Source organism: Streptomyces sp. NPDC059851 (genome assembly GCF_042732005.1).
Classification (GTDB): domain Bacteria; phylum Actinomycetota; class Actinomycetes; order Streptomycetales; family Streptomycetaceae; genus Streptomyces.
In genome coordinates this window covers 1-43,760 of sequence record NZ_JBHWJJ010000057.1, presented here as the reverse complement: position 1 = coordinate 43,760, position 43,760 = coordinate 1, and the positions used below count along the sequence as shown (strand labels likewise).

At 73.0% G+C, this 43,760-nt stretch carries 33 protein-coding genes and 2 pseudogenes; 19 read left to right on the top strand and 16 right to left on the bottom strand.

The window, feature by feature from the left end:
* The 8 genes from ACFV7Q_RS20615 to ACFV7Q_RS20580 form a co-directional block, all read left to right on the top strand.
* Positions 1-1,794 (top strand): thioesterase domain-containing protein (locus ACFV7Q_RS20615; protein ID WP_385430304.1); only part of this gene is annotated, 1,794 nt, incomplete at its 5' end.
* Between the two features lie 189 nt (positions 1,795-1,983).
* On the top strand, positions 1,984-2,901 hold the full coding sequence (locus ACFV7Q_RS20610; RefSeq protein ID WP_385430302.1) for a kinase: 918 nt from the start codon (positions 1,984-1,986) through the stop codon (positions 2,899-2,901).
* 5 nt (positions 2,902-2,906) lie between these two features.
* Positions 2,907-3,965, top strand: a complete 1,059-nt coding sequence (locus tag ACFV7Q_RS20605; protein ID WP_385430300.1) for a PLP-dependent cysteine synthase family protein — start codon at positions 2,907-2,909, stop codon at positions 3,963-3,965.
* On the top strand, positions 3,962-5,242 hold the full coding sequence (locus ACFV7Q_RS20600; RefSeq protein ID WP_385430298.1) for an ATP-grasp domain-containing protein: 1,281 nt from the start codon (positions 3,962-3,964) through the stop codon (positions 5,240-5,242). The genes ACFV7Q_RS20605 and ACFV7Q_RS20600 overlap by 4 nt, the downstream gene beginning before the upstream one ends.
* Positions 5,239-6,840: an argininosuccinate lyase gene (locus tag ACFV7Q_RS20595; protein WP_385430296.1), complete on the top strand. Its 1,602-nt coding sequence runs from the start codon at positions 5,239-5,241 to the stop codon at positions 6,838-6,840. Before ACFV7Q_RS20600 ends, ACFV7Q_RS20595 begins: the two co-directional genes overlap by 4 nt.
* Positions 6,837-8,240, top strand: coding sequence for an MFS transporter (locus ACFV7Q_RS20590; protein ID WP_385430295.1), 1,404 nt, complete (start codon positions 6,837-6,839; stop codon positions 8,238-8,240). Before ACFV7Q_RS20595 ends, ACFV7Q_RS20590 begins: the two co-directional genes overlap by 4 nt.
* 54 nt (positions 8,241-8,294) lie before the next feature.
* Positions 8,295-9,038: a 4'-phosphopantetheinyl transferase family protein gene (locus ACFV7Q_RS20585; protein WP_385430294.1), complete on the top strand. Its 744-nt coding sequence runs from the start codon at positions 8,295-8,297 to the stop codon at positions 9,036-9,038.
* Between the two features lie 74 nt (positions 9,039-9,112).
* Positions 9,113-9,640 (top strand): hypothetical protein, encoded by a 528-nt coding sequence (locus tag ACFV7Q_RS20580; RefSeq protein ID WP_385430292.1) that lies wholly within the window; start codon positions 9,113-9,115, stop codon positions 9,638-9,640.
* Positions 9,641-9,877: 237 nt separating this feature from the next.
* On the opposite strand, the gene ACFV7Q_RS20575 is transcribed toward ACFV7Q_RS20580, so the two are convergent.
* Positions 9,878-11,365: a hypothetical protein gene (locus ACFV7Q_RS20575; RefSeq protein ID WP_385430291.1), complete on the bottom strand. Its 1,488-nt coding sequence runs from the start codon at positions 11,363-11,365 to the stop codon at positions 9,878-9,880.
* Between the two features lie 494 nt (positions 11,366-11,859).
* Entirely contained in the window at positions 11,860-12,015 is a 156-nt protein-coding gene (locus tag ACFV7Q_RS20570) for a hypothetical protein (protein WP_385430289.1), read from the bottom strand.
* Between the two features lie 149 nt (positions 12,016-12,164).
* Between ACFV7Q_RS20570 and ACFV7Q_RS20565 the strand changes: the two genes are divergently transcribed.
* From ACFV7Q_RS20565 to ACFV7Q_RS20545, 5 genes are all read left to right on the top strand, one after another.
* Positions 12,165-13,616, top strand: a complete 1,452-nt coding sequence (locus tag ACFV7Q_RS20565; protein ID WP_385430288.1) for an amino acid permease — start codon at positions 12,165-12,167, stop codon at positions 13,614-13,616.
* Between the two features lie 209 nt (positions 13,617-13,825).
* The gene (locus ACFV7Q_RS20560; RefSeq protein ID WP_385430286.1) at positions 13,826-14,545 is read left to right on the top strand and encodes a TetR/AcrR family transcriptional regulator; all 720 of its coding nucleotides are present in this window, start codon (positions 13,826-13,828) and stop codon (positions 14,543-14,545) included.
* A gap of 181 nt (positions 14,546-14,726) precedes the next feature.
* The gene (locus ACFV7Q_RS20555; RefSeq protein ID WP_385430284.1) at positions 14,727-16,283 is read left to right on the top strand and encodes an MFS transporter; all 1,557 of its coding nucleotides are present in this window, start codon (positions 14,727-14,729) and stop codon (positions 16,281-16,283) included.
* Positions 16,280-16,741 carry an SRPBCC family protein gene (locus ACFV7Q_RS20550; protein ID WP_385430282.1) on the top strand — a complete coding sequence of 154 codons (462 nt, stop codon included), beginning with the start codon at positions 16,280-16,282 and terminating at the stop codon, positions 16,739-16,741. Before ACFV7Q_RS20555 ends, ACFV7Q_RS20550 begins: the two co-directional genes overlap by 4 nt.
* A 98-nt stretch (positions 16,742-16,839) precedes the next feature.
* Positions 16,840-18,195, top strand: a complete 1,356-nt coding sequence (locus ACFV7Q_RS20545) for a carotenoid oxygenase family protein (protein ID WP_385430280.1) — start codon at positions 16,840-16,842, stop codon at positions 18,193-18,195.
* 425 nt (positions 18,196-18,620) lie between these two features.
* On the opposite strand, the gene ACFV7Q_RS20540 is transcribed toward ACFV7Q_RS20545, so the two are convergent.
* Positions 18,621-19,151 (bottom strand): NUDIX hydrolase, encoded by a 531-nt coding sequence (locus tag ACFV7Q_RS20540; RefSeq protein ID WP_385430278.1) that lies wholly within the window; start codon positions 19,149-19,151, stop codon positions 18,621-18,623.
* Positions 19,152-19,816: 665 nt separating this feature from the next.
* Positions 19,817-20,347 carry a hypothetical protein gene (locus tag ACFV7Q_RS20535; protein ID WP_385430277.1) on the bottom strand — a complete coding sequence of 177 codons (531 nt, stop codon included), beginning with the start codon at positions 20,345-20,347 and terminating at the stop codon, positions 19,817-19,819.
* 219 nt (positions 20,348-20,566) lie between these two features.
* Here ACFV7Q_RS20535 and ACFV7Q_RS20530 point away from each other — a divergent pair, with 219 nt between their 5' ends.
* Positions 20,567-23,446 carry a hypothetical protein gene (locus ACFV7Q_RS20530; RefSeq protein WP_385430275.1) on the top strand — a complete coding sequence of 960 codons (2,880 nt, stop codon included), beginning with the start codon at positions 20,567-20,569 and terminating at the stop codon, positions 23,444-23,446.
* Positions 23,447-23,606: 160 nt separating this feature from the next.
* Complete coding sequence (locus ACFV7Q_RS20525) at positions 23,607-24,470, top strand: hypothetical protein (protein ID WP_385430274.1); 864 nt, start codon at positions 23,607-23,609, stop codon at positions 24,468-24,470.
* Between the two features lie 4 nt (positions 24,471-24,474).
* On the opposite strand, the gene ACFV7Q_RS20520 is transcribed toward ACFV7Q_RS20525, so the two are convergent.
* Both ACFV7Q_RS20520 and sigJ read right to left on the bottom strand, forming a co-directional pair.
* On the bottom strand, positions 24,475-25,761 hold the full coding sequence (locus tag ACFV7Q_RS20520) for an NAD(P)/FAD-dependent oxidoreductase (protein WP_385430272.1): 1,287 nt from the start codon (positions 25,759-25,761) through the stop codon (positions 24,475-24,477).
* A gap of 132 nt (positions 25,762-25,893) precedes the next feature.
* Positions 25,894-26,838, bottom strand: a complete 945-nt coding sequence (gene sigJ, locus ACFV7Q_RS20515; RefSeq protein WP_385430270.1) for an RNA polymerase sigma factor SigJ — start codon at positions 26,836-26,838, stop codon at positions 25,894-25,896.
* 161 nt (positions 26,839-26,999) lie between these two features.
* Here sigJ and ACFV7Q_RS20510 point away from each other — a divergent pair.
* Positions 27,000-28,215, top strand: a pseudogene (locus tag ACFV7Q_RS20510) (IS110 family transposase).
* A gap of 5 nt (positions 28,216-28,220) precedes the next feature.
* Here the strand turns inward: ACFV7Q_RS20510 and ACFV7Q_RS20505 are convergent.
* The 4 genes from ACFV7Q_RS20505 to ACFV7Q_RS20490 form a co-directional block, all read right to left on the bottom strand.
* Positions 28,221-29,624 (bottom strand): GH1 family beta-glucosidase, encoded by a 1,404-nt coding sequence (locus ACFV7Q_RS20505; protein WP_385430268.1) that lies wholly within the window; start codon positions 29,622-29,624, stop codon positions 28,221-28,223.
* A gap of 63 nt (positions 29,625-29,687) precedes the next feature.
* Positions 29,688-30,590 (bottom strand): carbohydrate ABC transporter permease, encoded by a 903-nt coding sequence (locus tag ACFV7Q_RS20500; protein ID WP_385430267.1) that lies wholly within the window; start codon positions 30,588-30,590, stop codon positions 29,688-29,690.
* Positions 30,587-31,552: a carbohydrate ABC transporter permease gene (locus tag ACFV7Q_RS20495; protein ID WP_385430266.1), complete on the bottom strand. Its 966-nt coding sequence runs from the start codon at positions 31,550-31,552 to the stop codon at positions 30,587-30,589. Before ACFV7Q_RS20495 ends, ACFV7Q_RS20500 begins: the two co-directional genes overlap by 4 nt.
* Before the next feature lie 168 nt (positions 31,553-31,720).
* Positions 31,721-33,022, bottom strand: coding sequence for an extracellular solute-binding protein (locus ACFV7Q_RS20490; RefSeq protein ID WP_385430265.1), 1,302 nt, complete (start codon positions 33,020-33,022; stop codon positions 31,721-31,723).
* 256 nt (positions 33,023-33,278) lie between these two features.
* Between ACFV7Q_RS20490 and ACFV7Q_RS20485 the strand changes: the two are divergent.
* A pseudogene (locus tag ACFV7Q_RS20485) lies at positions 33,279-36,052 on the top strand (glycosyl hydrolase).
* 68 nt (positions 36,053-36,120) lie between these two features.
* On the opposite strand, the gene ACFV7Q_RS20480 reads toward ACFV7Q_RS20485, so the two are convergent.
* From ACFV7Q_RS20480 to ACFV7Q_RS20470, 3 genes are all read right to left on the bottom strand, one after another.
* Entirely contained in the window at positions 36,121-37,206 is a 1,086-nt protein-coding gene (locus tag ACFV7Q_RS20480) for a LacI family DNA-binding transcriptional regulator (RefSeq protein WP_385430305.1), read from the bottom strand.
* A 173-nt stretch (positions 37,207-37,379) separates the two neighbouring features.
* The gene (locus tag ACFV7Q_RS20475; RefSeq protein WP_385430263.1) at positions 37,380-38,405 is read right to left on the bottom strand and encodes a DMT family transporter; all 1,026 of its coding nucleotides are present in this window, start codon (positions 38,403-38,405) and stop codon (positions 37,380-37,382) included.
* A 135-nt stretch (positions 38,406-38,540) separates the two neighbouring features.
* Positions 38,541-39,371, bottom strand: a complete 831-nt coding sequence (locus tag ACFV7Q_RS20470) for an aminoglycoside adenylyltransferase domain-containing protein (RefSeq protein WP_385430261.1) — start codon at positions 39,369-39,371, stop codon at positions 38,541-38,543.
* Between the two features lie 386 nt (positions 39,372-39,757).
* Between ACFV7Q_RS20470 and ACFV7Q_RS20465 the strand changes: the two genes are divergently transcribed.
* Positions 39,758-39,928 carry a hypothetical protein gene (locus ACFV7Q_RS20465; protein ID WP_385430259.1) on the top strand — a complete coding sequence of 57 codons (171 nt, stop codon included), beginning with the start codon at positions 39,758-39,760 and terminating at the stop codon, positions 39,926-39,928.
* 93 nt (positions 39,929-40,021) lie between these two features.
* Here ACFV7Q_RS20465 and ACFV7Q_RS20460 read toward each other — a convergent pair whose 3' ends face one another.
* The 3 genes from ACFV7Q_RS20460 to ACFV7Q_RS20450 all read right to left on the bottom strand — a co-directional run bounded on the left by ACFV7Q_RS20460 (position 40,022) and on the right by ACFV7Q_RS20450 (position 42,333).
* Positions 40,022-41,044: a DUF4259 domain-containing protein gene (locus tag ACFV7Q_RS20460; protein ID WP_385430257.1), complete on the bottom strand. Its 1,023-nt coding sequence runs from the start codon at positions 41,042-41,044 to the stop codon at positions 40,022-40,024.
* Positions 41,045-41,135: 91 nt separating this feature from the next.
* Complete coding sequence (locus tag ACFV7Q_RS20455; protein WP_385430255.1) at positions 41,136-41,600, bottom strand: hypothetical protein; 465 nt, start codon at positions 41,598-41,600, stop codon at positions 41,136-41,138.
* A gap of 208 nt (positions 41,601-41,808) precedes the next feature.
* The gene (locus ACFV7Q_RS20450) at positions 41,809-42,333 is read right to left on the bottom strand and encodes a hypothetical protein (protein ID WP_385430253.1); all 525 of its coding nucleotides are present in this window, start codon (positions 42,331-42,333) and stop codon (positions 41,809-41,811) included.
* Between the two features lie 227 nt (positions 42,334-42,560).
* Between ACFV7Q_RS20450 and ACFV7Q_RS20445 the strand changes: the two genes are divergently transcribed.
* Positions 42,561-43,235: a hypothetical protein gene (locus ACFV7Q_RS20445; RefSeq protein WP_385430252.1), complete on the top strand. Its 675-nt coding sequence runs from the start codon at positions 42,561-42,563 to the stop codon at positions 43,233-43,235.
* Positions 43,236-43,760: the final 525 nt, after the last annotated feature.

Below are 43,760 nucleotides of genomic sequence, written 5' to 3'. Positions count from 1 at the left end.
CGCGAAGCCATGACCGCGGGCGAGGCAGCCTCCCCGACCCACACGAGCCGTGTTCGGGAGGAGCACCCGGACCTGCACCTGGTCAACGGCTACGGTCCGGCCGAGAGCATGGGGTTCACCACCACGTACGCGCTGACCGCGGCCGCTCCGGGGGCGAGTGTTCCCGTGGGGCGGCCGGTGGCGGGCAAGCACGCGTACGTGCTCGGCCCGAACCTCGAACTGCTGCCCCCCAACACCCCCGGCGAGCTGTACTTGGGCGGGCACGGCCTCGCGCACGGCTACATCGGCCGCCCCGCCCTGACGGCCGAGCGTTTCACGGCGAACCCGTACGGTCCGGCGGGCAGCCGCATGTACCGCACGGGCGACCTCGCCCGCTGGAACCGCGACGGCCACCTCGAATACCTCGGCCGCGCCGACCAGCAGCTCAAACTCCGCGGCTTCCGCATCGAACCCGGCGAGATCGAGACGGTACTCCTGGCCGACCCGTCCGTCGCCCAGGCCGCGGTGGCCGTCCGCGAGGACCGGCCCGGCGACAAGCGGCTCGTCGCCTACCTCGTTGCCGCCGCCGGCGGGTGCATCGACACCGACCACATGCGCCGCCACGCCGCGGCATCCCTGCCCGAGTACATGCTGCCGTCCGCCTACGTCGCGCTGGAGGCGCTGCCCCTCACCACCAACGGCAAGCTCGACCGCCGGGCGCTGCCCGCCCCCGACCCCCACCACCACCCCACGGCCGGCCGCGCGCCCCGCAACCCGGCCGAGGAAATCCTCTGCAGCCTCTACGCCGACACCCTCCGCCTGCCCGGCACGACCACCGACGACAACTTCTTCCACCGCGGCGGCCACTCCCTCCTCGCCACCCGGCTGATCGGCCGGATCCGCAGCATCTGGGACACGAAGCTGACCATCCGCGACCTCTTCCAGCACCCCACGCCCGCACTGCTCGCCGAGCACATCGCCCTCGGCTCGGGCGGCGGCACCAACCCGCTCGACGCCGTCCTGCCCATCAGGGCGGCAGCAGCGGGCGCGGCAGCAGGAGCCGCACCGCTGTTCTGCATCCACCCCGTCTCCGGCATCAGCTGGGGCTACGCCGGCCTGCTCCGCCACATCGGCGAGGACAGGCCGATCATCGGACTGCAGGCGCGGCTCCTGACCGAGCCGCACCGCCGGCCCGCCTCCGTGCCGGAGATGGCGGACGACTACCTCGCCTCCATCCGCACCGTCCAGCCGCACGGCCCGTACCACCTCCTGGGCTGGTCCTTCGGCGGCATCGTCGCCCACGCGGTCGCCGCGCGGTTGGAGCAGCTCGGCGAGGAGGTGGCCCTGCTCGCCCTACTCGACGCCTACCCGCTGCCCGACGGTTTCGAGCCGCGGCCCACCACCGGAGCCGACGTCCTCCACGGTCTGCTGGGCGAAGCGGCGGCCGACACGGCCCTGCGGTGCGCCGACGGCCCGCCGGACGTCCGGGAGATCGCCCGGCTCGTGCACGGCCGGGCGCCGGGGCTGGGCGAGCTCGACGGACCCCAGGTCGCCACGGTCGTCGAAGCGACGGCCGCCAACCTGGACATCCGCCTGCGCCACGTGCCGGAACGGCCGTTCGGAGGGGACGTGGTCTTCTTCAACGCCACCGGCACACCCGCCCCGCTCGGCGCGGCGGCGGCCTGGGCCCCGTACGTCCGCGGCCGGATCGAAGAGGTCGACATCGACTGCAAGCACGCCGAGATGACCGACCCCGGCCCGCTACGCGCCATCGGCGCCGTACTGGACCGGCGGCTGCGGCCCGCCCGGCGCTAGGACGCCGACCCGGCGGCGCCACCCGGCGCCGCCGGGCCCGTCCCCGCGCGGCCCGGACCCGCGCGGGGACTGCCCGCAAACTGCCGCCCGGGCCACCGGGCGGCGCCGGATGCCTCTCCTAACGTGAACGTGTCCGAACGGCCGGCCGGCACCCAAGCAGCGGTCCGGCCCCCAGAGGAAGCAAGGGACATGGTGGATCATTCCGGCTGGCGCCTCGGTATCGCGTCGTCTCCCATACACCACGGCGAGATCCTGCAGGGCGTCTTCCCGCACGAGGGCGGCCTCATCAGGGGGCTGGTGACACTCCCCTGCACCCTCTACAAGGCGCACGCGACCTTCATGCCCGCCCCCGGCGCCGAACTGACGGTCTCCCCGGCCTGGAAGACCAAGGCCCTGCGCGCGGCCGAACTCACCATCGCCGCCCTGGCCCCGGCCGGCGGTCGTCCCGTGGGCGGGCACCTCGAACTCTCCAGTGACGTACCGCTGTGCCGCGGGTTCGGCTCCTCGACCAGCGACGTCCTGGCAGCCATCTGGGCGGTCAAGGACGCCTTCGCCGGCTCGCTCCCGCCCGAGGAGGTGGCCCGGCTCGCCGTACAGGCCGAACTGGCCTCCGACTCGCTGATGTTCGAGGAGAGCTCGGTGCTCTTCGCGCAGCGCGAGGGCCAGGTCATCGAGGACTTCGGCTACCGCATGCCGCCGCTGCGGGTCCTCGGCTTCGGCTCCCGGCCGCAGGCCGACGGGCAGGGCGTCGACACCCTCGCCTTCCCGCCGGCCCGCTACGACCACGCCGAGACCAGGAGCTTCGCCGAACTCCGGGCCCAGCTCCGGGAAGCCATCCAGACCAAGGACGTGGCCCTCGTCGGCGCCGTGGCCACGGCCAGCACCGAGATCAACCAGCGGCACCTGCCGATACCCGGACTCGACCGGATCCGGTGGATCGTCCGCGAGACCGGCGCCGTGGGCGTACAGGCGGCCCACAGCGGAGACATCGCCGGAATCCTCTTCGACCGCGACGACCCCGACGTCGGGGCGCGCACGGAACACGCACGAGACCTCCTGCACAGCACGGGCATCCACGAGCAGTGGATCTTCACGACGGGTGACTGACCAACATGACGACGACCATGGTCGCGGGTGCCTCGAAGGTGCACTCGTCTGTAGTGGAAGCCACCGAGCTCCCTCGCATCATCAAACTGACCGACAACCTGTACGGGGCCGCCTTCAGCCTGATGAAGCTGCTGCCCGCCCGCTTCATCCTCGACCGGGCCGAGGCCGCCGGAACCCTCACGCCCGGCACCCCGATCATCGAGACCTCGTCCGGCACCTTCGCCCTCGGCCTCGCCATGGTGTGCCGGTTGCGCGGCTACCCGCTCACCATCGTCGGCGACTCGGCGATAGACCGGGAGCTGCACACCCGGCTGACGATGCTCGGCGCGACCGTCGAGATCGTCGAGGACACCAGCCGGCCCGGCGGCATCCAGGGCGCCAGGCTCGCCCGCGTGGAGGAACTGCGCAGGCTCCGACCGGACAGCTTCGTACCGGGCCAGTACGACAACCCTGACAACCCGGCCGCGTACGGCACCGTCGCCGACCTGATCAGCAACACCGTCGGCACCGTCGACTGCCTCGTCGGACCCGTCGGCTCAGGCGGCTCCACCGGGGGCCTGGCGGCGGCCCTGCGGATGTCCGACCCCGCCCTCCACCTGGTCGGAGTCGACACCCACGGCTCGATCATCTTCGGCACCCCGGACCGCTCGCGCATGCTGCGCGGCCTCGGCAGCAGCATCCATCCGGGCAACGTGCGCCACACCGCCTATGACGAGGTGCACTGGGTCACCGCACCCGAGGCGTTCCACGCGACGCACGACCTGTTCCGCACGCACGGCCTGTTCATGGGCCCCACGAGCGGCGCCTCCTTCCAGGTCGCCGCCTGGTGGGCGCAGCGCAACCCGAACAGCAAGGTCGTGATGGTGCTCCCCGACGAGGGCTACCGCTACCAGTCCACCGTCTACAGCGAGACCTGGCTGCGCGAGCAGGGCATCGTACCGGCCGCCAACCCCGCCGGCCCGGTCCTCGTCGACCACCCCCTGGACGCGGCGCCGGCCTGGTCCCGGCTGCTGTGGGCCAGGCGCCGGTTCGACGACGTGATGGTCCCCGGAGCCGGCGCATGACCGGCCGGCTGCTGCTCCTGGTCGAATCCAACACCACCGGTACGGGGCGCCAGTTCGCGCAGCGCGCCGTCGAGGCCGGCTTCGAGCCGGTCCTGCTCGCCGCGGACCCCGGGCGCTACCCGTACGCCGCCGAGGACGGGCTGAGCACCGTCACCGTGGACACCGCCGACCCCGCGGCCCTGTGGCGGGCGGTCCGTGAACTGGCGCGGACCGCCCCCGTCGCCGGGGTGCTGTCCAGCTCCGAGTACTTCGTCGCCACCGCCGCCGAGGTCGCGGCCCGGCTCGGCCTGCCGGGACCGTCCGCCGAATCGGTGCGCACCTGCCGCGACAAGGCGCGCCAGCGCCGGCTCCTCGACGACGCCGGGGTGCCGGTGCCCGGCTACAAGGACGTCGGCGGGGTGCGGCAGGCGGTGGCCGTCGCCTCCGTCCTCGGACTGCCCGTGGTCGTCAAGCCGGTCCAGGGATCCGGCAGCCTGGGCGTACGGCTGTGCACGACCCTCCGGCAGGTCGCCGCCCACGCGGGCGAGCTGCTCGCCGCCGGCGTGAACGAGCGCGGGCTCGCCGCCCCCTCCCGGATCCTCGTCGAGTCCTACCTGTCGGGCCGGGAGTTCTCGGTCGAGGTGGTCGGGCGCCGGGCCGTTGCCGTGGTGGCCAAGCACGTCGGCCCGCCGCCGGTGTTCGTCGAGACCGGCCACGACCTGCCCGCCGCCCTGCCGGCCGCACAGCGGGCAGCCCTGACCGCGTGCGCGGAGCACGCCGTACGGGCGCTCGGCCTCGGCTGGGGAGCGGCCCACGTCGAGCTGCGGATGGACCGCGGCACACCCCGGGTGATCGAGGTCAACCCGCGGCTGGCCGGCGGCATGATCCCCGAGCTGGTGCGCCACGCCTACGGCATCGACCTGGTCGCCGCCCAGATCCGGGCGGCCGTCGGCGAGCCGGTCGAGCCGGTCCCCTCCCGGGAGGCCGGCGCGTCCATCCGCTTCCTCACCGCCGACGCCGACGGGTTCCTCGGCACCGCGGAGGCCGTCGGCACCGCCGTGTCCCGGGCGCGAGCGATACCGGGGGTCACGGACGCCGCCCTGTACCGCGCTCCGGGCAGCGCCGTCGCCCCGGCCGAGGACTTCCGCGGACGCCTGGGCCACGTCATCGCCACCGCACCCGACGCCGACCGCTCGGCGGCGCTCGCCGACGAGGCGCTGGCCCGGCTGGCCACGGCACTGCTGCCCGCCCGACCCGGAGCCCCCGGCGACCCGTCGACCCTCAAGGAGGCCGCATGAGCACCACGGCTCCCGCCCCGCCCGCTGCGGCCGCCCCGCCGGCCCCGGCTCCCGCCCAGCCCGCCCCGACCGCGGCCCCCGCCGCCACCGCTGCGGGCGGCCCCGCCGGAGCGGACACGGGCCGCCTGCGCACCACCCTCCACGACGAGGCACACCGCATCGTCTACGACCAGTACCTCCCGGACACCGGCCCGGACGGCCTCGGCCAGGAGCTGTACCTGATCAGCGAAGTGGACCGGGCCCACCTCGTCATGCTCGCCGAACGGGGCGTCGTCGACACCGGCCGCACCGCAGCCCTGCTGCGCACCATCACCGCCCTGCGCGCCGACGGCTTCGCGGACCTGCACGGCATGCCCATGCCGCGCGGCGTGTACCTGGCCTACGAGGGCCGCCTCGTGGAACTGCTCGGCGAGCGCGTCGGCGGCGTCCTGCACACCGGACGGTCCCGCAACGACCTCAACGCGACGACCGTACGGCTCAAGGCGCGCGGTCCCTACGGCGAACTCCTCGACGGGACCGCCGCCCTGGCCCGCAGCCTCCTCGCCCGGGCCTCCGCGTACCGCGGGGTCACCATGCCCGCGTACACCCACGGACAGCCCGCCGTGCCCATCACCTACGGGCACTACCTCGCCGGAGTGGCCGCCGCCGTGCTGCGCGCCCTCGACGGGCTGCTCGACGCGGGCCGGGAGCTCGACGTCAACCCCCTCGGGGCCGGAGCCGTCGGCGGGACCTCGGTCGCGATCGCGCCCGAGCGCACCGCCGAGCTGCTCGGCTTCACCACCACGGCCCCGAACTCCGTCGACGCGGTGGCCTCCCGCGACTTCGTGCTGCGCCTGCTCGCCGCCTGCTCCGTCCTCGGCGTGACGACGGCCCGGGTCGCCCGCGACCTCGGCTGGTGGACCTCGGAGGAGTTCGGCCTGCTGCGGATGGCCGACGACCTGGTCGGCTCCAGCTCGATGATGCCCCAGAAACGCAATCCCTTCCTGCTGGAGCACATCCAGGGCCGGTCGACCGCCGCCGCCGGCGGCTTCACCGCGGCTGCGGCGGCGATGGGCACCGCCGGATTCACCAATGCCATCGCCGTCGGCGGCGAGGCCGTACGCCACCTCTGGCCCGGCCTGCGCAGCACGGCGGACGCGGTCACCCTGCTGCGGCTGGTGGTGGGCGGCGCGGAGCCGGTGTCCGAGCGCATGGCGCAGCGGGCCGTGGACGGCTTCACTACGGCGACGTACCTCGCGGAGCGCCTCGTCATGGACGGCATGCCGTTCCGCGAGGCCCACCACCTGGTGGGCGAGACCGTACTCGGCGCCCTGGAGCAGGGCGTCTCCCTGACCGAGGCCGGCCGCGCCCGCCCCGAGGTCGCAGCCCTCGCGCCGTCCGAGCCGGAATCCGCCGCCTCCTGGCTGGACCCGGCGGACGTCGCCGCCGCCTGCGTCCACGGCGCTGGCCCCGGTGCGGCCTCGGCCGAGGCCGCCCTCGGCCGGCTCGGCGCCGAACTGGACCGGCTGCAAGCCGAGGTGACCGCACGGCGGGAACGCTGGAGGGGCGCGGCCGAGCAGCTCGCCGCGACGGTGCAGGGGATCGTGGAGTCCGCATGACCGCCGCCCGGCGCGCGCTGATGCGCCAACACGACTTCGGGATGCTGTGGTTCGGGGAGACCGTCAGCAGGTTCGGCAGCAGCATCTCCGCCGTCGCCATGCCGCTGGTCGCCGTGGTGACCCTGCAGGCCGGCACGATGTGGGTGAGCGTGCTGGCTGCTGCGGCCTGGGTGCCCTGGCTGCTGTTCGGGCTGTCGGCCGGAGCCTGGGTGGACCGGGTACGCCGCCGCCCGCTGATGATCGCCTGCAACCTGGGGTCGCTCGTCCTGCTCGCCTCCGTCCCCGTCGCGGCCCGGCTCGGCGCCCTCACCCTCGCACACCTGCTCGCCGTGGCCCTGCTGACCGGCTGCGCGAGCGTCCTGTTCTCCATCGCCTACCGGGTCTACCTGCCCTCGGTGGTGGCCAAGGAGGACCTGCCCGAAGCGAACGCGAAACTGCAGGGCAGCGAGTCCGTGGCACAGCTCGGCGGCCAGGGCGTCGGCGGCCTGCTGGCGCAGGCCTTCGGCGCCGTGACCGGGCTGCTGGCCAACGCCGCCACCTTCCTCGTGTCCACGCTCTGCCTGCTCGCGATCCGGGACCGCGAACCCCACCCCGGGAAACCGGCTGCGCCCACTCGGCTGCGCCAGGAGATCCGGGAAGGACTGCACCACACCCTGCGCGACCCCTACCTGCGCCTGCTCACCGCGTACGGGGCGGTCACCAACCTGCTGCTGACCGGCTGCCACGCCATCCTCACCGTCTTCCTCGTCCGTGAACTGGGCGTCAGTGAAGGTGCGGTGGGCTGGCTGCTCGCCGCGGGCGGCGTCGGCGGGCTCCTCGGAGCCCTCGTCGCCACCCCGACCGCCCGTCGCTTCGGCAGCGCACGCGGCATGCTGCTGTGCAAACTCGTCACCGCCCCCCTGGGGCTGCTGATCCCGCTGGCCGGCGAGGGATGGCGGGTGACGCTCCTCGCCCTGGGCCTGGCCGGGCTGTCGGTGGGCGTGGTCTGCGGCAGCGTCATCCAAGGCGCGTTCCGCCAGGCGTACTGCCCGCCCGAGCTGCTCGGCCGCATCACGGCGAGCCACTCCGTCGCCAACTACGGCTCGGTACCGGTCGGCGCACTCCTCGGCGGCGTCCTCGGAACCGCCATCGGGCTCCGCCCGACCCTGTGGCTGCTCACGGCGGGCCTCGCCGTCAGCAGCCTCCTGCTGGCCGTACGCCCGCTGGGCGGGCGCCGCGACCTGCCGACGGCGCCGCCCGCGGGGACCGGGGGCGGAACGGACCGACCGGCGGACGAACCGGACACGGCGAGTACGCCGGACACGGCGGCGGGAACGGCAGCCACCACGGCGGCACGGACCGCGTGCGCCGCGGGAAGGGCGGCGCGGACCGCGGACGCAGCGGAGGACCGCGACACGTGACGGGCCTCCCGCAAGGGAGCCGAGCACCACCGAGACGAGGGTCGGAAGCACCCAGTGGACATCAAGGCGCAGGCTGAACGGCGTGACCGCCCCACACCCGGGTCCCCCGACCTGTGGCTGCTGCGGCTGTCCGACACCCCGGACTCCTTCGCGGACCCGGCCAGCCTGGACCCGGCCGAACGCGAGCGGGCCGCGGCCCTCGCCCGGCCCGCGGACCGCATCCGCTTCACCGCGGCCCACGTCGCGCTGCGCGCCGTCCTGGCCTCCTACCTGGCGGTCCCGCCGGCGGACATCCGCTACGTGCGGGAGGAATGCCCCTGCTGCGGCGGCCCGCACGGGCGTCCGGCCCTCCGGGGCTTCCCCGACGACCTGCACTTCTCGCTCTCCCACCGGAGCGACCTGGTGCTGATCGGCGTGGCCCGCGCCCCGATCGGAGTGGACGTGGACATGGTGTCCGACGCCGTGGAGAGCGACGAACTCGCCCTGATGCTCCACCCCGAAGAGCAGCGCGAGGCCCGGCGGCTGGACCCGGTCCGGCGCCCGCGCGCCATCGCCCGCCTGTGGACCCGCAAGGAGGCCTACCTCAAGGGCCTCGGCACCGGCCTCGGCCGCGACCCGGCCACGGACTACATCGGCCTGGACCCCGAGGGCACCCGCCGGACCCGCGGCGACTGGCACTTCCTGGACGTCCCGGTGGACCGCGGCTACGTGGCTTCGGCGGCCGTCCGTGAACCCCTGACCGCCGGCCCCCTACCCCTGCACCGCTTGACCCGAGTTCAGGATTGCTCTTGCACTTAGTTCAACTGTGGGCCTATGGTTCTTCTCGTGCCGGACTTGAACTAAGTTAAAGTCCCTTGAACCGGAGGTCCCCCATGAACGCGCTCGCCCTCGCCGCCGCTGTCGCCCAGCTCCTCGTCGCCGCCGCCTTCCTGAGCATCCCGCTCCTGCGCAACCGCTTCGGCGCCGTCGCCAAGGCCGCGGCCGTCACCGAACTGCAGCGCCAGGGCATCCGCCCCGAGGTGCTGGAGGAGAACAAGCTCCGCTTCGACGCCAGTGGTCACGAGTGGTGGGCGCCCGGCTCCTTCGCCGCCGTCAACATCGCGGCCGCCGCGCTCAACCTGGCCGGCAGCCCCTGGGGCACCACCCTCACGTGGATCTTCTCCTCGATCGCGTTCCTCGCCAACATCGCGATCCTGCAGAGCCAGCTCGGCGCCGTGAAGTCCGTCCGGGCCGCCTTCCGCCGCAAGGGCGACGCCGAGCTGCTGCGGGTCGACGTCCCCGCCTTCCTCAAGGCCGCCGAGGGCGCCTTCCCGGCCTGGACCCGCGTCCTGCAGAACGTCCGCCACACCGTCGTCTTCGCCGGCTCGGCGCTCGCCCTGACCGCCGCCGCCCTGATCTGACCCACCGCCAGGACCTCCCTCCACGTTCGCCGCACGAGGGCCGCGACCCCGCTGAGGGGCCGCGGCCCTCTCCGTGCGCGCGCAGCCGGGGGCGATGACCGCGCCGGGGTCGTTCCGGCCGGCGCAGTACCCGTGGGTACGCAGCACGTACGGGCCGACCGGCCGGCCGACGCGCCGGCCCCACGGCAGCCCGCTGCGGACCGCCGCGAGCCGGCTCCGCGCACCCGCCCGGCACGCTCAGCGCTCGACCCCCGCGACGTCGAGCAGGTGGTGCATGAGCTCGACGGGCAGGGCCGGGTTGCGGGCCGCCGCTCGCGCCACGCCCTCCGCCTGCGCGCCGAGCAGTTCGACGAGCCTCGGACGGGGCAGGCGGGGGTCGGCCGCCGCATGGCGCCCGACCATGTCCGAGGTGTCGTGGGACAGCCGCTCCACGAGTTCGGGCGCGGCCCGCGGGTCGAACAGGGCCGCGTACCGCAGCCGGTGGTTCGGATCGTCCGCGAAGCGGGCCAGGCCGGGGCGCGCGAAGCCGCGGCGGTACGCCAGCGTCCCCCAGCTCAGCCCGTCCCAGTCGGCGAACATCTCCAGGAGCAGCGCGTGCGGGGCGTGGTCGTTCTCGCACAGCATGAGCCTGACGAAGTAGTCGTCGTCGACCGCCAACCGTGCGGTCACGTCCGCCGGCAGCTGCGGCGCGCACGTGACGCCGCGGCGCAGCAGGACGTGGCAGGAGGCCGCGATCTCCCGCAACGCGTCCGGGTCGCCGAAGCGTTCCGCCACCCAGTCCGGCACGGGGTGGCGGCCCGCGGGCACGGTGTAGTCGATGGCCGCCCGCTGCTCCTCGGTCACGTCCGCGCGGAGGGAGACGGCGAGTCGGACCGAGGGATCGGGATCGCAGGCGAGTGCGAGGGCGAGGGTCGCGGGGACGTGGGGGTTGCGTGCGGCCCCGTGGCGCAGGGCATCGTCCTCGTGGGTCACCAGGAACGCGGCCAGGGCCGCATCGACGGGTGCGCCGGACGCGGCGTCGCGGCGCCGGCGTTCGTCAGTCTCGGCGCGGAAGTCCTCCACCGTCGTCGGCAGCGGTGCGTCGACGTGGGTGGCACGTACGACCGCCTTGCGGACCCGGGCGTCAGGGTCGGCCAGGGCAGCGGCCCGTACCTCCGGGCGCAGCCGGGGCCAGCTCCAGGAGTCGATGGCGGCTGCCCGGACGCGGGGATCGGGGTCCTCGGCCAGCGGGAGCAGCACCTCTTCCGGCAGGCTGCGCAGCCCGGTGGCCAGGAACCTCAGCCGGGCGTCCGGGCTGGTGGCGAGCCGCACGGTGGCCTCCGGCGGCAGTTCGAGGTCGTGCTCCCACGCCGTGATCACCGCGGTGCGCTGCACCTTCGGGTCGGGATCCTCGGCGAGTGCGGCCAGCACGTCGGGCGGCAGGCGCGGGTTCTCGGCGAGCAGTTTGCGGACCCCGGGGTCGGGGTGCCCGACGGCGGCCCTCGCCGCGGCAGGGGACAGCCGGTGGTGCGGGAGCCAGTACCGGGCGTCGGGCAGCGGGTCGACCGTGAACACGCGGCGCAGCACCGCGTCCGGCGCGGCGCCGTTCGCGGCGAGCCCCAGGAGCCACTCCGCGTGCAGAGCGGTGTCGGCTCCGAGTCGCCGCACGGCATCGGCACGAGCCGCGTCCGACGCCACCGCCACGCCGAACGCGACCCGTGTCAACTGATCGTCTTCGCGCCCCATGGAGCAATGCTCGCAAGGCCCGCCCGGACCGGCCCGCCCGGCCCGTCCGCCCGGTGCGGCACGGCCGCGTCGATCACTGGCCGGCGCCCCCACCGCCACCCCGCCGAGGCCGGGTCGGTGCCAGCCGCGCGTCGGCGACATCCGGGCGCGACGGTGCGCGCCCCCCGGACGTTCGCCCCGATCACCCGGCGGTAGCGCCCGGTGCGGGGCCGGTCCAGCAAGCATCGGCGGCCGGGTCACCGCCCGGTCGACGCCGCTCCTCGCCCACTCCGCTTCCCCACCGCCGGGTCGGCGTCACGGGTCGCGCAGGAAGTGCCGGAGCATCGGCCCGGTGACCGGAGGCGGCCTTCGCCTGCTTGTCGCCGTTCGCGCCCAGGGCGGAGGTCACTGCGTCCCGACGGAGCGCACCCGAACGAGGGCCTCCTGATCGCCGCCCTCCACGACGAGCCCGCCACGCCGCGCGGTGCTACGCCGACGCCGTGCCGCTGGCCGCCTCACTGTTCGCCGAGCCGGCCCTGCTCGACGAGCACCGCGAAGGGGGCCAGCGGATCGGCGCGCCCGCACCGCGTGCTCGACGCCCCGGTGGGGCACCCGGGCGCGGATCGCGGAGCGGCCGGCTCCGCGCGGACGCCGATCCGTACGCCGCTCATGCGTCGCGCTCGGCCGCGTACCGCGGTTCCGGTTTCGGCCTACCGCACTGTGCCGTGCACAGGACCGCGGACTACCGGAGCGCCTAATTCCGCTCCTGCGGTCCGTTCGGGATGATGAGCGCCCGTCAGCCCGGCGAAGGGAACGGAACATGACCACGGTGTGGTCGAAGCAGGGCGTACTCCGTCGCAAACCGATCGAGCACATCGAAGAGCCCGAAGGCCCGCCCAGTGAGCAGCTCACACGCACCCTCGGTCTGTGGCAGCTCACCGCCATCGGCGTCGGCGGCATCATCGGCGCCGGCATCTTCACGCTCGCCGGAACGGTCGCCAACGGCGTCGCCGGCCCGGCCGTCCTCGTCTCCTTCCTCATCGCCGGTATTGCCAGCGCCGCCGCGGCCTTCTCCTACGCGGAGTTCGCCGGTCTGATCCCGAAGGCCGGTTCCGCGTACACCTACGGCTACGCCGTCCTCGGCGAGCTGGCGGGCTGGTTCATCGGGTGGGACCTGCTGCTGGAGTACACGGCCATCGTGGCGGTGGTCGCCATCGGCATCTCCGGGTACTTCAACTTCCTCCTGGAGGAAACGGGCGCAGCCCTGCCCACCTGGATGCTCGGAGCCCCGGGCACCGGCGAGGGGCACCGCTTCGACCTCATCGCGGTCGTGCTGTGCCTGTTCACGGCCTACCTCCTCAACCTGGGCATCAAGAGCGCGGCACGCTTCGAGACGGTCGTCGTCATCCTGAAGGTGCTGGTCGTGCTCCTGGTCATCGTCGTCGGCTTCTTCCACATCAACGCCGACAACTACACGCCCTTCTTCCCGTTCGGGGTGGGCGGCGCCATCACCGGCGCGGCCACCGTCTTCTTCGCGGTCTTCGGCTACGACGCGATGAGCACGGCGGCGGAGGAGTCCAAGGACGCGCAGCGGCACATGCCCCGGGCGATCATCTACTCCCTCGCCATCGCCATGGTGCTGTACGTGCTCGCCTGCCTGGTCCTGACGGGCATGCAGAACTACACGGAGATCGACCCCGAGAGCGGCTTCTCCTCCGCCTTCAAGGCCGTCGGGCTGCCCCTGGTCGCCGACGTCATCGCGGTCGGGGCGATCATCGGCATCCTCACCGTGATGTTCACGTTCATGCTCGGCGTGACCCGCGTGTGGTTCTCCATGAGCCGTGACGGACTGCTGCCCCACTGGTTCGCCAAGACGCACCCGACCCGGCACGTCCCGACCCGCGTCACCTGGATCGTCGGTGTGGCATCGGCGGCCATCGCGGGCTTCGTACCCATCGGTGAGGCGGCGGAGCTCACCAACATCGGGATCCTGCTCGCCTTCGCCGTCGTCTGCACCTCGGTCATCGTGCTGCGCTACCGGCGTCCCGACCTGCCCCGCACCTTCCGCACACCCCTCATGCCGTTCACCCCCGCGGTCGGCGTCATCGCCTCGATCTGGCTCATCACCTACCTGCGCGTGGAGACGTGGATCCGCTTCGCCATCTGGTTCCTCATCGGCCTGGTCCTCTACTTCGGCTACTCCTACCGGCACTCCAAGCTGGCCGGGCGGGGCCCGGCCACGACCACGGGCGGAGGGAGCCCCCCTGCCTGACCCCGGCATGACCCCTGCATGACCTGCCGTGGCACGGTTCGGGACGGGACGGGACTTCGCCCGCGTGCAGCCCAGAGGACCCGGTCGGCCGACCCGCTCGACCTCGACACGGGCGGATCACGAACCAGGGGAGTGCGCGGGGCGGCGGGCCGGACCGCCGGCCCCGTCAGGGGTTGACGCCCGCAGAGTGTGAGTGGTTTATTACTCACATGCAGACGGAACGGCAACGCAAACTCTCCACAGCGGAGGAGCGCCGCGAGACGGTGCTCCGTACCGCGATCGGCGCCTTCGCGGCGCGGGGGTACTTCGGGACCACCACCACGGAGGTGGCCAAAGCGGCCGGCATCTCCCAGGCGTACGTCTACCGGCTGTTCCCGAACAAGGAAGCCCTGTTCGCCGCGGTGGTCGAGCACTGCTTCACCCAGGTCCGCGCCCCGCGGGGGCGCGGCGCGGCCCCGGCCGCGGGTGGCTCGCCCCCGCAAGAAAAGTCCACCACATTGGGCGGGGGGGGGGTCCGCCTCTGCTTCCCCCGGTCCCGCGCGGGGGTGGCGGGGGCCGCGGCCGAGGCGGAGGGTGCCTCGCCGGAGCTCGTACTGGCCTCCATGGGGGACGCGTACGCCCGGCTGATCAGCGACAACGACCTGTTGCTGGTCCAGCTGCACGCGCAGGCGGCCGCCGTCTCCGAGCCGGTGATCCGGGACGCGGTTCGTGCGGGGTACGCCCGTGTCGTGGAGTACGTACGCGGCGCCTCGGGCGGGGACGAGCGGCAGGTCCAGGAGTTCTTCGCGATCGGCATGCTCTGCCACCTCGTCGTCTCGCTCGGTGTGGGCGCCGGGGGCGGGGTGGAAGGGGCCGGCGGGGCGGTCGGAGCGGACGGGGTCGAAGAGCCCTGGATGCGGACGCTCGCCGCGGGCATCACGCACTACTGAGTTTCCTTTCCGCCCCGGTGCGGTGGTGCGCGGGGTGTGGGTCGTGGGTCGTGGGGACGCGGGGTGCGTGCCGGGCCCGTGGCGTGGGGCGGTCCGTGTCGGTCATCCGGCTGGGCCGTCCTCTTTCAGGGCCAAAGAGTGAGTGGTTAACCGCACATAGAAGGGAAGGGGGTCCGACGTCATGCCGCACCACGCGGAAGGGCCGGGCACGCAAGGCAGTGCCGGCACCCGGGCCGGCGGGCGGGGCGTGCTGGCCGCGCTCGCCGCAGCACAGTTCGTCGTCGTCCTGAGCACGTCCGTGGTCAACGTCGCGCTGCCGCGCATCCGGGACGCCGTGGCCCTCTCCGACACCGGCATGTCCTGGGTGGTCAACGCCTACGGCCTCGCCTTCGGGGCCCTGCTGCTCCTCGGCGGCCGCGCCGCCGATCTGACCGGCGCCCGCCGGGCACTCACCGTCGGACTGGGCCTGTTCGCCGCCGCCTCGGTGACGGCAGGACTGGCCGGCACGCCGTGGCTGCTCATCGGTGCCCGCGTCGCCCAGGGCGTCGCCGCCGCCGTCGCCGCCCCCGCCGCGCTCGCCCTCGTCGTCCGGCTCTTTCCCCCCGGCGGGGCCCGCGCCCGTGCCCTGGGCGTCTGGGGCGCCGTCTCCGGAGCGGGCGGCGCGGCCGGGGTGCTGCTCGGCGGGGTACTGACCGAGGCTTTCGGCTGGCCCTGGATCTTCCACGCTTGCGGGCTCGGTGCGGCCCTCGCCCTCGCCGCGGCATTCCGCCTGGTCCCCGCCGACCCCGGCCGCCCGCGGGCAGCCGCGGGCCGGGCACGTGTCGACCTCCCCGGCGTGCTGTCCGTCACCGCCGCGGTCGCCGCCCTCGTCTACGGGCTCACGGCCGTCCGCAACAGCTCCGGGCCGACCGCCGACCCGTACGTCCTCGGCCCGCTCGCCGCCGCCGGACTCCTGTTGCTCCTCTTCCTGCGGGCCGAGCGCCGCCATCCGGCGCCGCTCCTGCCGCCCGGACTGCTCCGCCAGGGGCTGGTCGCCCCGGCCAACCTCCTCATGGCCCTGCTCGGCGCCGTCTGGGTCGGCCTGTTCTTCTACCTCCCGCTGCTCCAGCAACAGGTCCTCGGCGCCGGCCCCATGGCCGCTGGCCTGGCCCAAGTCCCGCTCGCCGCCGCGAACATGCTCGGCTCCTCCCTGGCCCCGCGCCTGACCCGCCCGCTCGGCCCGCACCGCACCCTGGCCCTGGGGCTCCTCGCCCAGGCCGTCGGCCTCCTCTGGCTGGCCCACCTCAGCGCGCCGGGCAGCACCACCCTGGCCGGGCTGACCGGCCCCACCGTGCTCATCGGCCTCGGCCTCGGCATCGCCTTCGTCCAGCTCACCGGTGCCGCGGTGAGCGGCGTCCGCCCGGCGGACGCCGGCGTGGCCGGCGGGCTGGTCAACACCACCCGCCAGCTCGGCGGCGCCGTGGGCCTCGCCCTGCTCGGAACCCTCGCCACCTCCGTCAGCGCCGGCGCCCCCGCCGAAGACCCCGCTGCTCTCGCCGACGGCTACCGGGCGGCCTTCCTCCTGGCCGCCGCCACCGCCGCCGCAGCCGCAGCCCTCACCCCGCTGCTGCCCCGCCGCGCCACTGCGGGTCCCACCCCGGGGCCCACCGCCGGGCCCGTACCCGGTTCCCCGCCCGGCCCCACCGACGACAACGACGACACCACCGAAGACCACACCACCGAAGGAGCCCAACGATGAACCCCGAGACCCCCGCCCGCCACACCATCGACGAGTCCGCGCCCGCCGTCGTACGCCTCACCGCCACCGTCCGTGCCCCGCTCGCCCGCCTCTGGGCCCTGCACACCGACATCGCGGCCTGGCCCCACTGGAACCCGGACGTCACCCGGGCCGAGCCCACCGGCCCGCTCACGGTCGGAGCCGTCTTCCACTGGCACACCCACGGGCTCGACATCACCTCCACCGTCCTGGAGCTCGTCCCCGGGCAGCGGATCGTCTGGGGCGGCCCCGCGCACGGCATCGACGGCATCCACGTATGGACCTTCGAGGAGACGGCCGACGGCGCAGTGACCGTCCGCACCGAGGAGTCCTGGAGCGGAGCCCCCGTCGACGCCGCGCCCGAGGAACTCGGGCAGGCCCTCCGGCAGTCCCTGGAGAGCTGGCTGGCCGCACTGAAGACCACCGCGGAACACCGCTGACCATCCCTGCCCCCGGGCCCGCCCCTGGGACCGCCCCTGGACCCGCACCCGCCACGCACGCGACCCGCACCCACCTCACTCCGAAGGGACCACCCGCCATGACCGCCAAGCCGCCCTACCTCACCGGCCACTACACCCCCGTCGCCGAAGAGATCACCGCCACCGGCCTCACCGTCGAGGGCACCCTGCCGCCCGAGCTGACGGGCCGCCTGATCCGCAACAGCCACAACCCCAAGCCCGGGGTCACGCCCACCCACTGGTTCAAGGGCAGCGGCATGGTCCACGGCATCCGCCTCCGCGACGGCCGCGCCGAGTGGTACCGCAACCGCTGGGTCCACACCCCCGCCCTGGACGGCGCCCCGTACATGACCGAGCACGGCCCCGACCTGACCGCCAGCACGGCCGGAACCCACGTCATCGAACACGGCGGCCGTCTCCTGGCCCTCTGCGAGTCCGCCCTGCCCTTCGAGCTGACCCCGGACCTGGAGACCGTCGGCGCCTTCGACTGGAACGGCAAGCTCACCTCCGCGATGACCGCGCACCCCAAGGAGGACCCGGTCACCGGCGAACTCCACTTCTTCGCCTCCTCCCCGCTCCCGCCGTTCCTCATCCACCACGTCTCATCACCCGACGGCACGGTGCTGCACAGCCAGGAGGTCCCGGGCGCGACCGCCGCCCTCAAGCACGACTTCGCCCTCACCGAACACCACGTCGTCTTCCTGGAGGGATCGGTCACCTTCGACCCGTCCGACCACTCCGGGATCCCGTACGCCTGGAGCGACGCCCAGCCCACCCGGATCGGCGTGATGCCCCGCGCCGAGGGCGGGGCCCGGCAGGTCCGCTGGTTCGACATGGCCCCCGGCTACGCCATGCACCTCGCCAACGCCTACGAGGACGCCCTCGGCCGCATCGTCATCGAGGGCCCGGCCGTCGGACGCGAGGGCTGGCAGCGCTCCTGGAACTGGTGGGTCGGCGCCCCCGACCGCGGTGCCGAACCCAACTCCGGCTCCCGCGCCACCCGCTGGACGGTCGACCTGACCACCGGCCGGGTCACGCAGGAGCACACCGATGACCTGACGGTCGAGTTCCCCACCATCAACGAAGCGTTCACCGGGCGCGAGCACCGCTACCAGTACGCGCTGTCCTTCCCCGACGACCTCGGCATCGGCACCCACTCCCTGGTCAAGTACGACCGCACGACCGGCGCCCGCCAGGTCAAGCCGTTCGGCACCGGCAGGCTCCCCAGCGAGGCCGTCTTCGTCCCCGCCGGCCCGGGCTCCGAGGAGGACGCCGGCTACCTCCTCAGCGTCGTCAGCGACCTCAACTCCGACAGTTCCCGCCTCCTGGTCCTCGACGCCTCGGACCTTGACCTGCCGCCCGTCGCCACGGTCCACCTCCCGCGCCGCGTCCCGGCCATGATCCACGGCTCCTGGATCCCCGACGCCGCCCCGTGACGGGCCGTCCCCTCCCCGTCCCTTCCCCGGCCCCCTGCGGCGCCGGAACGCCAGCCGCGTTCCGGTGCCGCGGCGGTGGCACATGCGGGCGATCGGGCCGGCATTGAGCGGGGCACGGGACGTCGCCGGCCTGGCGTGGCGTGATGACACGCGGTGCGCGGCAGCCGGGGCGGACCACCCGCCGGACCACCCGCCGGACCATCCGCCGGACCGGCCGGGGCCCTGCCGACGCGCTCGGGCGGCATGGTGGTGCGCGCCGGTACGACCGTGGAGCCGACCACGACGACCATCGGATCCGCCCTCGGCGGCTGCCGGTGCGAGCAGAGCGGTCAGAACCCCCTCCCACGTGCCCTCAGCAGAGCCCGCAGCCACAACCGGTCGTGGGGGAGGACCCCAACCGTGACCGCAGTGCCTGCCGCCACTGCTCAGGGGCGCGTGTCCAGCAGCAGCGCCATCACTCCCACCAGCGTCGCACTACTGACGATCTCCCGGCGTCTGATCATGCCAGGCACGTCGGCGAGGGGAATCCATTCCACCCGGTCCGACTCGTTGCGCTCCGTCGGCTCACCAATGCGCCGCGCCCCGTCCGCTCGGAACACGAAGTGCTGGGTGTCGGTGATCCCGGCCGCCGGCTGCGCGTAGACCAACTCCCGCATCGCCGCCGGACGCCACCCGGTCTCCTCCTCCAGCTCCCGTGCCCCGGCGGCCTCCGGGCTCTCCCCGTCCTCCACCAGGCCCATCGGCAGCTCCCAGGCCCACGTGTCAGTGACGAAGCGGTGACGCCACATCATCAGGACACGCTGCTGATCGTCCACGGCCGCCGCCACGGCAAGGTCCCGCAGCCGTACCACGTGGTACTCGGCACGAGCTCCGTCCGGCTGTTCCACGTCCAACGACCGCAGCCGCACCCAGGGGGTGTCGTACAGGGTGCGTTCGCCGTGAACGTTCCAGCGCATGTGTTCGTCCTGCTTTCGGGTGTGCACGGGAGGCGGGGCGAAGCCGGCCGACGCAGCGAACCGCCTTCACAGCGCCGATCGAGAGCGCGACTTGCGGCGCTCCTACTGAAATGCCGGTATCGGCAAAAGTACTCGAGAACACCACCCGGCACACCTAAAATGGCAGGCCAACAAGCCTGCTCCCCGCACGCGCGGGGATGACCCCATCGCGGTGCCGGACTTATTCGGCAGGCTACCCTGCTCCCCGCACGCGCGGGGATGACCCCATCGCGGTGCCGGACTTATTCGGCAGGCTACCCTGCTCCCCGCACGCGCGGGGATGACCCCTCGACCGGCGGGGAGCCGCCGGAACTGATGCGCTGCTCCCCGCACGCGCGGGGATGACCCCGACGGTCGGCCTGGTGGCATCGTCGGTATGGACTGCTCCCCGCACCCGCGGGGATGACCCTACGGATATTCGGTACGCGAAGCAGGGCGCCTACTGCTTCCCGCACCCGCGGGGATGTCCCGAGCGGGGAGAGGTGGTGCACCGCTTGCCCACGGCGGAAGCCGGCGTCCCCTCCCATGGGCCGCCCGGCCGTGGCGGGTGCGGTCGCCGAAGCGGTGCCGGGCGGTCGCCGTGCAGGAGCCGGCGGAGGGCTGCCGGTTCCTGCGGCGTGGTCGCCTTAGGACGACGCGGGTGGTGCCGGTGTGAGCGTCGGTGCGGAAGGTGCCGTGGGGGTGGAGGAGCTGGTGGTGCCCTCGCCGTCCAGGCAGATCAGCGACATGACAACCGGCGCCTGGATGCCCTGTGCCGGCTCACCGGGGAAGCCGGCCATGACCGTCCAGTTGTTCTTCACGAGGGTGAGCGTCCCGCTGCCCATGTCGGGACCGGGCTGCCAGCCGTACTCCGTACGGGCCCGTGCAAAGGCCGCCTTCAGGGCGGCGTCCACCGTTTCCGGTGCATGCCGCCCGGAGAGCCGTTCCGTGCACCTCCCCCCGAGGTTCGAGGGTTCCCGCTCGACCGTGACGCCCTCCTTCGCCAGCGCCGACTTCATCTCCGACACCACCGTGTCCGCGGGCAGGGGCGGACCCGAGAAGCGCGGTGGCAGGGGGCCGAGGTCCTGCAGCGGAGGGGCACAGGCCGTCGCCGTCGCCGTCATCAGTGCCGCCATCACCGGGTACGCCAGGGCTGTGCGCCTCTGTCGCCGTCGCACGATGGTGTCCGTCCTCTCTCGTCCACATCTGTTCCTGCAGCAGCCGGCCAGTCTCCCATCCCGCTCATCCCGACGTTCCTCCGGCTACCGGTACCCGGCTCGGGCGGCTCCCGGCTGTCGGCCGGACCAGCCCCCACCAGGCCTCCGACCTCCTCGGGCGGTGTGCGACGATCGCCCGACACACCGACACACCGACACACACATCACCTTGGGGGGTTCATGCCCACGCCATCGGCGGCCACGGCGTCCACACGACGAAGACGCACGGTCCTCGCCGTCATGCCGTCCCTGCTCGCCTTTCTCGCCGCACTGCTCCTGCCGGTGAGCGCCGCTCGGGCCGTGCCCACCGCAGAGGACTGCACCGGTGTCACCGAGGGCCGGCACGCGGGTACGTTCACCACCGCCGGCCAGACGCACTGCCTGGAGCTGCCGAGCCCGCAGGGCGCCCGGATCGCCGCCCTCACCTCGCTCGGCGGGGCGGGCGTCACCGCGCAGGTCGAGCTCGTCGACCGGAACGGCGCCGCACAGTGCACCGCCGGCGACCTCAGTCGGGGCGAGTGCGCCCTGACCGGAACGGCACCGTTCCGTGCGCTGGTGCGCGCCCTTGACGCCGAGGCGACCGGCCCGTACGGCGTCCACTTCGTCCGTACGGACGTACCCCAGAACGGCTGCCCGGTCCTGCCCGCCGGGAGCTTCGCCGACGACGCGGCGTCCGTCCGGCTGGAGACCGGCAACGGCGTCTTCTCGCACTGCCTGACCGTCCCGGCCGACGCCCACTCCACCGCCGAACTCCTGCGAATCCGCTACGGCTTCCCCGACGACGGCCCGGACCTGTTCCCGCAGTACTCGCTCCGCGTGATCGACACCGACGGCAACGGGCCCTCCTGCTACGACCACCCGGCCCCGGGCCAGCAGCTCCGGACGGACGGGCTGACCAGCTGCTCCTTCACCGCAGGCAAGGCGTACACCATCCTCCTGCAGGGCCAGGACGCCCCGCGCACCCACACCCTGGACCGCCGGGACGTCACCGCCACGGCCCGGGGCTGCACCGTCTCCGCCGCGACGGCGGTCGGCGCCCCGGCCACGACCGGAACGTCCGGGCAGAACGGCACCCTGCGCTGCCACCGGATCACCACGGCCGCCGCCACCGACCGGCTGCGCGTCGACGTCCGGGACCCCCACGACGCCACGCACACGCTGGTCATGGGCGACACCGGCGGCGTCGCCTGCTACCAGAAGACCTGGGAGTGCACGGCCACCGGCTCCACCGGCTACCAGGTCGTCACCCAGGTACCGGAGAACTGGTCCCTGCCCGCCTCCTACCGCCTGGACGCCTGGCGCATCGCCACGGCCGCCGGGCCCGCGCCCGAGTGCACCCGGGCCGGCTCGGTCGCGTACGGGTACGGCCCGCTGACCGGCACGCTCACCGAGGAGCGCACCGGCGTGTGCGCCGTCCTGCCGAGCACCTCGGGCGACCTGTTCAAGGTGGACGTCACCACCACGGACGGCGGGACGCACATCCCCGCGCCCGAGCTCTACAGCGACGCCGGGCGCAACCTGTGCACCGGCCACTCGTCCCCGTACAACTGCCAGGCCGCCGGCCAGAGCCTGTTCGTCCTCGCGCTCCCGGACGCCGCGGACCGTACGGCGTACCGCGCCCAGCTCGCCTGCACCACCGCCCCCTGCGGCTCCGAGGAGCTGACCGTCGGCACGGTCACGCCGACCACCGTGCAGAGCGGTACGGTCGCCACCCTCACCGTGCAGGGAACGGCACTGGGCATGGGCACCACCGTCCAGCTGACCGGTGGACCGACGCCGCTGACGGCCACCACCGTCTCCGTGTCCGACGACGCCCGGACGCTGAAGGCGACCGTGGACCTGCGCACGGCCCCCGCCGGCAACTGGAACATCAGCGTCAATGCGCTCGGCCACCAGTTCCCCCGCGGCACGCTGACGGTGACGCCGCCCCCGGTCTCCGGCTTGGGCACGTACAAGCCGGTCACGCCCACGCGGTTGATGGACAGTCGTGTCGGGTTGGGTGTGCCGAAGGCGAAGGTGGGTCAGGGCGGGACGGTGACCTTGCAGGTCACGGGTTCGGCGGGCATTCCGGCGGTGGGGGTGACGGCGGTGGTCCTGAACGTCACTGCCACCGATCCGACCTCGGCGAGTCACGTGTCGGTTTACCCGAACGGTACGACCCGTACGAGTGCGTCGAACCTCAACTTCACGGCGGGGCAGACGGTTCCGAACCTGGTGGTCGTCCCGGTCGTGAACGGGAAGGTCAGTTTCTACAACAACGCGGGGTCGGTCGACCTCATCGCTGATGTGGCCGGTTACTACACGACGGACGGTTCGGGTTCCACGTACAAGCCGGTTACGCCCACGCGGTTGATGGACAGTCGTGTCGGGTTGGGTGTGCCGAAGGCGAAGGTGGGTCAGGGCGGGACGGTGACCTTGCAGGTCACGGGTTCGGCCGGTATTCCGGCGGTGGGGGTGACGGCGGTGGTCCTGAACGTCACGGCCACCGATCCGACCTCGGCGAGTCACGTGTCGGTTTACCCGAACGGTACGACTCGTACGAGTGCGTCGAACCTCAACTTCACGGCGGGGCAGACGGTTCCGAACCTGGTGGTCGTCCCGGTCGTGAACGGGAAGGTCAGTTTCTACAACAACGCGGGGTCGGTCGACCTCATCGCTGATGTGGCCGGCTACTACACGACGGACGGTTCGGGTTCCACGTACAAGCCGGTCACGCCCACGCGGTTGATGGACAGTCGCATCGGGTTGGGTGTGCCGAAGGCGAAGGTGGGTCAGGGCGGGACGGTGACCTTGCAGGTCACGGGCTCGCCCGGTATTCCGGCGGTGGGGGTGACGGCCGTCGTCCTGAACGTCACTGCCACCGATCCCACCACGGCGAGTCACGTGTCGGTTTACCCCGACGGTACGACTCGTACGAGTGCGTCGAACCTCAACTTCACGGCGGGTCAGACGGTTCCGAACCTGGTGGTCGTCCCGGTCGTGAACGGGAAGGTCAGTTTCTACAACAACGCCGGATCGGTCGACCTCATCGCCGACGTGGCCGGCTACTTCACGACGTAGCGTCGGACGGACCGCCCTGCGCCGGCCGGCCCTCCGGCCGGCGCAGGGCGGTCGCCGGGCGCCGAGCCCTGAACGCGAGGGCCGTGAGCTCCGCCCGCGTCCACGCCCACCCCGGGGCGACGCGGCAGGACCGGTTCGGGCCTGTGACATGCTGCTCACGATGAAAACGATCATGCACACCCTCTCGCCGCGCCGCCGCGGCACCGCCCTCGCCCTCGCCGCCACGGCGTGCGCGGCGACACTGCTGACCGGCTGCGACGGCGACTCCGGCGGCAAGGCGGCCCCGGCACCCCCCACGGGATCAGCCCCGGCAGCCGCTTCGGCGCCTCCGGCACCCGCTGCCCCGACGACCGCCGCACCCTCCGTGCCGGCGGACAAGGCGTTCGACCCGGAGCAGGCCCTCGCCGCGGCGGGGAAGACGCCCTACGCGGCGGGCATCAAGGCCACCACCCGGATGGACGGCGGACCCGTGATGATGGCCATGACCGGCCGGGCCAACCTCAACGGCCCCTTCACGGGACGCCTGGAGATGAAGTCCCCCGAGCTGGGCGTCGCGATGGAGGCCGTCACGACGGACGACGCCAACTACCTCCGCGAACTCGGCGCGGCCGGCGCGGCCGGCGCGGCCGGCGCGGCCGGCGCGGCCGGCACGGCCGGCGCGGGCTGGACCAAGGGAACCCGGGCCGCGGGCGCCAACCTGGCCAGCTACGAGGGGTACGCCAAGCTGCTGCTCGCCGCAGGCCCCTCCGCACGCAAGGGCATGGAGGTCCAGGCCGGCGTCCCGACCCACCACCTCACCGGACACCTCGGCCTGGAGCAGATCGCCTCCGTCGACCAGCGCACGTACACCTCCATGAAGGCCAAGGGCGTCACGGGCTTCGACTGCGACCAGTGGATCGACAGCCAGGGCCGTACCGTCCGCTTCGAGCAGCGCTTCGAGATGCGCGGGGTGAAGGCCGTCAACGAGACCGCCTTCAGCGACTTCGGGCCCGCCGAGAAGTTCCCCGCCCCGACCGAGGACTGACGGGTCAGGCCGACGCGGCGACGGCCGAGCCCGCCGCCGCCGGAGCCGCCCGCCCCACGGTCCGGCGGCGGCGCGTCGGGAGGCCGAGGGTCGGGTGGGCGACGCCCCAGGCGGCGCCCTTGCAGATGAGCTCCTTGTACACGGCGGCGAGCCGGCCGGTCAGGGCCGCGTTGACGGCGCGGTCGTCGGCGGTGACGTACTGGATCAGGCCCTCCTTGCGGCCCAACGAAATGCACTGGTTGAAGTACCGGATCGGCATGGTCGGGACCTTCCCGCCGGTCAGCCGCGCCGCGATGGCGTCGGCGGCCAGCCATGCGGCCGGGGTCCCCGAGGCGCACGACATGCGCAGCGGCTTGTCGCCGGGGCCCATCGCCATGGCGGCGTCACCGATGGCGTACACGTCGGGGTGCGAGACCGAGCGCATGGTCCCGTCGACCACGATCCGGCCCGAGCCGGTGACCTCCAGCGCAGTGGCCTGCGCGATCGGGTGGACCGCGAAACCGGTGGCCCACACGGTGACCGCAGCCGGGATGTCCCGGCCGTCGGCGGTGGTGACGCGGTCGGCCTCGACGGCGGTGACGGCGGCGTGCTCGTGCAGGCTGATGCCGAGCCTGCCGAAGACCTTGTGCAGGTGGGCGCGGCCCTTGGGCGAGAGCCAGTCGCCGAGGCCGCCGCGGGCGGCGAGGGCGACGTCGAGGTCCGGTCGGGCCTCGGCGATCTCGGTCGCCGCCTCCAGGCCGGTGAGGCCGCCGCCGACGACCACGGCCCGTCCGGCGTCCAGGCGGGCCAGTCGCTCGCGCAGCCGCAGCGCTCCGGGCCGTCCGGCGATCTCGTGGGCGTGCTCGGCGGCACCGGGGACGCCGTTGTCGTTCCCACCGCTGCCGAGGGCGTACACGAGGGTGTCGTACTCCAGCTCCACGGCGCGGCCGTCGGTCCCGGCGACGGCGACGGTCTTGCGGTCGACGTCGACGCCGGTGACCCTCCCGAGCTCCAGCCCGACACCGGTGCCGGCGAACATCTCGCTGAAGGGCCGGGGCCGCAGGTCCTGGCCGGCCGCGAGCTGGTGCATGCGCACGCGCTCGACGAAGTCCGGCTCGGCGTTGACGAGGGTGATGGCGACGTCGTCCCGGTGCAGCCGCTTGGCGAGCCGGCCGGCGGCGACGGCCCCGGCGTAACCGGCACCGAGGACGACGATGCGGTGCTGCGTGCCCTGCGTGCCCTGCGTGCCCTGCGTGCCCTGCGTGCCCTGCGTGCCCTGCGTGCCCTGCGTGCCCTGCGTGTCGTGCTGCATTTCCCTGCTCCTGTCTGCGCGGGTCGCCGCCGTCCTGCGCGGCTTCGCACCTTGAACCGGGCAGCCCGCCGTTTCCTGACAGGCTCGGGGTGTGAAGCACGTCACATGGGCGGGGTGGGGCGGTGGAGCGGGTCAGAAGGCGTGGAAGAGGGGCTCCCCGTGCTCCGCGGCCGCCCACGCCTCCGTCGCACGGATGAGCTTGTCGGGGTTGACCTGGCTGCGGAACACGGCGATGCCGTCGGCCGTGACCTCCGGGCACATGACGCCGACGACCCGGCCGTCGACGACCGCCACGACGGCGGGGCCGCCGTTGGCGGTGGCCATGTGGATCTCGGCCGAGCCGCCGACGATGGCGCGCTTGGCCGCCGTCGGCTTGAACAGGCCCCGCATGAACTTCGCGACCGCGAGGGCGCCCTCGAACGCCTTGGCACGGGCCGGAACCTTCCCGCCGCCGTCGCCGATCGCGATGGCGTCGGAGGTGAGCAGCTGTACGAGCGGCTCGGTCTTCCCACTGGTGGCGGCTGCGAGGAACTCCTCGACGATCCGTCGGGCGGCGGCGCGATCGATCTCGGTACGGGCCTTGCCCTCCGCGACGTGCCTCTTGGCCCGGTGGAAGATCTGCTGGCTGGAGGCCTCGGTGATGTCGAGGATCTCGGCGATCTCCCGGTGCGGGTAGTCGAACGCCTCCCGCAGCACGTACACCGCCCGCTCGTTGGGAGACAGCCGCTCCATGAGCGTGAGCACCGCGTACGAGACCGACTCGCGCTGCTCGGCGGTGTCGGCAGGGCCGAGCATCGGGTCCCCGTCGAGCAGCGGCTCGGGAAGCCACTGGCCGACGTACGTCTCGCGTCGGACGCGGGCCGAGGTGAGCTGGTTGAGGCACAGGTTGGTGAGCACCTTCGTCAGCCAGGCCTCGGGCACTTCGATGCGTTCGACGTCGGCGCCCTGCCACCGCAGGAACGTTTCCTGCACGGCGTCCTCGGCCTCGCTCGCGGAGCCGAGCAGCCGGTAGGCGATGGCCTCCAGGCGTCCCCGCGTCCCCTCGAACCGATCCACGTCCTCCATCGTCAGCGGCATGCCGCGATCCTAACCGCCGCGCGCGGAACGCCACTGCCGGGCGTGGTCGACCGCCCTGCCACGCCGGAGCGGGCCCGCCGCACCGGACGCGGGACGCGACGCACAGGGAGCGGATTCCAGGCGGGGTCTGGAATTCCCTCGCGGTCCGCGCGGGCGACGAGATCGTGGGCCACGTCATGTGGGCCTTCGACGACGAGGACGTCACCCACTGGATCGGCGACATGATCGTGAACGCTGCCGAGCAGGGCAAGGGCGTCGGCCACGCCACCGTGCGCGCCCTGATCCAGCGCCTCACCGCCCCTCCGGACTGCCGGGAGATCCGCCTCTCCTACCACCCCGACAACGCCCCCGCGGCCCGCCTCTACGCCTCCCTCGGCTTCCGGCCCACCGGCGACCACGAGGACGAGCACGGCCAGCAGCTCGTCTACATTCCCGGCCTGGCGGTCAACCGCGCTTCCGCCGGCTACCGCGGCACAGGGAAGACCGACGCCAAGGACGCCACCGTCATCGCCGACCAGGCCCGGATGCGCCGGGACCTGACGACGCTGCGACCGGACGATGAGCACGCCATCGAGCTGCGAGTCCTCACCGGCCGCCGTGGCGACATCAACGCCGATCGCACCCGGCGGATCAACCGCCTGCGCGGCCAGCTGACCAGTATCTTTCCCGCCCTGGAGCGGATGCTTGACCTGGGCAACGTCGGCCCTCTGGTCTTGCTGACCGGCTACCAGACCCCCGCCGCCCTGCGACGGACCGGCCGCAGACGGCTGGAGACCTGGCTGCGCAACCGCAAGGTCCGCGGCGCCGACGCCCTCGCCGAAGCCGCCCTGGAGGCCGCCGAACGGCAGCACACCGCCCTGCCCGGGGAGAAGGTCATCGCCCAGGTCGTTCACACCCTGGCGAAGGAGGTGATGGGCCTCAACGAGCAGCTCACCGAGATCGACAAGCTCATTGCGGCCCGGTTTCGCGAGCACGGACTCGCCGAAGTGATCTCCAGCATGCCCGGCATCGGACCGCTGATGGGTGCGGAGTTCTTGGCTGCCACGGCTGGCGACATGGGTCGCTACGGCAGCGCCGACCGCCTCGCCAGCTTGGCGGGCGTGGCCCCGGTTCCCCGGGACTCGGGCAACGTCAGCGGCAAAGCACCGGCCCAGGCGCTACCACCACGGACTGCAACGTGTGTTCTACACCTCCGCTCTGATCAGCATCCGCAGCTGCGACGAGTCCAGGCGCTTCTATGAACGCAAGCGCGCCGAGGGCAAGAGACACGTCCAGGCAGTCCTCGCCCTGGCCCGCCGACGGGTCAACGTCCTGTGGGCCCTGATACGTGACGGACGGTGCCACCAAGGCGAACTCCCCGTCACAACAACGGCTTGACAACGTCATGAGGAGGTGGGGCCGCCGCGGGCGATGACGTCCGCGTACCAGTGGGCGCTGTCCTTGAACGTCCGGCGCTGGGTCGGGAAGTCGACGTGGACGATGCCGAAGCGCTTGCTGTAGCCGTAGGCCCATTCGAAGTTGTCCAGCAGGGACCACAGGAAGTAGCCGCGTACGTCGGCGCCGGCCTCGACGGCGCGGTGCACGGCCGCCAGATGGGCGTGGAGATAGGCGACCCGCTCGGGGTCCTTCACCTGCCCCGCGGGGTCTGCGTAGTCCTCGTACGCCGCGCCGTTCTCCGTGACCACCAGCGGCACGCCCGGGAGTTCGTCCCGCAGCCGGAGCAGCAGCCCGTGCAGTCCGTCGGGGTCGACCGGCCAGTCCATGGCCGTGTGCGGGCCGGGGACGGGAACGAAGCGGACGTGCCGTTCCGCACCGGCCCACGGCGACGGCGACGGGGAGGTACCGGCCGCGACCGTGACGGGCGCGTAGTAGTTGATGCCCAGCGCGTCGATCGGCTCGGCCGCCGTCCCGAGGTCCCCGTCCTCGACGAAGGACCAGTCGGTGACGGGCGCCGTGTCCCCGATGAGGTCCTCCGGCAGGCGCCCGTGGAAGACGGGGTCGAGGAAGATCCGGTTGCCGACGGCGTCGATCCGGCGGGCCGCGTCCAAGTCCTGCGGGGCGTCGGTGCGGGCGCGCACCGCGTGGAGGTTGAGCGTGAGCGACACCTCGGCCGCTGCGGGCACGGCGGCGCGCAGCGCCCGGACGGCGAGGCCGTGCGCCAGGTTGAGGTGGTGGGCGGCGCGCAGCGAGTCGACGGCGCTGGTGCGGCCGGGGGCGTGCACCCCGCTGCCGTAGCCGAGGAAGGCCGAGCACCAGGGCTCGTTGAGGGTGGTCCAGGTCGCCACCCGGTCGCCGAGCCCTTCCGCCGCGAGGCCGGCGTACTCGGCGAAGCGGTACGCGGTGTCCCGGCGCGGCCAGCCCCCGGCGTCCTCCAGTTCCTGGGGGAGGTCCCAGTGGTAGAGGGTGGCCACGGGCCGGATGTCTGCCCGGCGCAGCTCGTCGGTGAGGCGCCGGTAGAAGTCCAGGCCCTTCTGGACGGCGGGTCCCCGGCCGGTCGGCTGGACGCGGGGCCAGGCGATGGAGAACCGGTAGTCCGTCACACCGAGCCGTCGCATGAGTGCGATGTCCTCGCTCACGCGGTGGTAGTGGTCGGCGGCGATGTCGCCGGTGTCGCCGTTGCACACCTTGCCCGGGGTGCGGCTGAAGGTGTCCCAGATGGACGGGGTGCGGCCGTCCTCGCCCGCGGCCCCCTCGATCTGGTAGGCGGCGGTGGCGGTACCCCAGCGGAAACGTTCGGGGAACCGGAGCGTCGCCCCGGCGCGGGGGCGTTCGTCGAGCGAGGTCATGAGGATGGTCTCCCGGAGGTGAGAAGGCTTCGTGAGCGAGGGGTGAGGGGGCTCTTGTGGGGCTCAGCCCTTGACCGCGCCCTGCATGATGCCGCCGACGATCTGCCGGCCGAGCAGGCCGAAGACCAGCAGCACGGGCAGCGTGCCGAGCAGGGTGCCGGCCATGATGACGGACTGGTCGTTGACGTAGCCGCCGCCGAGCTGGCGCAGGGCGACCTGCACGGTCGGCTCGGAGGAGGAGAGGGCGACGACGGGCCAGAAGAAGTCATTCCAGGCGGCCATGAAGGTCAGCAGGCCGAGGACGGCCATGCCGGGCCGGGCGACGGGCACGACGACCGACCAGAAGATCCGGGCGGTGGAGGCGCCGTCGACGCGGGCCGCTTCGATCAGTTCGTCCGGCAGGGACTGGGTGAGGTACTGCCGCATGAAGAACACGCCGAAGGCGGAGACCAGTCCGGGCAGGATGACGGCCTGGAGCTGGTTGACCCACTGGAGCTCGGCGATCAGCATGAACAGCGGGATGACGCCCAGCTGCGGCGGGATCATCATGGTGCCGACCGTGACCGCGAGCAGTGCGCCGCGGCCGCGGAAGCGCAGTTTGGCGAAGGCGAAGCCGGCGAGGGTGGAGCACAGGACGGTGCCGAGGGTGACCGACCCCGACACGATGAGGGAGTTGACCAGCGCCCGGCCGATGTCGGCCTCCCGCACCACCGCCTCGACGTTGTGCACCAGGTTCGGTCCGGGCAGGAGCGTCGGCGGCACCTCGGCCAGGTCGGCGTTGGAGCGGCTGGCCGCGACGACCGTCCAGTAGAACGGGAACGCCGAGACGAGCACGGCGAGGAGCAGGACCGCGTGGGCGAGCTTCCCGCCCCGCATCGTGCGCCCGGCGCGGGAGCGTCGGCGCCCGACCCGGGCGTGCCGCTCGGCGGGCGGGTGCCCGACCGGCCGATCGGTGAGGACGGTCATCGTCCGGCCTCCTTACGGGCGCGGCGGGACCCGATCACGGCGTTGACGCCGACGACCAGCAGGATCAGCAGGAACATCACCCAGGCGACGGCGGCCGCCCGGCCCAGGTGGAAGAAGCCCCAGCCCTGTTCGTACAGGTAGAGGCCCAGCGTCTGGTACTGGTGGGAGATGCCGCCGGAGACGGACCCCTCGAACAGCAGCGGTTCGCCGAAGAGCTGGGTCGCGCCGATGGTGGAGACGACGACGGTGAAGAGGATGGTCGGCCGCAGCCCGGGCAGGGTGACGTGGAAGAACTGCCGCCAGCGCGAGGCCCCGTCCATCTCGGCGGCCTCGTGGAGCTCGTGCGGGATGGACTGCATGCCGGCCAGGTAGATCAGCGCGTTGTACCCGGTCCAGCGCCAGACGACGATGCTGGAGACGGCGATCTGGGAGGCGACCGTGCCGGTCTGCCAGTCGACCGGTTCGATGCCGACGAGCCCGAGCACCTGGTTCACCAGGCCGAAGTCGCGGCCGTAGAGCTGGGCGAAGACCAGCGTGGCGGCGGCGACCGAGGTCGCGTACGGGAGCAGCATCACCGTCCGGAAGAACGTCCGTCCGCGCAGCTCGTGGTTCAGCAGGTGCGCGAGGCCGAGCGCCATCAGCAACTGGGGGACCGTGGACAGCACACCGATGGTGAAGGTGTTGCGCAGCGAGGTCCAGAAGAACTCGTCACCGAGGAGCGCGGTGTAGTTGCCGAGCCCGCGCCACTGCATGTCACCGGGTGTCTGCAACTCCACCCGGTGCAGCGACACGTACGCCGTGTAGAGCAGGGGGAAGAGCCCGAAGGCGGCGAACAGGCTGAAGAACGGGGCGACGTAGGCGTACGCGGAGACCTTGTGCCACGCGCGCCGGAGGGTGGACGGTCGGGGCGGCGACGGCCGGGTCGGCGGCGGTGTCGGCCGTAGGGGTGCTGCCGGGGTCACGATGCGGCCCTTCGGGAAGAGGCGGTGCCCGGGTGGGGCGGGGCGGGGGGCCTCCGAGCCGGGCCGGTCCCGGGCGGGGGCCGGTCCGGGAGACCCCCGGCGGTCCGGTCACGGGCGGGACGGGACGGGGCGGGGCGGGGTGTGCCCCGACCGGCCCGGAGGCGGGCGTCAGCCGATGGTGTTGGCCACGCCCTTCCTGGCGTTCGCCCACGCCTGGTCGGGAGCCGTGCCCTTGCGCTCGACCTCGCCCAGGGCATTGGTGATCTGCCGGGCGATGTTCTGGTCGTGGACGCCGAGGACCTGGACGGGTGACGCCTTCGCGGCATCGCCGAAGATCCGGCCGATCGGGGCGTTCGAGAAGTAGGGGTCGACGGTGTCGGAGATCTGCGCGATGGCACGGGTCGCGGACGGGAAGTTGCCCTGCTTCCGGAAGACCTTGGCCTGCTGCTCGGGCGCCGTGAGCCAGGCGATCAGCGCGTACGCCTCCTTCTTGTGCTTGGCGGCCCGCGGCACCGCCAGGTACGAGCCGCCCCAGTTGCCGGCGCCGGCCGGCAGCTTCGCCACGTCCCACTTGCCCTTGCCCGCGTCACCGGCCTGGCCCTTGATGTAGCCGAGCATCCAGGCGGGGCAGGGGAGCGTGGCGAAGGAACCGGCGGCGAAGGCCTGGTTCCACTGCGGCGACCACTGGTCCAGATTGGCGCTCAGCCCGCTCTGCGCCGCCGTGACGGACGCCTCCCAGGCCGTCTTCAGGGCGGGGTTGGTCTCCCAGATCAGCTTGCCGGAGGCGTCGTGGTAGCGCTCCTTCTGCTGGCCGATCATGACGGAGTAGAGGCTGCCGACGCTGTCGAGCCACGCGCTCTTGTCGGGGGCGCCGACCTTGTACTGCCGGCCGAGTTCCAGGTAGCCCTCCCAGGTCGACCACTTCTGCGCGAGCTCCTCGCGGTCGGTGGGCAGGCCCGCCCGGGCGAGGAGGTCGGTGCGGTAGCACATCGCCTCGGGGCCCACGTCGGTGCCGAGGCCGAGGACCTCGCCGTTCCTTCCGGTGGCCGCCGCCCAGGTGGCCCCGGCGAACTCGCCTTCGAGCGCGCCCGCCCCGTACGTGCGCAGGTCCTCGAACCTGTCGCCCTGCTGCTGTGCCACGGAGGCGATCCGGCCCACCTCGACGGCCTGGACGTCGGCGAGACCGCCGCCGCCGGCCAGCCGGGTCTGGAGCGACTTCCAGTAGTCGGCCTCGTCCTCGGTGTCGGTCTGCTTGACGGTCACGCCCGGGTGCAGCTGTTCGTACTCGGCGTAGAGGCCGGCCTCCTCGTAGCCGAAGGAGCCGAACAGGTCCACGGTGATCGTGACCTTGCCGTCCGCGCTGTCGGGGGCGCCCTCCGACGGACCACCGCAGGCGGCGAGCAGGGCCCCGGCAAGAGCGACCGCCCCCAGGCGGACGGCGGCTCTCCTGGCGGCTCTGGCTGTGGGCATGGGAAGCCTCCCTTGGCTCCGGGACCGAACGGGAACGCATCGCTGAGAGCGCTCTCACCGAGCGAGGGGAGCGTGCCCGCGGCGCGTGCGATCCGTCAAGAGTCGAACGCGCATTGGCGCGGAACCGGCCTCAACTTCCGTCCGTGCACGGTCTCTTGACATCCACGTTTCGGGAGTCTTACGTTTCCGGCCATCTGAGAGCGCTCTCGGGTACGAGTCCCGGACATGACCCACCGCAATGACACGAGGTGTTCCCATGCCCGTCCCCCACTCGCGCCGAGCCGCCCCCCTCGTCCTGGCCGCCGTCCTGGCCGCCGTCGGACTCGGACCGGCCGCGAGCCCCGCGGCTGCCGCCACCGTCCCCGTGGGCGCCGGAAGCTACTCCGACACCCGCCCCGCCGGAACCTCCGGCCCCACCACCCACACCGGTACGCCCGTCACCCCCAAAGTCACCCCCGCAGCCGCAGGCAGACCGGTCCCCACCAACGACTGGTGGTCCTCACTCGCCTTCCAGCGCTACGGCGACAACCCGTACTCCACCCCCATGTACGGCCACCCCCTCACCTACCAGGCGGCCGCCGGCGGCCTGGACATCGGCTATCCCACCGGCCCTGCCGTCGTCGGGGACGGCCGCCAGTACGAGTTCGCCCACGCGCGGGACCTCACCATCGGCCTCGCCGGGCTGAACTCGCCCGACACCAAGGCGGACTCCTGGTCCGACTGGACCGTCACCCCCTACTGGTCCGACGGCACCCGCACCCTGCGCACCACCATCGGCCACGGCAGCCCGTTCGTGTACGCCCAGGGCTCCGGCGGCGACGCCCGGATCACCACCGCGGTCACCCCCACCGTCTTCGCCGACCAGGGCAACGTCCTCGGCATCACCGTCGCCGGCCACCACTACGCCCTGTTCGCACCGACCGGCACCGACTGGAACGTCGCCGCACCACGATCAGCGCCGCCCTCGGCGGCAAGGACTACTTCTCCGTCGCCGTCCTGCCCTCCGCCGACGCACTCGCGACGTACCGGAAGTACGCCTTCAGCTTCGTCACCGGATCCCGGGTGGACTGGAGCACCGCCGGCGGCACGGTCCGCGCCACGTACACCCTCACCACGGAGGCCAGGGAAGGCACCGAACGCGGCACCCTCCAGGCCCTCTACCGGCACCAGTGGCTCCACACCGCCGATCCCCTCACCCCCCACACGTACGCCTCACCGCGCGGCACCATGAAGGTCCGCGAGGGCACCGCCTTCACCACCACCCAGAGGACCGCCCCGGTCCTTCCCGCCCTGCCCCGCACGCCCGACGTCGACGCCGCCGGGCTGCGCGGCCACCTGAACGAGGCCGCGTACGCCGCCGACCCGTTCTCCGGCGCCGTCGACACCTACTGGACCGGCAAGGCACTCGGTCGGCTCGCCCAGCTCGTGCCGCTCGCCGACCAGATCGGCGAGACCGCCGTCCGCGACCGGCTCCTCGGCCTCCTCAAGGGCCGCCTCCAGGACTGGTTCACCGCGGGCGGCGCCAACGGGTTCTCCTACGACCGCACCTGGAAGAGCCTCACCGGCTACCCGGCCTCCTACGGCAGCGACACCGAGCTCAACGACCACCACTTCCACTACGGCTACTACGTGTACGCGGCCGCGATCGTCGCCCAGTACGACCCCGGCTGGGCCGCCGACTCCGCCTGGGGCGGCATGGTCAAGACCCTGATCCGGGACACCGCCAACCCCTCCCGCACCGACGGCGCCTTCCCGTTCCTGCGCGGCTTCGACGTCTACGCCGGCCACAGCTGGGCCTCCGGACACCAGGGCTTCGCCGCCGGCAACAATCAGGAGTCGTCCTCCGAGTCGACCAACCTCAGCGCCGCCCTCGTGCTCTGGGGCTCGGCCACCGGCGACACCGGCCTGCGCGACCTCGGCTCCTACCTGCTCGCCACCGAGGGCGAGGCGATCGCCCAGTACTGGTTCGACGCCGACGGGCAGGCCTTCCCCGCCTCCTTCGGGCACGACACCGCCGGCATGGTCTGGGGCAGCGGCGCCGCCCACGCCACCTGGTGGACGGCCAACCCCGAGGAGATCCACGGCATCAACGTGCTCCCCGTCACCGGTGGGTCGCTCCACCTGGGCGGGCACAAGGAGGCGATCCGGCGCAACATCGCCGAGATGGAGCGCGAGAACGGCGGTCCTGCGACCGAATGGCGCGACGTCCTCTGGGAGTTCCAGGCACTGGCCGACCCGGGCGCCGCGAAGGCGAAGTGGGACGCGGGCAACGCCGCGTACACCCCGGAGGCGGGCGAGTCCAAGGCGCACACCTACCACTGGATCACGTCCCTCAACGCCCTCGGCGCCCCCGACCCGTCGGTGACCGGCGACATCCCCACCTCCGCGGTCTTCAGCAGGAACGGCACCCGCACTTACGCGGCCCACAACCACGGTCCGACCACCCGCACCGTCACCTTCTCCGACGGCAGGACCCTGACCGTGCCTCCCCGTTCCACCGCCACCGGCACCGGCACCGCCCCGAACCCCGACCCGAACCCCGACCCCTCCGGCGGCGACACCTACCGCCTGCGCTCCGGCGGCGTGCTCACCACGGCCACCGGGGGCACGGCCGGTAGCGACACCGTGCCCTCGGCCGACGGCACCAACCACGACGGCACCCCGTACGAGCCTCTGGTGTACGAGGCGAAAGGCGTGAACGGCACCCTCAGGGCGGGCGGCACCACCGCGTTCCGCCTGCCGGTGGACGCCGGCACGGCGGTCGGCCTGGGCCAGCAGGTGCGGGTCCGCTACGACCTCACCGGCGACGGCACCTTCGAACGGACGGAGACCTACCACTACTTCGCCACCGATCCCGTCCCGGGCTGGGAGGAGTACCACCACACCCGGGGCCTGAAGACCGCCACCGGCGCGCTCGGTGACCTGCGCGGCGGAACGGTGCGGCTGGAGGTCTGGAGCGCGATCGGCAACGCGGACTCCCGCCTGCAGACGGGCACGGACACCTCGGTACTGGTCATCCCCTACGACTGATGCCCCGGGGAAAGCGGCGGCGGGCGCGGGCCACGGCCCTCACGCCCGCCGTCGCCGTCGTCGTGCGGTCAGGCCGAGGCCCGCCGCACCAGACTCGTCGGCGTGATCACGGACGTCGCCGCAGGCCCCGACCCCACAGATGCCGGCCCCGCCGACCCCAATCTCGCAGACCCCGGTTCCGTGCCGACCGCCCCGTCCAGCACGCGCAGCAGCAACCTCACCATGAGCCGGCCCATGCCCTCGACGTCCTGGCGCACCGTGGTGAGCGCCGGTTCGGCATCCCGGACCACCGAATCCATGTCGTCGAAGCCGACCACCGCGACGTCCTGGGGCACCCGGAGCCCGCGTTCCCGTAGCGTGCGGAGCGCTCCCGCGGCCATCAGGTCGTTGGCGGCGAAGACGGCGTCGAGGTCCGGCCGCAGGTCCAGCAGCTCGGCCATCGCCCGGGCCCCGCTCTCCAAGGTGAAGTCGCCCTGGACCAGCAGCTCCGGGTCGGCGTCGACCAGCACGTCGTGGTAGCCGGCGATCCGGTCCACCGCGGACGTTTGGTTGCGGGGGCCGGCGATGTGCCCGATGCGGCGGCGCCCCAGGGACACCAGGTGCCGCACGGCCTCCCGGGCACCGCCCCGGTTGTCGCAGTCGACGAACGGCACCACCGGACCCGCCCCCAGCGCCGGACGGCCCCCGAACACCACGGGAACCCTGCTCCGGGCGATCAGCGCGGGCAGCCGGTCGTCGCTGTGCAGGGAGAAGGCCAGTGCCCCGTCCACGTGCCCCCCGTCCAGATAGCGCGCGATCCGCTCGTGGTCGCCGAGGCCCTCCACCCAGAGCAGCACCAGCTGGATGTCGTGCGCGGTCAGCTCCCGGCTGATCCCGCGCACCTGCTTCTCGAAGAACGGATCGGAGAAGATCCGGAACTCCGGCTCCGCGATGATCACGGCCACGGCACCATGACGCCGCGTGACCAGTGAACGCGCCGCGTGGTTCGGTACGTAACCCAGCTCCCGGACCGCCTCGCGCACCTTCTCCACCACCGGCTGGCGCACGCCGGCGCCGCCGTTGACGACCCGTGAGACCGTCGCCCGGGACACGCCGGCCCGCGCGGCGACGGCTTCCAGCGTGGGGCGCGACGACCCCGCGGTCTGCTCGGGCAAGGCAGTCATTCCCGTCTCCGTCCAAGGCCAAGGCGGCGCCGCCGGTCCGACGTCGACCAGGATAAACGCTGCCCCCACCTGCTGAGAGCGCTCCCAGGCCCGGTCGCCGGGCGGGCGCGGTCCACCGTGGATCCCCCGGGCAGGCGCGCACGGCCCGTCCGCGCCGGGCGGTGTCAGGGCGTCGGCCCTGGTCCGGCAGGTGTGGAGTGGGAGGTCGGGCCCGCGGGTCCGCCGGTGTCCTGCGGCGGGGTGCCGCGGGGGAGGCCGGCGCGGTTGAAGAGGTACGAGGCCAGTAGGACGCCCGCGACCACGAGCAGACCGCCCCACAGTTCGTGGAAGGTAGGGGTCCGGCCTTCCCACCAGAGGTTGAAGGCGGCGCCGAAGACCGCCTCCATGGCGATGACCGGCCCCATCACCGTGGCCGGAAGCCGCTCGGAGGCGAGGTTCCAGAACCAGGTCGCGCACCACGAGCCGAGGACGGCCAGCGTCACGCACCACCCCAGGAACGGCCACGGCGCGCCGGTGTCCGAGAGCGGCGACGGGCCGCCGCCCGTCAGCGCGAGCGGCAGCAGGAACAGCGACCCGAGGCAGGCGCCCAGGCCGATGCACGCGGTCCAGGTGGTGCCGTCGACGGCCGGCCGGGCGCGCTGGAGGGCCCTGCGGTTGACGATGACGAAGTAGGACCACGCGGCGGAGGCCAGGAACCCCAGCACGGCACCGAGCACGAGGTCGCGACCGCTCGCGGAACCGTCGGCGGGCTCGGCGGTGTTGACCAGCAGGAGCCCGATGGAGATGACCGCGACGGGGAGGGCGAGCTTCCGTCGGGCGAGCACCTTCTCCAGCAGGTTCGAGACCAGGGTGACCATGAGGGGGATCAGCCCCGTCATGGTCGATGCGAGGACGCCGCCGCCGAGTTCGGCGGACATCGCCAGCAGCAGGTAGAAACCGATGTGGCCCACCACGCCCAGGTGCACCGCCGTCAGCAGCCGGCGGGCGCCGAGGGTGCGCAGACCGCCGCGGCGTACGAGGAGCACGGCGAGGGACATGAGCCCGAAGACGGCGTACCGCCCGATGACGAGGTAGTACACGTTGACGGGGGCGACGGCGGCCGGCCCGAGGAACGTGAACCCCCACAGGGCCGTCGCCGTCAGTGCCGCCGGCAGGCCGACCACATGGGCGCGGGACGCGCTGACCGCCATGGGTGCACCTCGTTCTCACTTGCTCGTACGGGCAGGTCAGCCGTTGGCCCGTCCGGCGGGTCGCCGCTCGCCCGGCGGAGCCGCTCTCGGCGGCCAGAGGGAGAACACGGGCGGACCGTCGGCCCTCCGGGGACTTCAGCGCAGACAGTCCTCGATCACCATGGACACGAACCCCAGCGTGTCGGCGCGCCGTCGGAACGGAGACCTGACCCGGGCGGGGCCGGGGTCGCCGCGGTGGACCCGCAACGCCTCGGAGACGATGGGCTCCCAGTGGGCGCCGAACGCCTGGAGGGCGTACGAGCCGGCGCCCGCCTTGGAGGTGATCGCGCCGGTGGCCACCGTGTAGTGCAGGCGGCTCACGCCCAGCACCGCCCAGGCGGGAGCCCAGCCGCCCAGCGCCGCGACGCCCATGGGGGAGAACGCCCCGCCGTGCGCGGCGTGCCAGCGGCGCCAGTAGCCGTCGAGGTTGGCCCGCGCCCAGTCGGTCAGGGCCGTACGGTCGACGCCCACGGGGAAGGTGCCGGGGGCGGGACCGCGCACGGCCACGGCGTTTCGGGCCAGCACGGCCCAGGTCACCGGATTGACCTCGAAGTCCCCGGCGGTGTGGAAGGATCCCTCGTACGCGTAGGGCACCGGCGGACAGGCGTCCGGTGGCCCGGCCAGGTCGTCCCGGGTGACGTGGATGCCGTCGAAGTGGGGCCGCTCGTGCCGTGCGCGGGTCTGCCGGTGCGCCTCCTCCAGGGCAGCGACGTCGTCCTGTCCGGGACGCCACGCGCAGACGGCCACGAAGTCGACGTCGCTGCGCCCGGGCCGGAAGTCGCCGAGTGCGACGGACCCCGTCAGGTAGAGGCCTTGGACGAGATCCGGTCGCAGCCCGTCGACGGTGTCCAGGAAGGTGCGCACAACGGCCTCGGCCGAGGGGTGCAGGGCGGAAGCGGGCGTGCGCCCCGGCAGGTTGCTCGTCATCTGGCTCCCCCACTCTCACATTTCTACGGGCCGGAGAGGTCGCGCGGTGTGTAGCACTTCCGGGCCACGGTGTGCATCACTGTGCCATACACGTGACGGTGAACGGACACAGCAGGAGCGGGAGTTGGCGCGAGGGACCGCCGGCATGATGAGTACGGGGACCGGCCGGCCCTGAGTACGCCCGCTCAGGCGGGCCGGCACCGCAGCGGCTTGGCTGTACCCGTGCACGAGACGCCCCCCGCCCCGATCACCCACCGCGCCGCCGAAGCCGCCACCGACGGCGGGGTGTCGATGTGGACCACGGCTGCCACTCTGGCCCTGATCCCGGTGGCCTTCTTCTTCGGGGCTCTGGCCCCGATGGCCGGGGGGGGGTCCACCCACGGACCGTGGCCGTCGTCACGACCTGCTGGTGGGCGTCCTGGACGGTTACCCCTCTGCTCGTGGTGGCCTCCCGGCTGTCCCCCCGACACCCCGCCCGGGCCAGGGCCGCCCACTGGGCGGGGCGGATCGCGCCGCTCCCGCCGACCGTCACGATCCTGCTGACCCTCGGCCTGTAGCCTGCGGCGCCCGACCCCACCCTGCGGCGCCCGACCCCACCCTGCGGCGGTGGCCGCGACGGGCGGCCGGGCCGCGTGGACGTGCGGTGGTGACTACGGTTCCGCTCGGGGGGCGGGGGTGAGCGGGGCGCCGTTCAGCTCGGTCGTCTGGGGAACGGCCCACCACAGCCCGCCGTCCCGGGTGAGGTAGGGCACGACTCCGTCCACTTTCCCGCCGTGGTCGAGCGCGTCGGCCACGGCGGTCAGGTACACGGCCAGTGAGGGCCATCCGGCGTCGAAGCAGCCGACGTCGTCGTGTGCCGCATTCCCCAGGCGGCCTCGGCCGGGTCCCTCGCGCATGTCGATGATCTGGGAGTCGCCGTGGCTCTGTGCCCAGGGGATCCACTGCGGGTGCCACCAAGGTTCCTGGTCTCCGTCGGGTGCGGCGTAGTCGGGCTCCTCTTCTGCGAACTCGACGCACGCCCGCCAGTGTTCGAGGATCCCCGCGACGGACATGGGCGGCTCGTCGGGGAGCAACTTGGCCCACTCGGTGATCCCGTCGTGGCAGGCCAGCGACTCCAGGAGGTCCGTGGGGAAGCGGACCCCCATCGCTTCCTGCGCGGACTCGACCTCGGCGGGGTCGGCCGGCGGCGCGAGCAGCGCGTACGAAGCGGGGGCGTGCCGCTGCATCCACGCGTCGATCCTGGCCCAGGAGCGGGCCACCGGCTGTGGTGCCGGGAAGGTGAGGACCTTGCGCAGGAGGTGGAGGCTCCACAGCCAGTGGGGGTACATGGCGGTCTCCGCCCACAGGTCCCGCAACTCGGACGGCTCGGCTTCGACCCGGTCCAGGACGCGGACGGCCGTGCCCCGCAGGTCGGCGGGAAGCACGGGTACGGGCAGGTCCGGCCCGTACGAGCCGGTGACGGGCCGTCCGCCGGGGCACTGGGCGGCGACGAGGGCCGCCGCGGCCACCGCTTCGACCGCCAGGTGCTGGTCCAGGGGGTCGTCGGCGTCGAGGACGCGGGCGAGCGCGTCCCGCACGAGGCGGGGCCGGTCGCCCTCGGGGGCCTCGTCGAGGGAGTCGCAGAAGTCAGCGGCGGTGTCGTTGTCGAAGGGGCCGACGTCCCAGGTGCCCATGGGTCTCCTTGAGGTGGGGTCCTCCGGGATGGTGCCAGGCGCCACTGACAGCGCGGCCCGGTAGGCCGGCGGCAGGCCGCAGGGCCCCGCCTCAGACGTGGTGCCCTGCCGTGGTGACGAAGGCGTCGATCAGCTCGCGCGTGGCGTCCCGCCGGGGCAGTAGGCCGTCACGGTCGGCGGGCCGGTCCAGCTTGCCCACCTCCCTGAACGCCGCGTCCGCCGCCGCCACTACCTCGGCTTCCTCAGTGACCAGGCGGAGCCTGAACAGTGCGTTCTGGGCGGCCGAACGCAGCTCGAAGGAACGCGCCCGCAAGGCCGGCTCGTCCTCCGCGTCGCGTCCCTCGTGGACGCAGAACCAGTGGTGCAGCATCGCTTGCCGGAATTCCACGAGCAGCCCGGCGTAGGAGCCGTACACGTCCAGCCGCTCCTGTCGCAGCCGTTCCGCCCGGGCACCGTCCTCCGTCCGGCGCGCGGAGCGCTGCTGGAACCCGTGGGTCATGGCCGATCCCAGCAACGTGCCGAGGACCGCGATCAGGCTGGTGAGTATGGCGTTCATGTGCCCATGCAACCAGGCGCGGAGCGCGAGGAGTTGCGCCGGAGACCCGACAGGATGCGGTGGGGGGTGGGGATGCGGATGCGGACCGGGTGACACGCACGCGCGGCCCGCAGACTCCCCTCCGGCGTCCGTGGACGTCGGCGGACGCCGCTGCCCACGGGAACGCGTACCCCGGGGCCGGGCCGAGGGGCGGGACGGTCGGGCTCTACTACAGCCCCCACCAGGACGGGGAAACGCTCAAGGAGCGCACGCTGCCGGCCCGGGGGATCGCCGATCCGTCGACGTCACGGCTGCCGTCCCCGTACGGGTCGGGGTCGGGGTCGGCGAAGACGAAAATACGGGCGCCGGACTCGGACACGCGGTAGCGGTGGACGGTCCCCGTGACGTCATCGGGGTCCACCGTGCAGCCCAGGGACAGGACCACCCGCCGCAACTCCTCGAACCGGGTACGGGGCGCGAACGTCCCGTACGCGCGTTCCAGGGCCGGCGGTACTCGGGTGTCGTGGACCAACCGGTGGACCTGCACACTGATCCCGGAGCAGGTCAGGCGCCCCTCGACATCCGAGAAGGAGAGCTCCACCAGCCCGTAGTCCCGGCGCAGCAGCCCGTCGCCGGGATCGTCGAGGTAGTCAGGCCCCACCGCGTCCTCCCATGCGGCGGGGTCGGATCCGATTCCGGCCCCGAGGACGCTGCAACGCGTTGCGACGTGAGCGTAGAAGTCCAGGTCGGACACCGTTCTCTCCTCAAGCGTGATCATTTCGTACGCCCCTGGCCGGGAGGCAGGGGGCTGGGAGGTCGAGGGGGCGCCGCACGGTGTCTCATTCGCACCGCACCTCTCTGACCGGACTGGAGAATCGCAGATCGCAAGAGGCGGTGATCGAACGTGCTGCCGGTGGCGCTCGCATCCGCCCCGGCGCACGGCGGTCAACCGATCCCCCCAGCAAGGTGAGAGGTACCACGGTGACGACACTCCGCGTCAAGCGCCGCGCAGCCCGCGCACTGTCCATGACGGTGGCGGCCTGCGCAGTCGCGGCGGCAACCAGCCTGCCGGCATCCGCAGCCGAGCAGCCGACACGGCAGGAGCTCATGGCGGACTGCGGTTCGGGCGAAGGCAAGTGCACGTTCAACGCGCCCAAGCTCGGGAAGGCGTATCTGGGGGAGTTCCGCCAGGTGTCGAACTCGCTCTACAACTGCACCACTTCGGACGCCACCCAGACGATGACCTGGGACGACACGGTGGGCTCCACCGACTCGCTGGGCGTCTCCGTCACCGCCGGCGGCAAGATCGCGGGCATCGTCGACCTCAGCATAACGGCGAGTTACAGCCACACTTGGTCGAGCAGCCACTCGGAGAGCAGCTCGCTCAACATGACGGTGAAGCCCGGCGAGGTGGGTTGGATCTCGCGCGCCCAGGTGATGCAGAAGGTCTCCGGTACCTGGCAGACGCACTACGACAGCCCCAAGTGGGGTCACTACTACTGGTTCTTCCAGGACACCATCACCGGCCCGGCCAAGAACGGCACTGACGGCAAGAGCAATGCGGTGGTGGTGAAGACCCGCAAGATGACCGCCGCGGAGAAGCGTTCCTGCTCCGACGGGGCCCGCAAGGGCCGTACGGTCGTCCAGGCGCGCTGAGCAACGGCTCGCGTCTGACGTTTGCGGGGCGTGGCATGCGGCATGAGGCATGTGACCTGTGAGCCGGGCCGCAGGACCTGCCCGAACGACCGTTCACGAAGTCGTCAGGGAACGAGGCGCCACCACTGGTCCCGTACGCCTCTCCGCAGGACGTCTGCGCTGCGGGCCGACCCGTACCGAGGCCCTGCACCAGCAGGCACTTGGCACGGCCGACGCTGCGCAGCATGAAGTGACCGGCTCGGTCGCCCGTACCCCTCAGCAGCTCCCAGCGCTGCCCGTCCTGCTGGGCGGCGCAGGGGAGCTGGTGGACGGGGGCGAAGTTCTCCGGGCCCGTCGCGACCAGGCACCGGCTGCCGTGCCCGCTGCTCACCGTGCGGGTGACGCCGCCGTCCACCCGTGCCAGCGTCCAGGTCCGGTCGGCGGTGCCGGTGCCGGGGGTGGGGACCGGGACGAGGCCGGGTCCCGGAACGGGGGCCCCGTGTCAAAGACCCCGGTTTGGGTTGAGAAGAGGACCCGGGTGGAACG

Bases quoted from the DNA above. Each gene is read 5' to 3' on its own strand.
- ACFV7Q_RS20610 (WP_385430302.1), top strand. From the start codon at position 1,984: ATGGTGGATCATTCCGGCTGGCGCCTCGGTATCGCGTCGTCTCCCATA.
- ACFV7Q_RS20605 (WP_385430300.1), top strand. From the start codon at position 2,907: ATGACGACGACCATGGTCGCGGGTGCCTCGAAGGTGCACTCGTCTGTA.
- ACFV7Q_RS20600 (WP_385430298.1), top strand. From the start codon at position 3,962: ATGACCGGCCGGCTGCTGCTCCTGGTCGAATCCAACACCACCGGTACG.
- ACFV7Q_RS20595 (WP_385430296.1), top strand. From the start codon at position 5,239: ATGAGCACCACGGCTCCCGCCCCGCCCGCTGCGGCCGCCCCGCCGGCC.
- ACFV7Q_RS20590 (WP_385430295.1), top strand. From the start codon at position 6,837: ATGACCGCCGCCCGGCGCGCGCTGATGCGCCAACACGACTTCGGGATG.
- ACFV7Q_RS20580 (WP_385430292.1), top strand. From the start codon at position 9,113: ATGAACGCGCTCGCCCTCGCCGCCGCTGTCGCCCAGCTCCTCGTCGCC.
- ACFV7Q_RS20575 (WP_385430291.1), bottom strand. From the start codon at position 11,365: ATGGGGCGCGAAGACGATCAGTTGACACGGGTCGCGTTCGGCGTGGCG.
- ACFV7Q_RS20570 (WP_385430289.1), bottom strand. From the start codon at position 12,015: ATGAGCGGCGTACGGATCGGCGTCCGCGCGGAGCCGGCCGCTCCGCGA.
- ACFV7Q_RS20565 (WP_385430288.1), top strand. From the start codon at position 12,165: ATGACCACGGTGTGGTCGAAGCAGGGCGTACTCCGTCGCAAACCGATC.
- ACFV7Q_RS20560 (WP_385430286.1), top strand. From the start codon at position 13,826: ATGCAGACGGAACGGCAACGCAAACTCTCCACAGCGGAGGAGCGCCGC.
- ACFV7Q_RS20555 (WP_385430284.1), top strand. From the start codon at position 14,727: ATGCCGCACCACGCGGAAGGGCCGGGCACGCAAGGCAGTGCCGGCACC.
- ACFV7Q_RS20550 (WP_385430282.1), top strand. From the start codon at position 16,280: ATGAACCCCGAGACCCCCGCCCGCCACACCATCGACGAGTCCGCGCCC.
- ACFV7Q_RS20545 (WP_385430280.1), top strand. From the start codon at position 16,840: ATGACCGCCAAGCCGCCCTACCTCACCGGCCACTACACCCCCGTCGCC.
- ACFV7Q_RS20540 (WP_385430278.1), bottom strand. From the start codon at position 19,151: ATGCGCTGGAACGTTCACGGCGAACGCACCCTGTACGACACCCCCTGG.
- ACFV7Q_RS20530 (WP_385430275.1), top strand. From the start codon at position 20,567: ATGCCCACGCCATCGGCGGCCACGGCGTCCACACGACGAAGACGCACG.
- ACFV7Q_RS20525 (WP_385430274.1), top strand. From the start codon at position 23,607: ATGAAAACGATCATGCACACCCTCTCGCCGCGCCGCCGCGGCACCGCC.
- ACFV7Q_RS20520 (WP_385430272.1), bottom strand. From the start codon at position 25,761: ATGCAGCACGACACGCAGGGCACGCAGGGCACGCAGGGCACGCAGGGC.
- sigJ (WP_385430270.1), bottom strand. From the start codon at position 26,838: ATGCCGCTGACGATGGAGGACGTGGATCGGTTCGAGGGGACGCGGGGA.
- ACFV7Q_RS20505 (WP_385430268.1), bottom strand. From the start codon at position 29,624: ATGACCTCGCTCGACGAACGCCCCCGCGCCGGGGCGACGCTCCGGTTC.
- ACFV7Q_RS20500 (WP_385430267.1), bottom strand. From the start codon at position 30,590: ATGACCGTCCTCACCGATCGGCCGGTCGGGCACCCGCCCGCCGAGCGG.
- ACFV7Q_RS20490 (WP_385430265.1), bottom strand. From the start codon at position 33,022: ATGCCCACAGCCAGAGCCGCCAGGAGAGCCGCCGTCCGCCTGGGGGCG.
- ACFV7Q_RS20475 (WP_385430263.1), bottom strand. From the start codon at position 38,405: ATGGCGGTCAGCGCGTCCCGCGCCCATGTGGTCGGCCTGCCGGCGGCA.
- ACFV7Q_RS20470 (WP_385430261.1), bottom strand. From the start codon at position 39,371: ATGACGAGCAACCTGCCGGGGCGCACGCCCGCTTCCGCCCTGCACCCC.
- ACFV7Q_RS20460 (WP_385430257.1), bottom strand. From the start codon at position 41,044: ATGGGCACCTGGGACGTCGGCCCCTTCGACAACGACACCGCCGCTGAC.
- ACFV7Q_RS20455 (WP_385430255.1), bottom strand. From the start codon at position 41,600: ATGAACGCCATACTCACCAGCCTGATCGCGGTCCTCGGCACGTTGCTG.